Genomic DNA, 57,671 nt, shown 5'->3' with positions numbered 1-57,671 from the left:
GGGTTGGGAAATCGAACTCAAACGATTCCCGGATTGGAGAGAACAATTGATTGCGGAGAAGGAAGGGATCCCGATCGGTTTCGTGCAGATCATCGACCCGCAAAGAGAAGAATCCCATTATTGGGGAGAGATCGGATCCGGTTATATGGCAATCGATATATGGCTGGGCGATGTAGAGAATTTAGGAAAAGGTTACGGAACCCAAATTATGAGGCAGGTTTTGGAAAAATGTTTTTCCAAAACTTCAGTTCATTCTGTTCTCGTGGATCCTCTTGCTAAAAATTCCAGAGCACATACGTTTTACGAAAAATTCGGATTTAAATTTCTGGAGAACCGAAGGTTCGGATCGGATGACTGTAAAGTTTATCTTTTGACCAGAGAAAATTGGGAAGGATATAAAAAATAAACTTTCAGTTCGGGACGACTGTTTCGCTTTTCTTGTTCTTCAGTCTTTTGACTAGATGATCTCTCAGCGCTAAGAAAGGTCTTTCGGTTATATAGAAGATCGGGATGCAGACTAGAAAGACAAATAGCGTAGTCAGTAATCCTACTAACAAAAAGGTTCCAAAATTCGTTAGTTCCACATTACTATTTCCGTATAATAAGAACAATGCTATTCCTGATAGACCTGCATGCCATAAATACATCGTGTAACTCACGCGAGCAATGGGCCTAAAAAAGGAAAAACTGAAAATTTTGTTCCAAAAACTACCTTTGATTAAAGCAACTATAAACAATAATCCATATCCGAACTGAAATAGGGTAAATATAAAAATGGAATTCACTTTCACCCTTGTCTGCTGAAACGAAAATAGCAAAGTGACGATTATACAAACACTGAATAAAAGATCTATTTTGATATTCCTTTGTTTAAAAAAAAGCGGTTTCCAGCGTAAGAGTTCCGCAATCAACATTCCTAAAATCAAAAAGTCAAAACGGGTTTCCGTATGGACCTCGACTAAACGTCTGTCAATTCCCCAAAAAAAATAGACGATTCTGAAAATTAATGGTAAAAAGAATAAAACTATTAATATATTTCGTCTCAAGTTTTCTGTAACTCTGAAGAGCAGAAACATACATAACGGCGGAACGACCAGATAGAACTGTTCCTCGACAGAAAGGGACCATCCATATTCAAACAATCTTTCTCTAAAATAATTTGATAGGTATAAGAAATCCCCCCATGAATTAGATAGCATGTTTTCTAATTTTTGATGGTTGAAAATGTCTGCTGTATTTGGGTTTGGTATCTTATCAAAAAGTTTATAGGTTTTTTGAGTATAAAAATAATTGATCAAAATACAAAAATAATACGCAGGCATGATCCTCAACGTTCTTTTTACATAAAAAATTTTCAGATCTAGTTTGGAGGTTTTTTCGTATTCCGCTAAAAGTCCCCCATAAATTAAAAACCCACTTAGGATAAAGAATAAATCCACGCCTGTCCGAAAATTTTGAAGAACGTGTATGAGGGTCAGTTCTTCCGTTTTAAATATTGGTCCTAGGTGAAATATAATGACTAAAAAAATGGATAGTGCCCTTAATCCGTTTAATGCGGGCAATTCGGATTCATTTTTAGAGAATAGATATTTCAATTTGAATCTCTTACGTTTTTACTTCTGACGCCGAATAACTAGGTCGGCATTAAAATATGGAAATAAAATGATCCGATATTGAAAACATATTTTTGCATTTTACATTGAACTTTCCGTTCGATTTAAATGGCATGCGTGAGAAGAGATCACAACTTAATTTGGATCGGAATAAAACGATTTAGGATTTCTCGAACGACCCGATTGAGTCTCGGTTTACCTTCGGCCTCTAGAAGTATCCAATAAGCATAGTCTATGCTAAACATATCTTTGATATTCTTCCCGACCTTGATCCATTGTTGTTCTATTCTCTTTTTCGCCTCCACGGTTAGGTTCGGATTTTTTTGGAAATTTTCCAAATAGGAATAATATTCCGAGGTGAGGGAAGCAGGTACGGGATCCTTCCACTTTCTTCCTCTTATGGTTCTTTCCGTTTCCCAGCGGAATTCGCCAAGGGTTTTGGTGACTACTAATGTAGCATTTTCCGTCATGATTATCGGAAATAACAGCCTACAGCAATCCTGGTTGCCAACACTTGTATCTTGCCAAAGGACTCCTCTGTTTCCGCTATAAGGAAGTAGGATACAATCCGCAGAAAATTCTTTTCTAAACGGATCGGTACGGCTTGGGTCCATATTGGAGATCGCGCTTACTTCTCTTTGGAAAAGGTTCGGATCTATAAGCTTAACTTTTTCTGCATTCGATAGGATTTTATCGGCGAAAGTCAGATTGGATTCTGTGGATCCGTAAAATTGATCTTCCGAAAGGATCGGGTAAGCGAAATTCGGATTTAAGGAAATACCCAACAGTCCCATATAAAGTATGTTTTCCAATTCCCAGTCCAGAATATGCAAAAGATATTCATTATTCATTATATTCTTTGCTTCCGCTTCCTGATTCCAGCGCAGGTTCGATTTTTGGATCTGATCGTAGGTCTGTCCCAGATGATTTTGGGATGGATTCTTTTTGCCTGCCAGTATCAAATTTAACCAATCAGGCAGGAGATGGACCGAGAGTTTTACTTCCCGGTATTGGTGATCGGTTGTGGAGGATTTTAGCGAGGTAATGGCTATTTCCAGATCCTCTATTCTTTTTGCGGATAGTAAACCTTCGTCCAAAAAGAAAAAATGAATAAATAAAAGTACCGGCTTAGGGACGTTGGACGTTTGAGAGCGGAATTTGATGAAGCATACCTTGTACAGACGTATTAATATTTTATAATCTTCTTGTCTATGTTTTCTACGTATTAATCCCGGGTGTTCTTGATAAGCATTTACTAATCGAGAGATCTCTTCGCAGGTGCTCGGGTGAAGGCCTGAATATTCTAAAATTTGTGCCAGACTATTTAGGTATTCGTCCGGTATGGCGCCCGGTTGAGAGGGGCCGGCTTGACTTGTCTTTGGAGTTTCAAGCCATTCTTCGCTTTTCTTTTGGTCCAATTCCGGGATTGTTTTGATCTGCAGTGTAAGATTTGTACCTTCTTGTGAGATTAATATCGCTTCGGATTTGAGCCATCGTTTACTCTCATCCGGAACTATGATCTTCATTCTTTCGTATCTGGTGAGAGAGAATGTGGCCCCTACTTTTTTAGTATAGATCCTTGCTCTTATCGCTCTGTTTAAGGAATTCTCATCCAGCTCTTGGATCCCTAATAAGGCTGGAAATCTTTCCTCTGAATCGGTTTCTAAAATTGCGGTAATGAAGTTTTTAGCTATGGCCTTATGATCTTCAATCAAATGATCCAAAGTATGTACGATCAATATGTCTTTCCATGCGGGAAGATTACTTTGTTCTGCAAGAAATTGTAAAAACTCGGGGAGAAAATATTTTCGATACCAGGAAGGGTCTTCCGCCAATCGTTTTAGATCGGAGTTATCAACCTGGTCCAAAAATGTGTGAAAAAGATTCGTGTCCTTGGAATTGAAATGATGGAGACGTAGTTTGGAAACGATCTTCGCTCTGTATTCCAATGCGAGCCGATTTTGCCTGCGTAAATAACGTTGTAAGAGGAAGATTACGGAAAATAAGAGAACTAAAAAAATCGTTCCGCTGATAACTGGAGTCCAGGAGAACTCCGGCCAAATCAGGATAGGGTTGCCGGGATCCTGACCTAATATGAGCATGTAAAAATAATAAATGGAATTATAAAGTAGTCAAGATGTTTCCAGGGTTGGAAAAAGAGGAAGAGGGAAGAATTTTAGAAGGAGAGATAACTTCTCCGGAAATTTTGTCCCGGAGAAGTCGCAAATTTTAATCCAATCTGAAATCGGTCATCGGGAACTGTTGGGTGATCTCTTTCACACCAGCCTTAACTTTTTCCTTTGTCTTTTCGTCATCAGGGTTATCTAAGAAATCGCAGATCAGATTTCCAACTTTTTCGATATCGGAAGGTTTAAGCCCTCTGGTAGTAAGTGCAGGAGTTCCTAAACGAATTCCGGAAGCGACTGCCGGAGGATTTTTGTCGAATGGGATGGCGTTTTTATTCACGGTAACTCCCACCTCATCCAATCCGTCGGCCGCTTTTGCGCCGGTCAGTCCTTTAACGGACACATCCAAAAGGACTAGATGATTGTCAGTTCCGCCGCTCACAACCCTGAATCCTCTTTTTACGAATACTTCCGCCAAAACTTTTGCGTTTTCGAGTACTGTTTCGATATACTTTTTGTAATCGGGGGTTAACGCTTCTCCGAATGCCACCGCTTTTGCGGCGATCACATGCATTAGAGGTCCACCTTGGATCCCGGGGAACACTCTGGAATTTAATACTTTCTCATTTTCTAATTTAGAAAGAATTAATCCACCTCTTGGCCCCCTGAGGGTTTTGTGAGTGGTGGTGGTAACGTAATCAAAATTATCGATCGGAGAGGGGTGATAACCTGTCGCGACTAACCCTGAAATATGCGCGATATCCGCCATCAGTTTTGCACCTACGGATCTTGCGATCTCTGCGAACTTGTCAAAATCGATCGTTCTGGAATATGCGGAAGCGCCTGCAACAATCAATTTAGGCTTATGTTCTTTTGCAAGAGCCGCCAGAGCGTCATAATCGATCGTTTCCGTTTTAGGATCTACACCGTAAGGGATCGGTTTATAATATCTTCCGCTGATATTTACAGGAGAACCATGGGTTAAATGTCCGCCATGGGCCAGGTTCATTCCTAAAAAAGAATCTCCCGGTTCTAATGTTGCCAAGAAGACCGCCATATTTGCCTGAGCACCGGAATGGGGCTGAACGTTCGCATATTCTGCTTTGAAGATCTTTTTTGCCCTTTCGATCGCCAAGGACTCGACTATGTCTGCGTTTACACACCCGTTATAATATCTTTTTCCGGGATATCCTTCTGCGTATTTATTGGTGAGCGTAGAAGTATAGGCTTCTAAGACGGATCTGGATACGAAGTTTTCGGATGCGATCATTTCCAGATTTTGTTCCTGCCTCATGTCTTCCGCTTGTAAGGCTTTGAAAATTTCGGGGTCTTGTTGGGGAAGGTATTTCATTTTTTCCTCGGTTTGAGTTTTGAGAGAATCATTCTCCCAGAATATAGCCTAGATCAGAATATTTTTCTTGAAACAGTCGACCTGCCACCTTGCGAACGTTTCGAAAGAAGGAAGGATCCGTCTCGGTACCTAGGATTTCAACCCCCAGATAATCCGCAAATAAAAGGGAAAGGTCTTGTTTGAATTTTCCCGGCGAAAAGGAGGCGGGTAAGGAGGTTACAAATTCCTCATGAGTTCTGCCCTTTCTGTATTCCGGTTCTTCCGGAGGATGGGGTAGGAGGTCCGACACCAAGGGAATAAGCCTTGGGTCCAGGATCAAGGTCCCATGCTGCACGATACAGTTCTTCTTCCTGAACTGGGCGTTACCCGAAATTTTTTTCCATACATCCGGCGAAAGTTCCAAGGCTAAGTCGGACTTGCCCTTACATTTTGTTTTGAGCCCTTGTCTATTCAATGCGGAAGATATCAAACCTAAGAATATATTATAAGAGTTGGCAACTGGATAGAGTTCAGGTTTTGCCTCTAATGAAACAAAAAGACTGAAGTTCAGATTCCATCCCGGCTCATGAACCACTGTTCCGCCACCGCTTGCTCTTCTGGCTAAATACACCGGATCTGTTGCAGATGGTTTTTTGGGGATTTGTCTTTTTTGAAATTCGGTCAGAAAACTTTCTCGGTTTTCTTCTCCTGCGCTTAGTTCCGGCTTTTCGGAAAGACCCATTATAATGGACCTCGGTCCTTCCCAAAACCGAACCCCTCCGGAATATCCTCCGGATACTAGTTGGACTGCGAGAGCCTCTTCTAAAGCTAGATTATAATAAGGTGTCCGAATGGATTTTTGGTCTAGTATAAAAGTCCGCACTTCGAGACCAGAGTCTATCGACCTATGGTTTTCGTCCATGGGTTTTGTAATTGACTGTAGTTATCTTTTATCTTTTGGAACGTTTCTCCGAATCCGACTTCCGTATTCTACTTAGGGAATAATTTCCGCATTTCGAATCGACGAAAATGAACCACGTTCCTTATATATTAAAAAAATATAATATTAAAGTGCACTTTAATATTTGTTGAACTTCGGTCTCCGTTGTTCTGTTTTTCGAAAAACGGGAACATTCTCCTTTCTTTTCTTGTCCTAATTTATAGAGCATTATGAAAAATGAATATAATTTATTTCTTGGAGAAGTTGGGACTTCTCTCCTGTTTTTTAGGAACTCAAAGAGTTTTTAATCGGTTCTGGATTTTTGTTTTGGCGATGTTTCTTTTGTTGGGAGCATGCGTTCAAGATAAGGATATCCGATCTAAAGAGTCCGGATTATACAAACCTAGCTTCGCTCTTTTTGGGGATAGTATCTCCGCCTTCTGGCCTATAGAAGAGCAGTTCCCTGAATTTGAGACTTATAAGAAGGCGTTTCCAGGTAGAAGGACTTACGAGATCCAAGAGGCCGCTAAAAACGAAACGGGAAGATATAGGTCCTGCATGTTGAACGGCGGTGTAAATGATTTCCTGAATAATTTCGAACCCACTTGGGAAGAAGTCGATGCCACTGTACAAAGACAGCTCGAGACTCTTGAGATATTGAACGACCATTGCGACTATATTATCGTTCTTAACGTATGGACAGTACAACTTCCTTGGCCTGTAAAAGCCGCGTCCATGATCAATCTAGAAATGAAGAAGAAGGTAACCTTTTTGCCGAGGATCGATCCGGAAGATCTGATCCATACGGAAATGTTATTGGACGGAGGCCATCTTACCGACGAAGGATATGGCATTCTTTCCCAAAGAGTGAGAGAATACCTTAAAGCTACTTTGCCGGAGTTCTGGTTGGAGTTCCTATTATGAAATATAGGTTATTCCTTCTTCTGGCATTCTTGAGCCCTCTTACGGAAATTTTCGCTACGGATAAAACTTCGATCCCCTATCCGGTCTGGGGGCAATCTGTCGGAGTATATAATATTTTTGTAATTAGCGCGGATGCAAAAGAATACAGGAATTCTAAGGATTATGATCGGAATCGTAAGATTTCTTTGGATGGAGAATTGAAACTGGGGGATCATTTTTCAATTTCTGCTGGTTACGGATATGTGGACCAATATGCCACACAAGCAACTACTTGGAGCGGTTGGGACAGATGGAGAGCGGGTTTAAAAACGTTTTTCACTTTAGGAATATTTTCAATAGGAGGAGGTGTGAACGTTTACGGACCTTCTGCATCCGAGCCATGGATCGGAGAAAGAAATCCGGAGCTTCTTTTGGTCCGTCCTCATTTGGGATTTGTTTTAGATTTTGGTAAAACTAAGTTCCAGGCTTTCGGTTTATACGAAAGAGAGACAGATTCCAAATTTAGAGATCCGGTCCAAGATAAATATTATCGTTATATGGAAGCGGGTGCCACTCTTTCTTATGAAACAAATTCGAATTGGATCCTAGTTCTGGAAGCCACCTATCGTATGGCAGTCGAAAATACGATCCCCACTCCTCGTTCCGATTCATTCAATCTTCATCCGGGAGTCCAGTATAAGATAGGAGACGGCGGGAGAGTTTTTTTTAGCGGATTGTATGGAATGAGAAAGGATAATACCTACGATCAGGGTTTTAAACTGGGTTATCAGCAGATGTTTTTATGGTAAGCTTAAGTAAAGAGTTTAAATTGTCGCAAGCGAGATCGCTAAGGCAAGAGATGTTCAAGAAGTTGCCGGCTTTTTTTCTCTATGTGCTTCTGTGGGACTCTGCACGAAATCAATCCTTCGCCTCGTAATATTTACTCGAAGCTTCTTTCAGGAATTTTTTCTCTTTTTTGTTCAGAGCATTCATCCCTTCTTTGGAAATTTTTTCTAAAAGACGGTCCACTTCTTCTTTAGCTTCTTCTCTGGTTTTCATCTCTTCTTGCCAGCGGACCATTTTTCTTTTTTGTCTCCATCTGGAAAATGAGAAGCTAGGGAGTTTTATCCCGAATCTATATTTTATTTTCGTATAATATAGGAAATAGAGTCCACCGGCCGCGAATCCACCCAATCCGCTTGCGATCGGTGTTCCTGCTTGTAATCCTAAAATTACCAGAACGGCCAGGATAATCATGGCAAGATACTTTGCTTTGATAGGAAAGATCCCCCAAAACAATAACTCTCTATTCGGCCAAATTAACGCATAAGCAGTGATTAACCCGTATAGAACGGAGGAAATCCCTAATACGGTCCCTTGTTGATACCCTATAAGAGAAGCGAATATCGCAGCAACTCCGCCTCCGAAGATACAAAACATGAAATAACGTAAAAAATTCCTGGTCCCCCAGTGAGACTCCAATGCGGAGCCGAACATCCAAAATGCAAACATCTCGAATAAGAATCCGATCAACATATTTGGGGTGTGAAAGAAGCTGTATGTGAGTAACTGCCAGCCGAAAAATTTTTCTAAGACGAGGCCGGGAGTCAGACCGAATAATCCCAGGATGCCCAAAAGAACGGAAGGGGCAGCCAGGCTCAGAATGAACTCTATCCCGAAAATCGCTATGTTTAATATCAGAAGTTTACGAACGAGGGGAGAGGTTGAGACACCGAATCCGCTAGAGAAAGACGCCATTGACTCCCTAGTTTTCTTTTTTCCTTTCGAACGACAACCTAAATCCGGATTTTGTTTCCTTTGACAGTTTGGGGGAAATATAGTAAATGTTCCTAAGATGGAAATCTTCTTGTACGGAGTCCGGGGGTCTATTCCTGCCCCCTTATCGAATGAGGAATACAGGGAGAAAGTAATTTCCATTTTGAGACTGGTCGCCAAGTCGGAGGGAAAAGCGTTCTCTTCTCCCGAAGAATGGTTCGACGGGTTGCCTGAACCTTTGAATTATATAGTCGGTGGAAACACTACCTGTGTTCGGATCATCGGAGCTTCCGGGGTAGAACTGGTTGTGGATTTGGGTACCGGGGCGAGAATTCTGGGAGAGGATCTAGTCCGAGGTAAATTCGGGCAAGGGAAGGGAGAAGCATCCGTATTTTTCACTCATACTCATTGGGATCATATCCATGGGATCCCGTTTTTCAAACCGCTATACATTCCCGGAAATAAATTCAGTTTTTATTCTCCCTTAGAAGATCTGCCGGAAAGATTAAAATACCAGCAAGAACCCAGATTTTTCCCCATCCATTTCGATCATTTCGGTTCAGAAAGAAATTTCCATAGGCTCCAAAAGGGAGAGATCCTGGAAATCGGCGGTGTGAAAGTGGAATGGCTCGCTCTCAAACATCCGGGAGGCTCCATCGCCTATAAATTTACCGAAAACGGAAAAAGTTTTATTTTTGCCACGGATGCGGAATACAACGGTGAGGATTTTCCTTTGATCCAGGAGCAAAAACCGTTCTTCAAAGGTGCGGATCTTCTGGTCTTGGACGCTCAATACACACTGGACGAATCCTTCCAAAAATTCGATTGGGGCCATACCTCTTACACTATGGCAGTCAATTGTGCTTCTTCCTGGGAGGTTAAAAAACTGGCCTTGACCCACCATGAACCCGCCTATTCGGACGAAATTTTAGCCATCATCTTGGATGACGCCAGAACCCATGCTGAAAATCTTGGAGCTAAGGACCTATCCATAGTCTTGGCTAGGGAAGGAATAAAATTCGAACTCGTATGAATCTATTTAGCGAAGGAATTCACAGAGCTACAAAAACACTTTTGATCTTAGCCTTATTGGGCGGTCTGTTTTTCGGATACATCATCGCAGAAGTCGACGAGGGGGGGGAGCTTGCGATCCTGGCCTCCTATCAACCTACTACTCCGACTCGGTTGTACGATACTAATGGGATCGTGTATGCGGAATTGTATCGCCATAAACAGCAACTTCTAAAATACCAAGATATTCCTCCTCATGTGATCCAAGCCTTCCTTTCCGTTGAGGATAATAACTTTTTCAATCACTTCGGGATAGATTTCTCCGCAATCCTTCGCGCGGCGGCAGTTAACGTGATCTCCGGTAGGATCAAACAAGGTGGATCCACTCTTACACAACAGCTAGCTAAAACCGTTTTGAATAATCGGAAAAAATCCTTTATCCGCAAATTCGTAGAGGCTTTGTTCACTCTTCAGATCGAACAGGAATATTCCAAAGAAGAAATATTAGAAATTTATTTTAACCTAATATACCTAGGACACGGAACGACAGGGCTTGCTTCCGCGGCCGACGTATATTTCCATAAGGATGTGTCGGATCTGGATGTGGCGGAAGCTGCACTTCTTTCGAGACTTCCTAAGGCGCCGGTGGACTATTCTCCGTATAAAAATCCTGCCGCTTCTAAAAGGGCTCATATAGAAGTTCTAAAACTTATGGCTTCTCAGGGATTTATTCCGGAAGATAAGGTCCAGACCATCCACGATGAATTCTGGGAAAAATACTGGCCGATCGTAATCACTCAATCGCCTTCTCAATCCACCTGGGGAACCAAACTGAATAGAGCTCCCCATTTTACCGAATTCGTAAGGCAGAGATTATTAAAAGAATTGGGAGAGGATCGGATCTACAGCGGTGGTTTAAAAATTTACACCACTCTGGATATCCGCAAACAGGAGATCGCTCAAGACGAACTTCGTAAGGCTCTCAAAAAACACGACGATCTAGTTTCCGGCGTTACCGTGAATTATGCGGGAGGCGCGGACAGAGGTCTTGTAGGTCTTTATAATTTTATCGGTTCCTTATTCCCTGTGGCTCCTCCTTTTGTGAGTCGCTTGGATGATAAGGCAAATTTCAGGGTCGCATTGGAAAAAGAACTTATCGATTCAGCGGATGTTCTCAGTTTACTTCTTCCTGCGGATAATGAATCTGCTGCTTTTACTGAATTCCAAAAAAGGACCGCAGTATTCGGTAAGAACCTTCACGTAGAAGGCGCTGCGATCACGATTGATCATACCAACGGCTATATAGAAACGATGGTCGGAGGATATGAATTTACTCCTAAAAACCAGTTCAATCGTGCGGTGCAGGCAAGAAGGCAGACCGGCTCTTCTTTCAAACCGTTCGTGTATGGCGCTGCCATTGCGGAAAGGGTTGTCGGTTCCGGAACTGGGATCATGGACGCACCTCTCACTACCTTAACGGAAGAAGGAGAAGGTTGGTCTCCTCAGGACTTCGACGGAGACTTCCAAGGTATGGTTCCTCTTTCCAGAGCTCTTTCTATGTCCTTAAACATCGTTTCCGTTCAGGTTCTTTTGCGAACCGGGGCCGATGCGGTCATCGATTTTGCTTCTCGTTTAACAAAGGCTGATAAAAGTAGATTTGTCCCAAGTCCTGCTCTTGCGTTGGGAATCGCTGAGTTGAGTCCTTATGAAATGGCGGTGGGGTATTCTATCATCGCAAACAAGGGAAGGAACGTGATCCCGCTTTCCGTTCGATATGTGATCGATCAGTCAGGAAACGTAATTTATAATGAAGAGTTAAAGGTCCGGGAAGAATTGGATAAGCAGGCAGAAGACGGTTCCATTCAGATTATCAGCGAGGGAACTGCCTATATTCTTCGTAAAATGTTGACCATGGTTGCGATGGGAGGAACTGCAGCGAACGGGCTTCATTCTCCCGACCAAGGAAATTATAAGGGGATCGCGGCAGGAAAAACCGGATCCACTTCTTCTTTTACGAATGCCTGGTACTGTGGATTCGATCCTAAGTTGACCACTGTGATTTGGTTAGGATTTGATAAGAGTTCTATTTCACTCGGGAGAGGGCAGGCTGCAGGGGTTCTTGCGGTTCCTATTTGGGGAAAAATGTACCGTCGTTTTTATAACGGTGAAAATTATCCGACTTTCGAGGATGAGCACGGTTTAGATCCGCAACCGGAAGAAGTACAAGGTGGAGGAACCTGCGCGTATAATGGATTGTCTCCTAAGCCCGGAGTATGTCCGGTTACCCAGAACCTGACCTTAAAGCCGATTACTGTAGCAGGTGTGACAAAATCCGTCCAAGCAAACCGCCAATGCGACGGAGATCGGGACCATCATAAGTCGATCGATTTCAGAGAATTCCTGCAGTTGGAATACCAGATCAGCGACGAAGAGATCGGAAAAACGGAACGTAAGTTTAAACCGCAAGCGGACTGAAAAATCGAGTGTGATTTCGGGAAAATTCGTCCAAAACACCGATTTGACAAGAACGGCTTTACAGAATTTTTCCGCTTTCCGAAAGTGAAATGGAGGCGGTCCCGGAATGGGACGTATACACCGACCTCCGTAGGATCAAGATGTCGATAGAGATCAAGGTTCCCGAAATGGGTGAATCCATTACGGAAGCAACAATAGCAAACTGGGTAAAAAAAGAAGGCGAGCGAGTAGAACAGGACGAGGTCCTGGTGGAATTGGAAACCGATAAGGTGACCATGGAGGTACCGGCCCCCTCGGCGGGTGTGCTCCAAAAAATTAATAAGAAACCGGGGGAGACGGTCAAGATCAAAGAAGTGATCGGAATCATTGACCCTTCTGCCTCTGCAAAAAGCGCTCCTACTTCCAGCACTCCTTCCTCAACGAATACAACACCAACGAACACGATAAGCGCAACACAGAACGATACACTTTCTCCTGCTGTTCGCAAATTGATAGATGATAACGGATTAAATCCTGCTTCTATCTCCGGTTCCGGAAAGAACGGACAGATTACCAAAGAAGACGTGTTAAACGCAATTGCAAACAAACAGTCGGCACCTGCTGTAGCGGTTTCCGCAGCTTCCTCAGCGCCAAAGTCAGCTCCTTCTCCCGAAATCCCTAAAGCGGTTCCTGCCGCTTCCAGAGGAAATCTTCCGAGAGAGAACATAGTTCCGATGACGAAACTTCGCCAGACGATCGCGAATCGTTTGGTTTCCGCTCAACATAACGCGGCTCACTTGACCACTTTTAACGAAGTGGATATGAGCGCGGTCATGGATCTTCGTACTAAATACAAGGACAAGTTCAAGGACGCGCATAACGTAGGTCTTGGATTTATGAGTTTCTTCACCAAGGCGGTGATCGGAGCGCTTAAACATGTTCCTGCGATCAACGCCGAGATCAGAGGGACCGATATCGTATACAAAAACTATTACGATATCGGCGTAGCAGTGGGCGGTCCCAAAGGTTTGGTGGTCCCGATCGTTAGGGATGCGGATCTTCTGACCTTTGCTCAAATAGAATCCGAGATCGTAAGACTTGCGAACAAGGTGAAGGATGGAAAAATAGATCTTTCCGATATGGAAGGTGGAACTTTCACTATTTCCAACGGTGGGATCTACGGCTCTATGATGTCCACACCTATTCTGAATCCTCCTCAAAGTGGTATATTGGGACTTCATAATATTGTAAAACGTGCGGTAGTAGTGAACGATCAGATCGTGATCCGACCTATGATGTATGTGGCTCTTTCTTACGATCACAGGATCGTGGACGGAAAAGAAGCGGTTACTTTCCTGGTGAAAGTAAAAGAAGCGATCGAAGATCCGACTCGTCTTCTTTTGGATGTTTAAGGAAGTCTAATAGATATGGCGGAACAATACGACGTACTCGTGATCGGATCGGGACCCGGAGGTTATGTGGGCGCGATCCGAGCGGCTCAACTCGGGCTCAAAACAGGGATCATCGAAAAAAGAAAAACTTTGGGGGGAACCTGCTTAAACGTGGGTTGTATCCCTTCTAAGGCGCTTTTGGATTCTTCGGAAGAATATCATAAGGTCTTACATAAGACCGATGTTCATGGGATTGGAGTTGGTAAAGTCACTCTGGACCTAAACAAACTTATGGAGCGCAAGAACACCATCGTCAAAGAAGTCACGGACGGTGTGGATTACTTGATGAAAAAGAACAAGATCACTCGTTATGAGGGTTTTGGTAAATTGCTCGGCGGGGGCCAGGTAGAAGTTGCCTTGGTCGATGGCAAAAAAGAAGTTTTAAGCGCCAAACATATCGTTCTGGCGACCGGCTCCGTTCCGATAGATATTCCGAGTCTGCCTGTGGACGGAAAAACGATCATCACTTCCGACCACGCAATCGATCTACGAACAGTTCCTAAAAGACTGGTAGTGATCGGTGCAGGTGTTATAGGTTTAGAGCTTGGTTCCGTTTGGGGAAGGCTCGGAGCGGAAGTGACGGTAGTGGAACTCCTACCTGGACTTCTTCCTACTGTGGACCGTTCTTTCGGTAGTTTATTACAGAGAAGTCTGGAATCCCAAGGTTTTAATTTCTTATTCGAACATAAAGTATTAGGAGCGACTGCTTCTAAATCAGGTGCTAAAGTAAAGATTGCGGCCCCCGATGGAAAAGAGTCCGAATTGGATGCGGATGTTGTACTTGTGGCTGTCGGCCGAAAGCCGTTTATCGATGGGATCGGATTGGAAGCGGCAGGGGTCGAATTAACGGAAAGAAAAAGGATTAAGGTAGATTCTCATTTTCAAACGAGCGCTGCCGGTATCTACGCGATTGGGGACGTGATCGACGGACCTATGCTTGCTCATAAGGCGGAAGAAGAAGGTGTTGCACTTGCGGAATTACTCGCGGGTCAATCCGGACACGTTAATTACGCTGCGGTTCCAAGCATTATCTATACCTGGCCGGAAATGGCTTGGGTAGGAAAAGGGGAAGAGGAACTCAAAAGCGCAGGTGTGGAATACAAAGTCGGTAAGTCATTATTCAAGCCGAATGCAAGAGCAAAGGCCATGAATGAAGCGGAAGGCCAAGTTAAAATTTTAGCAGATAAAAAAACGGATAAGGTATTGGGAGCGTTTGTGTTCGGGCCTAGAGCCTCGGATATGATCGCTGAGCTTGCGGTTGCTGTAGAGTTCGGTGCTTCTTCGGAAGATATAGCACGTTCCTTCCATGCGCATCCTACATTGTCCGAAGTCGTAAAAGAGGCCGCCATGGCCGTAGACAAGTGGGCAATTCACGCTTAGGGGAGATCCGATCATGAAAATCGAACAATTGATGGCATTATACGGAGAGAATGGGGCATTACTCGAAGAACTTTATGAAAAGTTTAAAAAGGACCCGAACTCTTTAGACAAAGAATGGTCTCTCTTCTTCCAAGAAGTAGAGACTAACGGAGTTTATCCTCAGAACGGTACCAATGGAAACGGGAACGGAAAAACGGCCGTTACCACTTCTTTTACGGATGCTCAGGCCGGATCCATCCGAGAGATGGGGATTATCAACCTGTTGAATGCGTATCGTAGACAGGGACACTTAGCTGCAAAGTTAGATCCTCTCGGGATCTCTCAACCGAACCGCAAATTTATCGAATCTAAGTTAGGAAATCTAACTGCCGCGGATCTGGATACGGTAGTCGACACACAGAACCCTTCTCTCGGTCGTGCAAAACTGAAAGATGTTGTGGATTGGTTCGAAAAAGCATACTGTAGCACGGTAGGTTACGAACAATATTATCTAGTAAACGACGAAGAAAGAGAATGGCTCCAACATCAGATCGAGTCCGCGGAATACCATGCACCTCTTCCTAAAAGTACTCGTCTCAGACTGTTCGAAAAATTATTCCAAGCGGATCATCTGGAAACATTCTTAGCTAAAAAATACGTAGGTAAAAAACGTTTCTCCTTGGAAGGAGGAGAAAGTATGATCCCTATGCTCGACACGATCGTGGAGGAAGCCGGACGTTTCAAAATGGACGGACTCGTGATCGGTATGGCGCATAGAGGAAGATTGAACGTACTTGTTAACGTGATCGAAAAACCCGCTTCTTTGGTATTCGCAGAATTCGAAGAGAAAGCAGACAAAAGCGCCGGAAGTTATGCGGATGTTAAGTATCACCTAGGATATTCCAATAGCAAAATGACTTCAAGCGGAAAGGAAGTTAAACTTTCCCTTGCATTTAACCCAAGTCACTTGGAAGCGGTGAACCCGGTTGTTACAGGTTCCGTTCGTGCTCGCCAAGAGCAGTATGGAGATACGGATCGTTCTAAATTTATGCCGATCACCATACACGGAGATGCAGCGTTTGCGGGGCAGGGTGTGGTGGCAGAAACCATCAACCTAATGAACCTGGACGGTTATACTACAGGCGGTACTTTCCATATTGTGATCAATAACCAGATCGGATTTACTACTTTGCCGAACGAATCCAGATCCACTTTGTATGCAACTGACCTGGCAAAAGGTTATCAAATCCCTATCGTTCATGTAAACGGTGACGATCCGGAAGCGGTTTATCGAGTGACCAAACTCGGAATGGAATACCGCCAAAAGTTCAAAAAAGACTTTATCATTGATTTGATCTGTTACCGTAGATTGGGTCATAACGAAACGGATGAGCCTGCATTCACTCAGCCTAAAATGTATTCCATCATAAAGAACCATCTTCCTACCGCTCAATTATATGAGAAAAAGTTGATAAATGACGGAGACATCACCGCAGAAGAGTTGGACTTCATCAAAAACGGTTCCGCTCAAGGTTTAGAAGATTCTTTCCAAAGAGCGAAAGAACAAGATATCAAGATGAAAGTGGATACTATGCAGGGTGTTTGGGCAAAATATTCCAAAGAACCTCTGGATAGCGGAACTGCTACATCTCTACTTGCGGAACAAATCGATCGTATCGTAAAAGCGATCACTACCGTTCCGGAAGGTTTTACTCCGAATCCTAAGCTGGTAAAACTTCTTCAAAGCCGTAAAGAAATGGCGGAAGGAAAAGTTTCTCTGGATTACGGAATGGCGGAAGCGCTCTCTTTCGGTTCGATCTTGGAAAACGGATTCAGAGTCCGTCTTTCCGGCCAGGACAGCCAGCGTGGAACATTCTCCCATAGGCACGCGGTTCTAGTGGATATAAACACGGGAGCCAAATACGTAGGTCTAAATCATATCTCCGAAAAACAAGCCAAGGCGGAAGTTGTGAACTCTTCCTTGTCCGAGTTTTCCGTTTTAGGTTTCGAATACGGTTATTCTCTTTCCGATCCGAGCGCTCTTGTTCTTTGGGAAGCTCAGTTCGGCGACTTTGCAAACAACACTCAGGTGATCTTCGACCAATTCCTTTCCAGCTCGGAAGTGAAATGGCAGAGGATGTCGGGTCTTGTCGTACTTCTTCCTCACGGATACGAAGGACAAGGACCTGAGCATAGTTCCGGTAGGGTAGAAAGATTCCTGCAACTATGTGCGGACAATAATATGCAAGTAGCAAACTGTACGAATGCCGCTCAGTATTTCCATTTGCTTCGTAGACAAATTCTGCGTAATTTCCGCAAACCTCTGATTATTTTTACTCCTAAATCTTTATTACGTTTCCCTGGAGCGTTGTCACCGATAGACGATCTTTTAAAAGGAGCGTTTAAGGAAGTTCTTCCGGATGGCGGAGATTTAAAGTCCGATAAAGTGGAGAAAATTGTCTTTAGTTTCGGGAAAGTATATTATGATCTTCTAAAATATAGGGAAGAGAATAAGGTGCAGAATACGGCATTGATCCGTGTTGAACAGGTGTATCCATTTCCAGCTAAAGAGATACAAGAAATCCTTAAAACCTACAAAAATGCTAAAACATTTGTTTGGTGCCAAGAAGAGCCTAAGAACCAAGGTGCTTGGACTTTTGTAAGAGATAGATTCGAGGATATTCTTCCGAACGGAGCAAAACTCAAATATGCGGGAAGAAAAGAATCCGCAAGTCCTGCTGCCGGACATATGAAAGTCCATACACAAGAGCAGGAACAACTAGTTTCAGATGCTTATCTGGTCTGAATCTTAGGCGTCGAATAACGTGGGAGAGCCTGTTCTATTAGCATTATTGTTTGCAGATCGGGTTATCTCGGAAGACAACGGGAAAAAAGGGATCATAGGGACTTTTACTAAGTTCTTTACGGGTCAATTTCCCGTAGTTTTTCCTCCCTGGGGAATATACGTATGTGTCACAAATCTTTCCCCAGGAGACCATGAATTTTCTCTAGAATTAGAACACGCAGATACCGGTGAAAAAGTGATAGGAGTCGGGGGCAATATCCGGGTCAATAACGGTTCGGAACCCGTGGAAATCGGGATCCCGATCCCTCATGCAGTTTTTCCTAAAGAAGGAAGATATATTTTACTCTTCAAAGTGGGTAAAGAAATCGTGGGAAGCCGCCCTCTCTGGGTGGATAAATTAAATCCTACCTGACCGCCTCATTTAGAAAATCCTAAATCTTTTACAAGTCCCTTCGTTTTCTTGTACGGTCGGATAATAAATTTTTTCCAATATTAATTTTTTGAAATACGCTTGATCTGGAAATTTTTTTCAAGTATTGTATCCGTCTCTCATATACGAATTTCTTATAATTCGTTCTAAAATATAAACTATATTGGCATTCGGTTTAGGGCCTCGAGGGGCCGGACTTATAAAGACGGACTCTTATATAATATGGCGACGCCTACGGAAAAAAATATCACATTAGAAAAGGCTTTGCAGGACGCAAAGCTGATTGAATCCAAATTTAAAGGGCTTCTGGAGTCTTTACCTGACTCAATCGTAATGGTAAACGATTCCGGGAGGATCGTATTTGTGAATGAACAAGCTCTTCGAATGTTCGATTACAAAATCGAAGAACTTTTAGGGCAACCTATAGAGATCCTTCTCCCGGATAGATTCAGAAAAAATCATATTGCTCATCGTGATCATTATTTTACCCAGCCAAGGACGAGAACCATGGGAGCTGGTTTGGAACTTTTTGGTAGGAAATCCAACGGGGCAGAATTTCCGGTAGAGATCAGCTTAAGTCCCTATCATACAGAAGAAACAACATTGGTGCTAAGCGCTATACGCGACATTAGAGAGAGGATCAAGGCTGAAGCAAAGTTTAGAGGACTTTTGGAATCCGCACCCGATGCTGTTGTGATCGTGAATCGGGAGGGGAATATCGTACTCATCAATTCTCAAGCGGAAAAATTATTCGGATATCCCAGAGAAGAATTATTACACAAACCAGTTGAAGTTTTAGTACCTGAAAGATTCAGAGCCAATCATCCGAAAAATAGGATCGGCTTTTTTAATGATCCAAAAGTTCGAGGAATGGGAAGCGGGTTGGAATTATATGGGCTGAAGAAGAACGGTTTGGAATTCCCTGTGGAAATCAGCTTAAGTCCCTTGGAAACGGAAGAAGGTATGCTGGTTTCCAGTTCTATCCGCGATATCACCGAACGAAAACAACAGGAAGAATTCAGAAGAGCTGCATTAGAAGAACAGAATGAAAGAATGAAAGAAACCGCCAGATTGAAAAGTGAATTCTTGGCAAACATGTCTCATGAGTTAAGGACTCCTTTAAACGGTATCATTGGTTTTTCGGAATTACTTTCCGACGAAAAGCCTGGGCCGTTAAATGAAAAACAAAAGGAATATTTAACGGATATATTAAATAGTGCGAACCATCTTTTGAAATTGATCAACGACGTCTTAGATCTGGCTAAGGTGGAGTCCGGAAAGATGGAATTATTTTTGGAAACATTCTCTTTATCCACTGCGATCAAGGAAGTTTCCTCCATCATACGTCCTTTGTTAAGAAAGAAGAAGATAAATTTTTCGATAAAAGTAGAGGATCCGATAGATTTTGTGACCTTGGATCCTCAAAAAATAAAACAGATCTTATACAATCTTTTATCCAACGCAGTCAAGTTCAGTCACGAAGGAGGAAATATCAGAGTAGGTATGGAAGCGGAAGGTGAGGAATTTATCCGGATGAGATTCGAAGACGACGGGATAGGTATAGGAGAAAATGATCTAACCAGGATCTTCGAGGAATTTCAACAAATAGACAGCGGAGCCAACAGGCAATTCCAAGGAACGGGACTAGGCCTTGCTTTGACGAAAAGGATCGTGGAATTAATGCACGGAACAATACATGTAGAAAGTGAGTTGGGAAAAGGATCCGTATTCACTATCATACTTCCTAGAAATATCTTGAACGGTAAATAGATATGCCACCTAAAGTTTTGGTTGTGGATGATAATATCGTAAATCTCAAATTGATTTGTGAATTATTGGAATTAGACGAGTATGAGGTTTTAAAAGCGGAAAACGCGGAAGAAGCGCTTCAGATCATAGAAAATTATCCTTTAGATCTAATTCTTATGGACATAGAATTACCTGGAGTTGATGGGCTTACGCTTACTAGACAGTTAAAAGAAAGAGAAAATACGAAAAATATACCTATCATAGCCGTTACCGCTTTTGCAATGAAAGGAGATGCACAAAAAGCTTACGGAGCCGGATGCGACGGCTATATTACGAAACCGATCGATACCAGGAAATTTACGGAACAAATAAACGGTTTTATCAAGGGTTTAAACCCGTGATCCAAAGGATTTTTTTCGTCCCTTACTTTTGCATAATCCGTTTTTTGGCATAAAATTTATGGTTATTCTAATCGTAGACGACAGTTATCAAAATCGGAAATTAATTTCAGCCCAGTTGGAAAGCGAAACTCGAAAAATTTACACCGCTTCCAATGGAATAGAAGCTTTGGAGATTTTGGAAAATACGGAAGTGAATCTGATTATCTCCGATATTTTAATGCCCCAAATGGACGGATACCAATTCTGTTCTCAGGTAAGACAGAATGAGAAGTTCAAACATATTCCGTTTATCGTATATACTGCGACCTACACATCCGATTCCGATGAAAAACTTTCTTTTGATTTGGGAGCGGATGCTTTTTTGAAAAAGCCGGCCGGTCTTAAGTTACTGGAAGAGACGGTAGCAAACGTAGTCAAAAATCCTAGATCGGAGCGTAATGTCAAAAGATTGGTCATAGACTCCGCACCACTCCGACAATATAATCACCGACTTGTGGAAAAATTAGAGGAAAAAAATTTCGAACTCCAAAAGAGGAGTGAAGAGTTAGGTTACGAAATAGAGGAAAGAAGAAGGGCCGAAAGGCTGAACCGAGAAGGTGAAGAGTTATTCAAGGAACTGACGGATGCGATCCATGAAGTGTTTTGGATGACCAGTCTTTCTAAAAATGAGATGGTGTATATTAGCCAAGGATACGAACAGATTTGGGGAAGATCCAGGCAAAGTCTTTTTGAAAATCCGATCTCCTGGATTGAATCTATTCATCCGGATGATAGGGACAGGGTGTATAATAGCGCAAAGACAAAGCAGGTAACGGGAGAATATAGGGAAGAATACAGGATCGTTCGTCCGGACGGAGAGATCCGATGGATCCGGGACAAGGCATTTCCTGTTAGGAATGAAAAGGGAGAAACCGTTCGGATTGCCGGTATTGCAGAAGATATTACCGAACATAAATTGAAAGAATCCCAGTTAAAGGAAGTGGAAAAAAGAAGGGCAGAGCTGGAAGAGCAACTTATACAGGCCCAAAAACTGGAAAGTTTAGGCACCTTAGCAAGCGGGATCGCCCACGATTTTAATAATATACTTTCCATCATCATGGGTCATACCTCCGTGATAGAGAGTAATAGGAATAACCCGGAAAAATTTTCTCAACATATAGCGGCTTTGCATATGGCGACCCAGAGAGGTGCGTCATTGGTAAGGCAACTTTTAACATTCGCCAGAAAAACGGAATTTAATCTAGAACTTATTCAAATAAACGATATCATATTAGAAATAAGTAAACTGATATCTCAGACCTTTCCTAAAAATATCCGCCTTTTTACAAACTTCGAAAAAAATCTTCCTTGGATCAAGGCGGATGCCAATCAGATCCATCAGGTTTTACTAAATTTATGTGTGAACGCCAGAGATGCAATGCCGGACGGTGGAATTCTAAATATGGAATCATTTCTTGCAGCGGAGGAGAATTTAAAGCCGGGATATTCGAAAAATTTGGCTGAAAAATATATAGTCCTTAGGATCTCGGATTCCGGAAGTGGGATGAGTGAAAAAACAAAACAAAGGATTTTTGAGCCATTCTTCACAACAAAAGAAATAGGCAAGGGGACAGGGCTTGGGCTTGCATTGGCTTACAGTGTGATAGAGAATCACAAGGGTTGGATAGAGGTAGATTCCGAATTAGGAAAAGGTACGACATTTTTCGTATACTTGCCTGTACCGAAGGAAAAATCGGAAGTGATTATAAAACCGATTTCTTCGGAATCCGAGTTTTCAGGAGGCAACGAAAGTATTCTTGTAATTGAGGACGAAGAACTTCTCCGAAATATGTTGGGAGATCTTTTGGAGTCCAAAGGTTACAAAGTGTATTTGGCTGCGGACGGAGAGGACGGTGTAGAACAATTTCTATTGAGGCATTCGCAAATCGATTTGGTACTAACTGATCTTGGTCTTCCAAAGTTCGGAGGAGAAGAAGTGATCAAAAGAATCAGGGCGATTCATAATAACGTAAAGATAATTTTAGCAAGCGGGTTTATGGAACCTGAGTTAAAACTTGCCTTAAAAGATTTCGGGATAAGTTATTTTATCCAAAAGCCTTATTTGGGAACAGAGATCCTTTCCTGCATCCGTTCCACTTTGGACCAAAAATAAGATATCACTTAATCTTATCTTATGTTGAAAATAAAATATTGATCTGTGTAGTAATGGCCACGGTGTTGGTTTTAATTTAAGTGAAAAAGAGAAACGAAAATGAGTCGTGCACGTCCTTTACCGGTCTTAACTCGGAGGCAAAAAACTTTCAGAATTTCTAATAGAAAAAACGGCGCAGATCTCCGAAACGGATGGAGATAGAAGAGTATTAGGATAAAGTTCGTATGGAGAACACGGAGTTTCCTATTCGTGTATTCGGGTCTCTTTAAGAGTTTTTTCACTTTTTTAGTTGGGCGAGTAATGTAATAAGTTGTTTTCGGTCGACAGCCGACATGCCTCGATACAGGCGAGCATTCATTTTCCTACCTGCACGAATTATTTTCAAACGTGTATTTTTCCCGGACATCGTTAACCGAACCCGAGATTCTCGTGCGTCAAGGGAGGAGCGCTCTTGGATTGCAAGATTCAGGTCGACCAGCTTTTGCACTAACGGGGTAACGCTAGATTGATCTCTAAAGATTTGTCTAGCAATCTCTTTCATCGATTGCGGGCGATCCCCTTTGAGAGCGCACAGAACGGCTCCCATTGCCGGAGTTATATTCGTGACCCCGAAACGTACGTAATCCCTTTTCACTTCGTCAAGAATTTGATCTCGTAACACGGTAATCAGGACCAATAGTCTATCTTGTTTCATTCTTCTCGCATCCTCCATTTCCTTTCTCAGGGAAAAGTCCTATGTTTGTCGAAAATTGCTTTGAATACCAAGCAATTTTCGCATTTAATAAATAGATTTCTAAAATTTATGATTTACTGCACAGATTGTCGGTCTCTTACCTTACCTGAGAATTTTTAAAATGCTTTGGATCCCAAGCATCTAGGAGGGAAAATTGCCCGCTGATAATATATTTACGCGATTTCTTTATTTGATATTCGCTCTCGTTTCCTATACGGTGTATCTTTTGAGTACGTTAATTTTTGTTTTTCGTCTTCTCGACCTCACTAGATTCATAGAGGCTTTAACCTTCGAATTTCAATTTGGGCTAATAGGGTCGATCTGTTTAGACGTTGCGTTAGTAGCGATGTTCGGTATCCCTCATAGCGTTATGGCAAGAGCCGGGTTCAAAGAGTATTGTCGCAGAATAATACCATTGCCGATTGAGCGGAGTCTTTACGTTTTTATCGCTAGCGTAGCCTTGATCGCTCTCTCGTGCCTTTGGCAGCCGATCCGTTTTGAAATTTGGAATATTAAGAACGATTTCGGAATGTACGCAACATATTCGATTTTTATAATAGGGCTTATTTTGGCCGTTGTCTCGACTTTTTTAATAGATCATTTCGAACTTTTCGGATTGAAGCAGGCCTGGAATTATCTGAAGAAAACCGAATCACATAATTCCGAATTTGTTTCGCCGTCACTTTATAGATTGGTACGTCATCCGATGATGTTCGGAATGATCTTAGTTCTATGGAGTACACCTTTAATGGATCTGGGTCATTTGATTTTATCCACAGGTATGACTCTTTATATCGTCATCGGGACATTTTTTGAAGAAAGGGATCTGGTCCGGACTTTCGGAGAAAAGTATATCCAATATAAACATGAGGTTCCCATGTTTTTACCCTCTTTCACATTAAAACAAAGGATGAAATCGGAGAAAAAAGTATGAAAGTTGCCAATATGATATTGTCCCAAAGATTCTGCGGCCTGGCGCTCGAACAAATCGGTCCTGTAAAAGACGCAAGCGATCTGGGACGCTTTGGCTAGATCCTCGGAATTGGGATAATACGAATCAACAGTGGTAGCCGCTTCTACATAGAGGGAAACTTTAGGGACCTATCTCAATTTCATCTTACGGATCTCTTCTGCGACCGGGATGTTTTGGTATTCTATCCTTTCTTTTTCGTAGTAGAGTAGAGCTTCTATCGAATTTGTTTTCGGAAAAAATTTTCGGATCTCTGTGAGCGGGATACGGATCGTATCTGAGTTAGGGTTTTTGTTGAAGAACTCAGTATTTTCCGCTCTTAGAATGAGTTGCAGATCTTTCGGGTCGAAAGTTTTGATCTTTTCCGATTTTATAATATTCTCGAAAAGTGTTTCTTGTTCCTTTTTTCTTGAGATAGTGCGAAAGGGGATCGTAGTCCATTCGAATAGAGCTCCGATGTCTGCAAACATTCCTAGAATATATCGATTCCATGGTTTGTCATCCGAGTCCAGTTGTCTGTATCCGTCGGTCTTCTTATAATCGTAAAATACTTTTTTGGTTTCTAAGGTTTTTCTTTTTTCTACTGTTTCTTGGAAGGAGGCGCCTTCTATTTTTAATACCAGCTCGAAGTTTTGGAATTCGAAGTCTATTCTGCCCTTATTAGAGATGATCACTTCTTCTTTTTTATCCAGTAAGCGAGAATCTATCGTTTCCTGTTTATAAGGAAAAACCGTAAAACAATTTAGGAAAGAAGATTGGATCAAAACTAAGGCCGCAAAATAGAAATAGCGAAAAGAGCGAAATTTATTCACTGAAATAAAGGTACCATTCCGTAGGCGGACTCGAATGCATCCGCCTGCTCTTCACAGGCCCAAAGTTCCAGACTTTTATCGTAATTTTGATTTGTGACCAAGGTGAAAATCGTTTGGTTTTTTCGGATCTGGCACTTGATCGTTTCTATTAATCCCTGTCTGTTCCGATTGCATGCACTTGCGATTCGTAAAATTGCGGAAAGTTTTTCGACGATCTCCTGTTCTTTTGGACTCACTCTTTGGAATTCTCTATGTTTGGATTTGGGGGAACTTTTACGATGGTATCTTGCTGTGAGCGCTATGATCTCTATTTCTCCCCAGGTAAAGCCGAGCATAGCCTCCGAGTTTCGGATCAGATAATAACTGTGTTTATGATAGGCCGAATGTGAAATGAATAAACCTATCTCATGAAGTAAGGAAGAAGCTTCCAAATATTCTCTTTCTTCCTTTCCCAATCGATGTACCGACTGTAATTGATCGAATATATCCAAGGCCAGTTTGGCTACATGGCGGGCGTATTCCTGGTCCCTCGTATAGGAAACTAAAAGATTCAAAATGGACTTTTGGCGGATATCGTCCAGATGTTTGGAATGTTCCAAATCCTGGAAATGTTCCCATTTTCGGATCGTATCGTAGATTAATCCCTCCCTAAGCGCGAACTCGGAAACCGTCATTTCCGGGAGATCAAGTAACTGAAAGAGTTCGTCCAGGATCAATATCCCGCCTACGATGATATCGGAACGTTTCGAATCGAAACCGGGGATCTTACTTCTCTTTTTGGAAGTATCCGCTTCTAAGATCAGATTCCTGGCACGTTTGAATTCGGAGGATTGGAATGTATAATGATTTAACGGTCTTTCTTCCGTTTCTCCCTCGAAAGCCCGAATGATCCCGGCAGTTGCTTGGACTGTTCCGGAGGAACCTATGATCATTTCCGGTTTTAGGTCTCGGATGATCTTTCGGAAAGGAAGAATGATCTCTTCCACATAAAGTTTACATTTACGTATCTGAGAGGAGTCCAAGGTTTCGGATTTTAGGAATTTTTCGGTGAGTCGGATCGCTCCTAATTTGAAACTTTTGGAGAATAAAATATCCCCTCGATATCCGACTAAAACTTCGGTACTTCCTCCGCCTATATCCACAAGCAGGACCTTTTTATCGAATACAGGAAGACCTTGTAGGACCCCGAAATAGATAAGTCGGGCTTCTTCATATCCGCTGATGACATCGATCTTGATCCCGGCTTCTTTTAAAGCGGCGGCCTGGAATTCTGCACGATTGGAGGCTTCTCTCATTGCAGATGTAGCAACTGCTCTGATCTCCGCTTTTGAGTTATCTGCGAGCATCTTAAAACGCTTTAAACACTCGATTGCACGCCTAAATGCGGGAGGGTCGATCTCGCCTCCTTCTTCTAAACCGCTTCCGAGACGTACGTTCTCCTTCTCTCTGGCGATTGCTTCAAAGGTCCCGTTTTCTCGGACCCGGACGATAATCATGTGAAAGGAGTTTGTGCCTAGATCGATGGCAGCTAGGGTGTTTTCCCGGACCATAAGTTCCCCAAGTTTATGGAGGTCACAATGGGTTCCAATTTGTTTTTCGTTTTTTTTGTTTTGGAATTGCCCCGGAGGATCGGGCCGGAAATATTGAATTGGATCGCGACCGTAAAATCCTAGAGATTTTCGCCGATTCTGCAGATAATAAATAAGATCAACCAGCCTTCTGGCAGCAAAGGATAGAAATGATATTCGATAAGCTATACGGATTATTTTCCAACGATATGGGAATCGACCTCGGAACCGCAAACACTCTCGTCCATGTAAAAGGGCAAGGTATCGTTCTTTCCGAGCCTTCCGTAGTAGCGGTCCACGCAGCTACGGGCAAAGTGCTCGCAGTAGGCCAGGAAGCTAAAAGAATGTTGGGACGTACTCCCGGCGAGATCGTAGCGATCCGTCCTATGAAAGACGGGGTGATCGCGGACTTCGAAACTGTGGAAAAAATGATCCGCTACTTTATTGCAAAAGTCCATAACAGAACCACTTTCGTAAAGCCAAGGATCGTGATCGGAGTTCCTTCCGGGATCACCGAGGTGGAAAGACGTGCGGTCCGCGAATCCGCAGAACAAGCAGGAGCAAGAGAGATCTTCTTGATCGACGAGGCATTGGCTGCCGCGATCGGTGCAAATATTCCGATCAACGAACCTGCAGGTAACATGATCGTGGATATCGGCGGTGGAACTACAGAGATCGCCGTGATCTCTCTTGGCGGGATGGTGATCGCCGAGTCCATCAGAACAGGTGGAGACGAGTTCGATGATGCTATCATCAAATATTTAAGAAACCAATACAATCTGGTCGTCGGAGAAAGAACTGCGGAAGATATCAAACTGACTATCGGTAACGCGTACCCCGAAAAGAAAACCGAGACCATGGAAGTAAAAGGTAGGGATGCGATCTCCGGATTACCTCGTACTCTGGAATTAGAATCCAACGAGATCCGCAAGGCTCTCAAAGAACCGACTGACGAAATTTTAGACGGGATCAAAAGAGTTCTGGAAAGAACTCCACCTGAACTTGCTTCGGATATCGTAGAAAGAGGGATTGTTCTTACCGGAGGAGGATGCCTTCTTCGCGGATTGGAAACTTATCTTTCCAAAGAAACCGGCGTGCCTGTGTTCAGAGCGGAAAATCCTCTGACTTGTGTAGTGCTTGGGACCGGAAAATTTTTGGACGAAGTTAAGTATCTGAAACCAGGGATCCGTTAATTCGGATCTCGGTCTCCGGCTGATCGTCGGAGTCCGATACGGAATTTTTTATGCTTTGGCTTCAAGTTAATAAAAGTAAGGAAACCGTTTCCCTTTTATTCTGTATCGTATTCTCGCTTCTTTCCCTGACTTTTAAGAGTAACGTTTTTGTTAGAGGGATCGCAAGTTTCCAGAGAGTGGGAGATTCCGTTTCCGGTTCCATTGACGGAGTGGGTTCCTTTTTTAAAGGAGCTTATACTAAATTAGAATCTTTTGAAGCGGTCCGTCAGGAAAGGGATGCTTGTGTCGCTGCGATAGACGATTATAAACTTCTTCCCCAAGATCTCGAAAGGGTGAGCCGAGAGAACGAAAGTCTCAGAAGAGAATTACGTTTTAATACGAAACAAAAGTATTCTACGGTCAAAGCGGAAGTTCTTTCCGTTCGATTGAATTCCATCTATCGTACGATCATTATAGATAAAGGTTCCGAAGCTGGGATCAAACCTTATATGCCTGTCACTGCAAGAGCGGTGAATCAAAAGGGTGAAATTATAGAAGCTCTCGTAGGTAAGGTGATCGCAGTCACCGGAGGATCCGCAGTGGTCCAGCCAATCATCAATTCCAATTTTAGTATGGGTGTTTCCATTCCGGAAAGTAATCTTTGGGCCACTCTTTCCGGAAACTCCGGAAGAGGAATGGAAGCTTTGATGAATTATATAGATAGCGGTATCATCATCGATCCAAGGATTTTCGGAGATTATCCGATGGGTCCAAGCGAGATGATCCAGTACACCGAATCTTTAAGTAAGATCGGCAAACCTGTTTACAGTTCCGGTTCTTCCGGAATGTTCCCGCCCGGAATTCCTGTTGGTATTATCACGGAAGAAGGTCCGCGCAACGGAAGTTTTAAGACTGCATTCTTAAAACCTTTTGTTCGTTTCGATATGTTGGAGTCGGTTACAATTCTCATGAAACTTCCCGAAAAATGGGCGGAGACCTGGCCGGAAGGACAGAATATCAATATCGAAAATCCGTACTTTGGTGAATTGAATTATCCTAAAGAAGAAAAGGAGCCTAAGGCACCGACTCCGAACGGAAATAAACCTGTGGAAGCTCCTAAAACCCAGAAACCGGAAGGGAATGGCCCCGGATTCTCTGACGAGGAAACGAACTGATGATCTTAGAATATATAGTCATTGGTGCCGGGATCTTGATCTCTCACTTCTTGAACGGCACAAACCTATTCGAGATCTCCGGATTTAAGCCCGACTTTATGGTAATCTTTGTTCTATTCTTTGCACTTAGAAAAGGAACAATGGCTGGGATCTGGATCGGATTTTTCGGTGGATTACTTTCGGATTCAGGTTTAGGGGGAGAAATAGTCGGAAATGTAGTTACCTATAAGATAGGGCTTCACTCTCTCACGTTCTGTATCATGGGATACCTCGTCGGAAAGTTCGCAAGACCTGCTTATCACGAAAATCAGATTTCCATAATGTTATATTCTCTTATTGTAACGTTGATTTCCAGGATCGCTTCTTATTTCCTATTTTCCTTATTCTTTCATGAAAATCTAAATTACTCCATCATCAGTACGTCGATCTTTAATGGAGCGATCGCTCCTATTTTCTTCTGGGTCCTTGGAAAATTGTACAGATTGGAGCAGGCGGAAGGCTAAAATGTTGGGGGGAGGAGGATCTTCTTCAGCAACAGAATTTAGACTGGAGCGCAGTTTCAGGCTAAGGCTGTACATGTTCTCCGGACTTGTGGCGTTTGCTTTGATCGCCTTTGTGATCCAGCTGTTCAACCTCCAGATCGTGCAAGGTACGAATAACTCTTTAAAGGCGGAAAAGTTCGTCCGAAAAAGTGAAACCATTCCTGCTGCCAGAGGAGAAATGTTCGATCGGAACTTTCTTACTCCTGAAACTTCGATGGCGCTGGTTTCCAATTATTCCAGTTTGGATGCGGTACTAAACACTTCGCTTCTCAAATACGACCCTGTTAGAGTTAAAAATTTTTTACAGGAATTCGCAAGGACCCTTTCCATTCCGATGTCTTATTATGAAGAGGACTTACTCGAGCCTAAATTTTCCAAAAAGATCAAAACCAAAAAGCCGTTCGTACTTTTGGAAGCGATCTCCAAGGCTCAACAAGAGCGTATATCGGTTTTCGATAATATATCTAAATACGTGATCTTGGTTCCTTCTCCTAGAAGGATCTATAAGATGGGTCCTGCACTTGCGCATGTGACCGGATATATAGGTAAGCCTAGTAAAACGGACCTTCTTACCCGAGAGATCAAGTCTTACCAATGGCTTGGAAAAGACGGGTTGGAGCTCCAATACGATTCCCGACTCCGAGGAACGGACGGATTCCGAATCCAGAAAAGAAGTTCCGAGGGAAATATCGAGGAAGAAAGGGTGGTGGAACATTCTACTCCCGGAAACAATCTTGTTCTCACGATCGACAAAGACATCCAACTTGCCGCCTATAAGGCGCTAAAAGGAGCTAGGGGAACCGCGATTGCGATGCGTCCCTCCACCGGCGAAATTTTGGCAATGGCTTCTAATCCGAGTTACGATCCGAATGTTCTCTCCGGAAAAAGTAGATCGGAAAGGACTGCACATTATAAGAGGGTCGATGCGAACGGCGGATTTTTAAATCTTGCGATCCAGTCCAAATTTCCTCCCGCTTCCACCTACAAAACGTTAGTTGCCCTTGCCGCTTTGGAAAGCGGTCATAAGGTGGATTATACTCCTGAAACCAGTTACCAATGCAACGGTAGTTACACTTTAAAATCCACGTTTGCAGGAGTGCCGGATCAAGTATTTTATTGTTGGGAAAAGGGCGGGCATGGGACGAATGATCTGGCTCACGCTCTTCAAAAATCATGTTCCGTATATTTTTATAACCTAGGATACAAACTTGGTTCCGATCCTATCTTGACGTATTCCCGTTTATTCTTATTGGACCAAAAATCCAAGGTGGATCTTCCGGGAGAGATTGCAGGTCAGGTTCCTTCTCCTGCTTGGAAAAAAAGGATTTATGGGACCCGATGGTTCGATGGAGATACGATCAATCTTTCTATCGGACAAGGGTTCATGTCCGTTACTCCGCTTTCCATGACTTTGTTCTATGCCGGATTATTGAATAAAGGACAGATTTACCAACCGTATATTGTCAATGAGATAAGAGATCCTTTAGACAATTCAATCATCAATCGCACGGATCCTCAGAGATTAAGCGATATTCCGATCCAATCTTCTACAGTAGAAGCGATCAAGACGGGACTTAGATTGGTAGTGAAGAATGGAACCGCTGCATTCGTATTGAATAAGCCCGGACTTCCGGATATTGCAGGGAAAACAGGAACCGCCCAGACAAGAAGAAGGGGATCTTCCGGATCAAACCACGCATGGTTTATCGGATACGCTCCAGCAAATGCCCCGGTCAGCGAACAAGTATTAGTCGCCGTATTCGTAGAATATGGAGTAGGGGGAGCGGCGGGAGCGGCACCCGTCGCAAGAGAAATGTTCAGAGCCGCTTTTCCTCCCGGAAGTTTTAAAAGAACCGCGGAGATCCCAGAGACTGCTGCTCCTATAGCACCGGAGAATGTACAATGATGTCGGATCGTTCCATAGATAGGATCGACTACTTTTTAGTAGGCTCGGTCATCATAGTAGTGATATGTAGTGTTCTCACATTGTACTCGCAAGAATATAATTTTGACGATCCGAGTATCGGACTCATGGGCCATAAATGGTTCAAACAGTTCTTGTTCTTCCTGCTTGGACTCGTCATTATGTGGTTTCTTTCCAGGGTCAATTACCAATTGATCGGGGCTTACGCATTATTCATCTATGGATTTGCCATTCTATTATTAGCGCTCACTCTTGTGAAATGGATCGGTTATCTTCCTTCCAGTAGAGGGGCAAGATCCTGGATCAAGGTCGGACCATTCTTGTTGCAGGCCTCGGAGTTTGCAAAACTTGCGACTGTGATACTACTCGGTCAGTATCTGGTATTAAAAGAAAAAGAAATGAAGAAGTTAGTCGTACTAGTTATCCCATTCGGGATCGTTCTTCTTCCTATGGCTTTGATACTTTTACAGCCGGACTTCGGGACTGCCGTTTCCTTTTTACCGATCTTATTTACCATGTTGTTTTTGGGAGGAGCCGACTATTTCCATATCGGTTCCTTTATCACATTCGGAGGGATCTCGCTCGTTCTTCCGATGTACGTGGAATATTCCAAACTTACTCTGTTAAACGATATCCTAGCCTTCTTACAAAGAACGGGAAAAACGGACCTTCTATCCGTAGTAAACCGATTGGGGGGAAAAACTTGGCAGGTCCTCGACGGGAAAGAAGTAGCCGGAGCCAATTTAACTCCTAAGACGACCGCTGCGCTACGAGAAGTTTTCGATCAGGTAATCGATTTAGAAGCGAGCTTCGTATTTAAACTGCTCTCCAATCAAGGATTACTGATCGGAGTCGGCGCAACACTTATCATATTCAGTATTATTATGATCCTTCTCCGCATCGCTAGGGGAAGTAAAACATTACGTTCTTATTATATTCCTCTCGGGATATTAGGGATCAGTCTGATCTCTGCGGTAGTCGTGATGAAAACCGTTCCTTTCCGGGAAAACCAGGTCATTCGATTGACTGCATTCTTAAATCCTGACGAGTTCAAACAAGATGCGGGATACCAGCTTAGAGCATCCAAACCTGCGGTCGGATCCGGAAAATTATTCGGAAAAGGATTTTTGAATGCAGAAATGACGGAAGGAAAAATCCCACATGTTCCCGAATCCAGTACGGATTTCATCTTTGCATCCTGGGCGGAACAAACCGGATTTATAGGTTCTGTGTTTTTACTCTTCTTCTTATTTTCCATTCCGCTTAGGGGATTACAGATCAGTTATGAAAGTAAGGACAGATTCGGGTCGCTACTTGCTTCCGGAATCGTAGCGATGTTATTCTATCATATGGCGATCAATATCGGTATTGTTCTCGGGCTATTACCTGTGACAGGGATCCCACTTTCTTTCATGAGTTACGGCGGTTCTCACTTACTTATGTCCATGGCGGCGGTTGGGATCATTCTTTCCATCAAGATGAGAAAACACGCAAACTAAGTTTTTTAGGGGGAAAGCTTTCCCCCTGGCCTGAGCCAAGGTCTCAGGCCACCCCCTTCTCCGGGAAAATTTCCTTTAAAAAAGCCCGGACCCGATCATTATTTAGGTGGGAATCCCGGTTCTCGGAATTTTCCCATAATTAAATTTACTTTATGGGAAAGTAAGGGACCGATATTAAGGATACTAATAACTAAACCTTTCTAAAAATACAGTTTAGTGTGGCAAAAGCCGGTTTTCACTTAATATGGAAAGAGTAAAAGACTCCAGATTTCTATTCGATCTGAAAAGAAAGTTCCGTTATATCTTGGAAGAAGTGGAGAAAAATACCTACGACCAAGATTCGGAAGTCAGAGAATTAGAAACGCTCTGGGAGGAAATGTTCGACGTCGCTTCCCGAAACGACACTCCTTACTTTAAGGCTAGACTTTCCAATTTAAAAAGACAGTTAGACGGCTTTGTTCGAAACAAGGCTTACGAAAAACAAGAGTTCGATCGGATCTACAGGCAATTAGAGAAAATACGTAAAGACGACACCGTGGAATTTTTGGACGAATCCATGCGTTCCACATTGGGAAGGATAGCGGAAAATACGAACCGGGTTGCAGCTACCGTAGCCGGTTCGGGAATAGAGCCCGGTTCGCTGAACGGGATTCCCTTACTCCTTACATTTAGATGCGGCACAGTCCATTTTATCGTAAAATCCGGACCTAAAAAAATATTCAAAAACGTGAATCGAAACAAGGACAAGGTCCTATACGAAGGAAAAAAATATCCTATCTTCCCGAGCAGGTCGATTTATTTTTCTTGGGAAGGAGAAAGTCGAACCTGGGAAACCGAACCAGGCACTTTACTCATGATCCGTTATCCGGAAGGAATCCGATTCTTTAGATGTGACGCATTAGGAGATACTTTCCGTATCCCGGAAGATACTTTTAAAAGAAGATTACAACCTACGGACAAACAATCTTCCGAGATCCGTTATTATTTCCGCAAAGCAGGAATTCGATATTATTATATTCCCCAAATGGGTGAGTGATATTTTTTATCAAATTTTTAGAATGTTCTTTTTCCCGAAAATTTGGAAATACAAAAGTTCATTTTTTTGAACCAATTTCTACTTATTGATAATATTATATGCGCAAAATCCTGGTTATCGGATATGACAGAATCATATATAAAAGCTTACAATTGGACGACCTATGAATGTTATTAAAATTTTATATCTACTTTTTGTCCCATTGAGCGTGATTGGTTGTCGAACCGTTCAGGTAATCGGCGAAGGTTTTGAGTTGAATGAAAGAAAATTTGCCAATACTTCAGAATTGAACGGTAAAAAAATTTATTTGGATATGATATACCAATATGGACTCAAGGAGACTGTCTCGAAGGATGGGAAAGTTGAGCGGACGATCGATAAAGATGTGGAAGTTTTATATCTGAAATTTCGCGATTCGCTATTTAAGCAATTCAGAGATAAATACAGGGTTAATATTGTTTTAGGAAAACAAATCGAAAGAGATGCATACTCTATTTTATTGAGTCCAAGAGTTTATCCAAATACAGAAACAATATCTAAAGCAAGTCTAATTATAATTAAGGGAACGAAGCTTTTCTATAAGATGGATATCGTAAATGATGAAATTTATTTTATTCAAATGTTTAATCAGGAACAGTTCCCTGCAAAAACAATAGAAGAATTATCGGATGCCATAGCAGAAAAAACTTATGAGACCGTTTTTAAAAATGCATCTGAACAATAATCTTATCGCCTAACATAAATTTATCGTAATTTAGGTTGCAATTTTCCGCATTCGGAAGAAAATCCAAAACCTTTGCGATGCAGAACAATACTTCTTTCTGGGACAATTGGACATTCGAAAGCCTTTTCGACTTATATACCGAAGGCTTGGATTTTTCGAATTCCAAAGAACTAAAGATCAATAAAGAGACAAACTCTTATGATTGGGTGGAAATTCCGACAGCTTGCGTCCAGATAGAAAGTTTATTTCATCTGATCAATGAGATCATTCTTAGAGATAAGATATTCTACGATTATAAATTCTCCGAGGGTTGGCGTTCCTTCGAAAGTCTGGATTCTCTGGACGGGAACCTGCTTATTTCCGTCGATATTCCTACGTATAACCCGGAAGTGGCCGATTCCAGGAACAAAGCCTTACAATTATTATGCGCCACCGACCTGATGAAAAAACATCAGGAAGAAAATTTTGAAGGATATAGAAAGAATAAACAAGCTCCTCACAGTTATTTCGGTCAGGTAGTTTGGGGGGCCGCGGGAAATTTGGGAAGGAGTTCCTTTCTAGAAGCTCATTACGTAGCTCATCCGATCAGAGCTTCCCTGTTGGAACAGGTTCCCCTATTCAAACCTCAAACGGATATAAATTCGGAAATTCAAGAATGGATCGATAATGAAAGGATCAAAATGTTCACTAGTTTGACTCCGGTTGGTAAGATGAATAATTTCCAGTTAATACTTCCCCCCTTAGTGGCAGAAGTGATAGAATCCGCTTCTAAACTTTCCGAAATCATTCCTTCCACAATGAAAGCTAGAGAAAAATATAAATTGATTCGGGAATGGATCGGAGAATATCAAACCGCCGTAGAGAGTGAAAATCCCGCTAGTATATCTAAGTTTAGAAAAACCTTGGATTCAGTCGTCCAAGACTTGGATAAAATGAGAAAGGTATCCGATATGGGAAGTACCAAAGTTGGAATTTCTTTCATTAGTTTGGATTTTCCAGTACCTAAATTGCCGGATTATAGAAAGTTTTGGGGGATCAGAGGCGCCTTAAATAAACTGTCTTTAAATCAAAAAGGGGAAAAGGCACTTGCTAAACTTTTGCATTGGTTGGGTTGTCCGGAGGGAAACGAATTCGAAAAAATTAGGGAATATTTTCGTTTATGATTTCCCTTTTCGAGGATTGCCGCCAACGTTGGTCGGCTATTTGGAGCTGGAGACCGACGAATGAAGTTTAAAGTTTTATTTATATTTACATTTTGGGTTTTTGTTTCCTGTAGTATGCTCGATCCGACTTATGATCTGGATGATTCGTATGGGAAACGAATGGGTTGTATTGCCGTGCTTGTTTCGTATAATGCCTGCACGGGAGGCTCACCGGATCCAGATAGGCAGAATTCTTGCCTAACGGAATCGATAGTTGCCGGCGGAAGTTGCTTCGTGAATTAAAAGCGCTGACCCGAAGGCGGAGAGATTACTCTCCGTCCTCGAGTAGGTTGTTCAAACTATCCAGAAGAACATCCACTTCCACACCATAGCCCATACAAACTTGCTCGATCGTTTCGAGTTCGTTGATGGAACAATGAGAGCAACCGCCCAAATGATAGCTGGAGAACACTAATCCTGCTTCCGGATGAAGACCGATCGCCTCGCCTACCGTCATTTCTTTAAAAAATCTTGGCTTGACCGCTTCCGACATGGGGGAAATCTCCTAAGTACTGGTTTTCAGTTCCAGTATATAGACTCCCTAGGCCAAAGTCAATTCCATGTTTTTTCAAGAAACCGGCAAATTCTATATTCGGATCGAGGAAAGGTTCGAGTCCTCTCATTATCTCTACAAATATTTCCCCGACGGCTCGGATGAACCGATCCACGGCCATTCCTTTAAGGTAGAAGTTTATCTTTCCGGCAAAAAGAATATCGGGGATGACGGGATCAGTTTCGACTTTTTGACTTCTAAGCGTAAGCTCAAAGAACTAGTGGCTGAGTTAGACCATATTCTGATCAACGATCATGCGGATTTTCAAAAGACCAATCCTACTTCTGAAAATATGGCTCGTTGGTTCTATTATGGCTTAAAGGATAGTGTCGCAGAAGCCAAAGGTAAAGTGGATCGGATCGTGATCCACGAAGGCCCGGAGAACTTGGCATATTTCGAGCCGAATTAACGGTTTTTTCGCACAGCGGCCACTTAGATTGCGGAGGGGGCGATTCATTTTTTGGCTCAGTGTCCTTGCCTGATCTCTATGTGAGACCTTCTACACTTCGGCTTGGCTCGAGGAAAAATAACTCTATATCTTCCCATACGTAAAAAGAAAAACTAAATTAGCCACCGCATAAGAGATCGTGAAATAGAAACCGATCCGTAAAGGGCGGGGAAGTTTTATCACTCCGCAAAGAACGAAGTGAACCGCTAAAAAACAAAGTGCTAAAGTGTTTGTCCAAAGCACTGCCTTGACCGGCTCCGAGTCGGCACCGTATAAAAGGAGAAGCACCGTAGGCAAAAGTCCGAGAAAACTCATGAACCCGCCTGTGGCGATCCAGACCATGAGGATCATTCTGGACTGTCTTTCATCCGGATGTTGGAATACAGAGATGGCTCCCCCGACCACTAATTGGTGTAAAAAACCGTGGAAAGCGTAGACCAAACTTACGCATAAAAATAGGATCGTAGGCAGGTTGAGATGATTCAGGTCTGACAACTGGGAAACTCCGATTTCTTATCGACGCACAAATCTTACGGAACGGCTTTCGCTTCACAACTAATTTACTGTTGACCTTCGATTGAAAAAAACTAGGATAACAGGCCTGGACATGAATCAAATCCTTTGGACTCCCAGTCCCGAACTCATCCAAAACTCAAGACTTACGGAATTTCAAAATTTTGCCGAACAAAAGATCGGTAAAAAATTCCAAAACTATACGCAGCTACATTCCTGGTCCGTTGAATTCCCCGAAAAATTTTGGGAACTCATTTGGGAATTTGCTCCTGTCATCCACTCCAAATCCTATGACGAAGTCATTCAAACCGGAAAAACCTTCAGAGAAACAAAATTTTTTCCGGGAGCAAAACTGAACTTCGCCCAAAACTTACTTCGGAAAAAAAACGATACTATTGCGATCCATTACAGGGGAGAAAGTGGAGCGGAAAAGAGCCTCACTTATTCCGAACTTCATAAAAGAGTAGGAGCACTTGCCGCTTATTTTAGATCGGAAGGATTGGTGCCGGGAGATAGGATCGCGGGACTTATGCCGAATGTTCCGGATACGGTTCTTGGAATGTTAGCCGCGACTAGTATTGGAGCCGTTTGGACTTCTTGTTCTCCCGATTTCGGAGTTAAAGGAGTATTGGATCGGTTCGGGCAGATCCAACCTAAAATTTTGATCACCACGGAACGGTATGAATTTAAGGGTAAATCACTTCCACTGGCAAGTACTGTCCGAGAGATCTCTTCCCAACTTCCCGACTTGAAAAAGATTTTAGTTTCAGAATATCCTAGTGTAAGATCTAAAGATCAGAAGAATATCACGGATGGATTTCCGAAAAACGCGATTCCATTAGAAGAATCTTATAGGCCATTTCTGGGACAGGAGCCTGAATTTTTCCAAACATCTTTCGATCATCCCGTGTATATCATGTATTCTTCCGGAACAACCGGGCTTCCTAAATGTATGGTCCAAGGTTTCGGGGTTTTTCTGAATCATTGGAAAGAACTCGCGCTACATACGGATCTGAAAGAGGGAGACGGGATTTTTTATTATACTACCTGCGGATGGATGATGTGGAACTGGCTTGTCAGTTCGCTTTCAATCGGAGCAACAGTACATTTATTCGATGGAAATCCGTTCCATCCCGATCCGGGAGTATTATTTCGGTATGTTTCCGATCGTAAGATCAAGGTATTCGGAGTGGGAGCTAAATACATCCTTAGTTTAGAGAAGGAAAAATTCAAACCGAGTGTGGACCTTTCTTCGGTAAACGTTGTCTTATCCACAGGATCTCCATTGCCGGGATACGGATTTGAGTATGTATACGAGTTTTGGAAGAAGGACCTTAGACTTTCCTCTATTTCGGGGGGAACCGACTTGAACGGATGTTTTGCATTAGGAAATCCTAATTTACCTGTACATTCCGGCGAATTACAATCTTTAGGCCTCGGAATGTCCGTACAAATTTTCGACGATTCGGGAAAACCGGTCCAAGGACAAAAAGGAGAACTAGTCTGTACAAAACCGTTTCCTTCCATGCCTTTGGAATTTTGGAATGATCCGGACGGAAAAAAATATATCGGCGCTTATTTCGATACCTATCCAAATATCTGGAGGCACGGGGATTTTGCGGAAATTCTTCCCAACGGAGGAATGGTCGTGTATGGAAGATCCGACGCTACATTGAATCCGGGTGGAGTTCGTATCGGAACCGCGGACTTGTATAGTCTGCTCGAAACCATTTCCGAAATCGCGGATTCGGTAGTGATCGGTCAAGAATGGAAGGATGACGTACGAGTGATCCTTTTCTTAAAGATGGCACCCGGTGCGGTTTTGGACTCAGCATTCGAATCTAAGATCAAAAAAGAGATCAAGGAAAAGGTATCTCCTCGTCATGTTCCGTCTAAGGTCATCCAGATCGCGGATATTCCATATACTCGTAATATGAAAAAGGTGGAGATCGCAGTTAAGAAAACAGTGCAGGGAGAAGCGGTCACGAACCAAGATGCTTTGATCAATCCGGAATCATTAGAATATTATAAAAATATCCCGGAACTGCAAACGGATTAACCCTGGAGCATGAAAAACGTTCCCTGGTTCTTCCAAAAAATCGCTTTTCTCAGATCGACTCAAGTATGATAGATCCTTTTTTTCCCTTGATCCACAGGGGCTAAGAAAATATAAAAGTGTGGTGTTTCGAATATCCGGTATCCTATTTTTGTTTTTGATCCTTTCTCCCGTTTTTCCACAAGCTATCTCCGGCTCTCGTTTGGAGGAGATCCGAAAAAGGGGAGAATTACGAGTCACAGGAAATCGTAACTTCGATCCATTTTATATCTCCGATCCTAAAGAAGGTTTTCCGGGATTCGATGCGGAGCTTGGCAAAAAATACGCCGATTTTTTGGGAGTAAAATACACATTCACAAATCGTCCTGAATTCGAGGATTACGCGGAAGCCATCAAAAGTGGAGAAGCTGATATCGCATTTTCCGGATTGAGTTCTACATTAGAAAGATCTAAAAAAGGGAGTTTCAGTTCTCCATATTTGATTTCTACGCCCGGTGCTTTGGTGAATAAGAATGCACTTCCTCCTCCTCCCGAAGGAAACATTATTTCAACGGTATATTTCAGAAGTGTAAAGGACCTGGATAGTGTAAGCGGGCTTAGTTTTTCTGTCAGAGCGTTTTCAGCCAGTCATGAATATCTATTAAGTGTCTTTCCGAATTCTCGGATATTCACTTACGGTTCCATGGATAGCGCATGGAATTCCGTGAAAGAAGGGCAGGCAAATTGTTTTGTGGGAGACTCTCTTTATATTAAGGGACTTCTTCTCAAACAAAGAAGTATTTTATCCAATTTTAGGGCCCTCATCGAGCCGGTTCAAGAAAATCATGTGAGCGCTTTGCTTCCCAAGGGTGATGTTTACTTCTTCCGTAATTTCGAATTTTTTCTGTCGGAACTCAAACGAACTGGAGAATTAAAAAGTTTAGAGGATAAGTATTTTAACAATAGCAACTGGGTGAAATAAAAAAGTAGTCTAATCCGTATGGCTACTTTGGCAAAAAGAAAGGCCCAAAATTCTCCCGGACAGATCTATGTGGATTCCAGTTGTATCGATTGTGAGACCTGCAGGATCTTGGCCGGCGATGTTTTCGGAGAAGATCGAACAGGTTCATTCGTTAAAAAACAACCTGGAACGGAATCCGAAAAATTCCAAGCCTTACAAGCGTTAGTTGCTTGTCCTACCGCTTCCATCGGAACGGAAGATCGTATCGATCTCGCGGAAGCAAAGGCATCTTTCCCGAGACAGATCCAAGACGAAGTCTATCATTGCGGCTTCCATTCTAAGGATTCATTCGGGGCCTTCTCCTATTTAATCGTAAGGGAAGAAGGTAACGTACTTGTGGATTCTCCCAGATATATTCCATCACTTTCCGAAAAAATAAAAAACTTGGGCGGGATCAAATATCATTTTCTAACACATAGGGACGATGTAGCGGATCATGAAAAATTCCATACCGACTTCTGGACCCAAAGGATCATTCATGAAGGAGATCTATCCGCGGTTCCGAATGCAGAGATCGTGATCAAAGGAAGAGACCCGTTTTCTCTCGGCGAAGATCTATTAGTGATACCTGGGCCTGGGCATACCAGAGGACATTCTACTCTATTATATAAACGTAAATTTTTATTTTCAGGGGATCATCTTGCACTCGATCCAAAAAGAGAAAGGCTGATCGCGTTTAGAGGTGTTTGTTGGTATTCTTGGGAAGAACAAACCAAGTCCATGCAGGACTTGGAAAATTATGATTTTGAGTGGCTTTTACCAGGCCATGGGCACCCCGCTCATACGGATCGGAAACGTATGAGCGAGATGCTTAGGTCCTGCGTTCTATGGATGCAAAAACGTTAAAATGATTCCCTGCTTCCTAAATATTCTTCCTGGCCTGAAAATACGCTCTCCGCGTAGGCAGGAACTCCTCCCCATTTTTTAACCGCTGCCGGTCCAGCGTTATAAGCCAGAAGCGCTTGGCGGATATTTCCCTCATGGGTCTCCAATAAATGGTTCAGATAGGAGACCCCGAGATGTATATTTGTCTCCGGTTCGAATAAGTCCTGCTTCTTGATATTTTTGCCTTCCCAAGAGGCGATCCAGGATCCAGTCCCCGGCATGATCTGCATAAGTCCCCGAGCATTCTTCTTGGATTTGGCTTTTCGATAGAATTCGGACTCTGTTTTGATGATCCCGAGAAGTAGCCCTGCCTTCTCTCCTTTTTGGCAATAAACCCCGCAAGCACTGTCATGGATCCTTTCTGCTTCCTTTTCTACGGTTAAGGAGAGAAGTTCCAGCTCTGATTCGCTAAGACTCGGTCTCTCGGAGCGGATGTATTCTTTGATTTGAGCGGATTCTGGCAGGGAGTTCCTACCAGGAACGCCCTTTCCGATTAAGGAACCCGCGATTGGGGCGACCAGGGATTGGTAGAGTAGGGGTAACGAGGCGATAAATATGTATCTTTTTCGGATTTTAGGCTGGAGCATTCTCCTTGCCTCCTCTTATGGTGCATTGCACCATCTATGGCCAGTCTTTTTGCGGCGCACTACAGGCCAAGTAAAAAACCATCCGGTTTTAGGAGTTCGGGAAAAAAAAATCGGGTTTTCGACGGAGAATGTATCCCTTAAGAAATTGAAAAGAAGAAGGAGGGCCAAAGGGAACATTTTTTTTGCGGAGTTATTTCCTAAATCTTAACACTCATTCTTTCGCTCTAGTTTTTTCTACTCTTACTGAGTCTTATTCGAGTTACTTGCGAGACCATCTCAACTACAATAAATTTGGAAAAAAATTTCCAAGAGAAGGATAAATCTTTCGGTATAAAAAATTTAAAAACATAGGTAGGAACATTTAGAAGAAGTTTGGAAATAAATTTACTAACCTGAAATGCGTATTTGTATTTGCGTTCGCTTCTCAAAATGTTTCTCAACTGGAAATAAATATAACATTCGATTTATTTAATATATTTTGGAAAAATAAAATTTTTGATGCAAATTTTTGTAACTGCTTCGTCATAATATTTTAGAACCGGGGACTTGTTGAACGAACAAGTCGAAATAAAAAAAAAGTAAAAACTCTTTCGCGATGATCGATCCCGCGATAGGGAAAATTTAAAGATACATTACAAAAAGCTAAATCCGTTATTCATCGGATTCGATCTCTAAAAACAAAAACGCCGAGATCGGATATTTTCTGGGGAAAAATAATGAGGGTATCTTTAGCTCTGTCCGTACTATGCCTTATTACATTTACACAATGTACTCAAATGGGGAATCCTTCCAGTGATCTTACTTGGGAGGAAAAACAACTTCTCTGGATAGCATACGGAGAGGAAATGAAAGGCGGACTACAACTCACAAAAGCGGCGGCTCAAAAATGGGGCCTTGGTATTGATGTTTATCCTGCTAAAACCAGGGTGGATAGAATGAGAAACACGATCGCATTTACAGAATCAGGAAAATGTAATGTGGAAGGGATCTCCCCGAAAAACGCAAAAGATTGCCAGCTGTTCTCTTCCAATCCTTTCTATCTTGCGGCTTGTTCGATCAGCGCAACTACCAGTATAGAAAATAGTGTTATTTTTATTTTTAAAGACAGGATCAAAGCGACTGCGGATGCGATGCGGATGGAAGGAAGCACCATCGACGCAAAAGAATATATAATCGCCACCGTTGCCCATGAAGTTGGGCATTGCCTTGGATTACAACATTCTCAGGATCCTAAGGATCTGATGTTCCCGATGTTGACTGGAACTGTGTTCGAACCTAGTAGAACGGAGATGCATGCCGCCCAGGCGCTGTATAATACTTCTTTGCCGCCCGGTTCCGTAGACGAATCCAATCTTTATACGAAACAATCGGACTTTACTTACTTAAAACAGTATACCGTTCCTTCGTTCGCGGTATTCGGAAATATAAATATGGAAGAGGAAGATTGATAACCCCAGAAACGGTAAACACCGATCAATCTTCCTATGGTGTGGATCGAAGATTGCCGGGGATTAAACTCCCCGGTTTTTTTCTAATTTTTCGGCCAAATCTACAAGTAATCTAACGCCATATCCGCTCGGTCCGTTCCCAATCTGGGTTCCGGAAGACTTCTTTCTCCAGGCGGTTCCTGCGATATCGATATGAGCCCAGTCGATTCCCGAGTCCACAAAACGTTCTAGGTATTTTGCCGCAGAAAGACTTCCTCCCGGTCGTCCTGCAATATTACGTAAATCCGCTATATCGCTCTTTAGATCTTCACCGTATTCTTCCCATAAAGGGAGATTCCAGATTCTTTCATCGGAAGAAGCGGAAGCCTCATCCAAAAGACCGCGCAATTTATCGGAATTACTCATCACTCCCGCAGCTTCATGACCTAAGGAAATGATGATCGCTCCGGTCAAAGTTGCCAGATCCACCATATAGTCCGGTTTGTATTTTTTTCCGACGTAAGAAAGGACATCTCCTAGGACAAGACGGCCTTCTGCGTCGGTGTTTTGGACTTCTACTGTGAGTCCGTTATGAGCTGTGTAAACGTCTCCGGGTTTTAAAGCGGCGGCATCCGGCATATTCTCCGCAATTCCGATTGCTGCAATCACCGGAACGGAAATACCTAATTCTGCGATCGCACCGATCGCATGGATCACCGCTGCCGCGCCGCACATATCATATTTCATTTCATGCATGTCTTGTGCAGGTTTGATGCTGATCCCGCCGGAATCGAATGTAAGACCTTTTCCGATCAAAGCTAATTTCTTTTTGGATTTTGCTTTAGGGGGATGATATTCCAAAACGATCATCTTAGGCTTTTTATCGGAACCTTGAGAAACTGCCAGAATTCCGCCCATCTTTTCCTTTTTAAGTTGGGGTTCATCCATCACTGTGATCTTTAAGCCTGCTTCTTTCGCAATTTCCTTGGAACGAGAAACAAATTCTTCCGGAGTGAAATGATTTGCAGGAAGGTGAGCGATATATCTGGCGCCGTTCACATATTTACTGACTGCTCTGGATTTATCCAAACCGGCCTTCGCCGATTTTTCCGCATTAGGATCTTCTAATACGAAACTTACATTTCCGAATTTAACTTTTTTTTCCTTAAAGTCCTTTGACAAGACATTGATGGGAAATGCACCTAGGTCGATCGAGTTTGCGATCTGATACACTAAAGAAGAAGGGGAAAAAGTTTTGGTCAAAAATCTGGTGAGTTTGATCTCAAGTCCCACAGATTCCCATTTGCGTAATTTTTCTCCTATACTTAAGAAGATCTGAGCCACGGAACGAATGTTAACTTTGTTGGAATTCCCCAAGCCTAGGTAGATAATTCTGTCCGATTCATCTACAAAACTCTGTCCGGATTCCGCAGAGAAGACCCCGGATCTGATCTGATCGGCAAATTTGGTCTCCAGTTCCTTAGGCAGATTATCTTTTACGACAGGAATTACCTTATAGATATTTTTGGAAATGTTCTTCCCTATACTAAAATTGATTTTTGATCTTTCTATTTTCATTTTTTATCCAACGCCTTAATATCTCCGAGGATCTCATCCACGTGACCTTTCACGCTTACCTTCGGATACACTTTCAAAATTTTCAGATCCGTTCCGATCAGGAAGGTGGTTCTGAGAATTCCCATAAACTCCCTACCCATAAACTTTTTCAACTGCCAGACCCCGTAAGCCTCGCAGATACTTCCGTCCTCATCGGAGAGAAGAGTAAAATTGAGTTCTTGTTTTTCGATAAATTTCTGGTGAGACTTAACTGAATCCTTGGAGACTCCGACTACATTAAATCCCTCCTTCTTCAGTCTCGCGAAATTATCCCTAAAATCGCAGGCCTCGGTGGTACATCCCGGGGTTTGGTCCTTAGGATAAAAATATAAAACCAGACCCTTTTTTCCGGATAGATCCTTGAGAGAGACCTTTTCCCCGTTTTGGTTCAGGGTCGTAAAACTAGGGGCTTTGGACCCCGCTTTTAAAGTACTCATACAAAGACAAATGATGGGGAACTCGGCTACTATACAAGATTTTTTGTTTTGTTTCCGTTTTCAGAAGGGGAGAAGAAGGTAAAAAGCCTTGCGAAAACCGAAATTCTGTCGATAGTAAAAGTATGGATCCTAAAGAAAGAATGGAACTGATCCGTCAGGGAAATCAGGCCTTCAACGAAGGTGATATCCGGAAGGCCAGGGAATGTTTTCTGAAAACGGAATACAAGGACGGGCTCATTCGTTTAGGAGACCATTTCATGTTCGAAAAAAAAATGCCTATCCTTGCGTACGGTTATTATAAAAAAGCGGGTTATCAGAGAAGGATAGACGAAATTTTCCAAAGGATGTTATGGGCCCTCTCGCAATGGATCGGACCGGATAAGTTCAAAAATCCCGAACCCGAAAGAAAGGCTCCGGATCCGGAAGATTTTGTGGTCCATCCGATCTTAAGACAGACCGCTTTAGACATACTCAAAAAAAACGGAATGTCGATTTAAACATTCACAGGAGCGGTATATTTTACGAAATCTATTCCGATCCCGTTCGGATCCGAGATTGCAAAATGTCTGTCTCCCCATTCCTCTTCCTTTAGATCCAAAAGAATATTTAGATCCTTCTTCTTAAATTCCGAATAAAGCGAATCCACATCCTCGGTTTCTATAGTGATATACATGCCAAATCCTGAATATTCTTTTTGGAAAGCGGGATGTTGGCTTGGAAGGTCCGGAATTAAAAAGGAAATTTCGTGTTTTCCGTTCGGTGTCGAAAGAAGAATGTACCAGTCATTCTCGAAAACGATCCGAAATCCTAGTTTGTTTACGTAAAATTCCTTCGTTTCCTTCAGTTTACTCGTGACGATTCCTGGATTTAATTTCATAAGTTTCTCCTTGTGTATTGAAATTTAACCCGAAACTGGGGATCCGGATTGTAAAAATCGGACAAAGTTCATCGGAATTTTCGGAGAGAAGAAGGGGTAAGTCCCGTGAATTTTTTCCAGTCCTTGATAAAATGAGATTGGTCGTAGAAACCGTCTACTATCTCTAAAGAACCGTTTTCTTTCCATTGACGGAGTACCGTTTGGAATCTGAGTATTTTTGCGAATTCTTTGGGAGAGAGACCTATATTTTCCGAAAACAATCTTCTGAGATGTCTGGACGAAATTTGAAATCCTAATTTTTCCGTGGGCTTTTGGAAATCCGAATACATTTGTTGCAAGGATGTCCGTATTCTTGGGTCCGATTCCAGGAACTTCTTCTTTAGAAGTTCGGAAAAATAAAGATCACATGTCTTAATACGATTGAAAAAAGAATTAGAAATCGCTAATTTTTCTTCCAACTCTTTCGCTTCTTTCGGGAAAATTTCAAAAAAGGGAGAAGTTTGAGCTTTTATTTCTCCAAGATCGATCTTAAAAAATCGACGGATCCCGGAAGGTAAAAACCGAATTCCGAACCAACGGTCACCCGGTTGTATCGGAAAACTTTCCAAGGAGGTAGGAGATAGTGAGATTAAAATAGGATCTTTCCGATTTATGTTTAGGATGAGATCCACACATGCGTCCGGGACAACTTGGTAGGAGCTTGGACCGGATGATCCTGAACTGAATTCCCAATAATAAGCAATATGAGATAGAAGTTCGGGACTTGGAGCGATTTCGGAATAATGTATCCCTAAGTTTAGTTGCAGAGGGTTAAAATCGTTTCTCATATAATCCCCGATCCATCCAATTTACGATCTTCCCTTAAAACCTTCCATAGTTTTATAAACTCCGAAAATTTTATCCGCGATCCAATCGAAAACGGATATAGGAAGTATCCCCCTTAATGCATTGGAAAGATAAATTGTCCAAGGTAAAAGTAATCTAGGTTTTCCTTTTTTCATCGCATTCCAAACTTTCGAAGTCACATATTCGGGAGTCAGAATCGGAGTGAACAACATTCCTTTTACACCTTCGAACATTCCGGTGGAAATATAAGCCGGGTTTACTGTAGTGACCTTTATATGTCCGTAACCGGCTTGGAGCAATTCCAATCGTAAGGAATCGCTCCATCCTGTCTCCGCCCATTTTGAGGCGCAATAAACGCTCATTTTGGGATTGGAGATCAATCCTGCCGCCGAGGATATGTTTACGATCCTAAACTCTCCCGTTCTTTCGGATAACATTTTAGGAAGTAGGAATCTAGTAGAATACATCGGACCTAAGGTGTTAATTGCCATCGTTGTTTCGATGTCCGATTTAGGGTCGTGTTCCCAAAAATATTTTCCTTTTACGATTCCTGCGTTGTTTATGAGTATATCGATCCCTCCCAATTGTGCTTCGATCCGGGAGACGGCCTTTCTAACCTTTTCAAGGTCGGAAACATCTACTGTGTCCGTAAAAATTTTCGTAGTATCCGATCTCAGTTGTTTCGCTGTGTTCAGTAGTACTTTCGAATTTACATCCCAAAGTACTAAGGCTGATGCGTTTTCTTGAACGGAAAGTTCCGCATAAATTTTTCCCATTCCCATTGCGGCCCCGGTGATTAATATTCTCTTTCCCTTTACGGTTTTCATATTATTACCTCGGAAATAGTAAGATTATAATGAATCGACTTTGTTATTCCAGATCGTCTTCATATTTTAGGAATATAGTATCTGAGAAATATCAACGATTATTAATACTTTTGAAAGGATTCGAATCATTGACAAAACCGTATTCGGGTATCTTTCTTCGATAGGGTGGCAGGTAGATTTATGAACTGGTCGATTCTTCCGTTTTTTATGATGTTGTTGGGTGTTTCGGTTTACGCACAAAGAGGGGGTTCTAACAAACCTAGAATGGGAGGGCCGGGAAGTCCTTGTTTTGAAGATAGGCAAAAATACTGCAATGATATCCCGAAAGGTCAGGGAAGGATTAGAGACTGTTTGATGGAAAATTCGGATAAACTATCTCCCGCATGCAAGGAACATTTGGATAAAAGATGGGGACAGAAAAAGTCCTAAATTAAAAGGACATTGGAGACAAAAGCCGATCAAATTCCTTACCTTTTGGAAAGAAATCTTCTATCTCATTTCGGAGGATTCGGGATCTTGTCTTAAAGAATCCTTCCGAAATGTTTCCTAATAAGATCGTATATCCTTTATTTCTCGCATTGATCTCTTCGGTTCTTACTTATTGTTTTTTTTCCGGAAACGATAAAAAGAACGATCCAAATACACGAACGAGTCCGCCGACCGAAAGATTGTATGCTTCTACATGGTCCCAGGACTTTTACGCAATGATGAAGTATATCCATCTTTACGACGAGATCCATCCGTTTTTATACAACCTGGAAGGTGGTCGCAGTAATACGGGTCGTATACTTTCGGTCTGGAAGAAGGACGAAATAGACGAAAGGATCCGTTGGTTAAGGCTCATGTCTCCGAGGACACTGATCATTCCCACTATCTTTCGTTGGGAAAATGATTTCGAAAAAGTTTCGGATGCGATCGGTCTAAACGGTAATACAAAGGTCAGAGATCTTCATATACAGAATATTCTAAAAGAGATAGATTCATACGGGTACGATGGCATTGATATAGATTATGAAGGGATGACTTGCGAGAAGAAGGAAGTATTTCAGGAATTTCTAATACTTCTTCGGGATGAATTGCATAAAAAAGGTAAAATCCTATCCGTAGCGATACATCCGAAAACTGTTGCTGAAAAACCTTCCGTCTATCCTTGTAAAGGTTTGAAATCTCCGATCCAAGTGGATTTTTACGAGGCTTATAGAGGTCAATTGACCCATGATTATGAGTTTTTAGGAAAGGTTGCGGATAAGGTCAAAATTATGGCCTACGAATTACATCCCCGCAAACAAGGTTTTCCCGGACCTGGGCCCCAGGCTCCGGATTGGTGGATCGACAAAATTTTAGAATATGCGGTTGCTCGTATCCCGAATGAAAAGTTATACATGGCGATCCCGACCTACGGATACGATTGGGCATTACATTGTGAAGCGGAAACAAAATCGGTCTATTATTCTAGGGCAAAGTGGATCCGGGAAAAAATGGCTCCCCGAAAAGAGGAACCCACAGACGTATTAGAAGTTTTTAAAACACAACCTAAAGCGGGGGATTGGATCTATCTCAGACCTTATCTGTATAGACACCAAGGCCACGTATATTCAGATCCTTCTCTCTGGTACAGAATGGGCGGTTGTGATCGGGTCGCATTCTATATGGATCGAAACGCTTTCGAGAAGAAGATGAAAATATTGGATAAATACAAGATCAGAGGATTTTCTTTTTGGCAATTAATAGAAGATAACGATCCCGAGATCCATAAATATCTGGAAGAAAAATTAGGACCCGAACTTTCGGAAACACTTTAAGAATCTTTCATGATACTTCCGGAAATGATCAGTTTCTGGATCTCGCTTGTTCCTCCACCTATCTCACCTAGTCTGGTGTCCCTGTATAGGCGAGAGACTTTATACTCATCCATATAACCTGCGCCTCCATGGATCTGGACCGCAAGATTTGTGACTTCTCTTGCCGCTGTTGTGGCGAATAATTTGCATGCAGCACATTTTCCTGAAAGGCTCATACTCGGCTTTCCTTCCGATTCGATTTTTTCCATTTCCCAGGCAGTATTGTAAGTAAACCATTTTGCCGCTTCGTATTTGGAATAAATTTCAGCGAGCATGAATGCGACACCTTGGTGTTGGTATATGGATTTGCCGAAACTTTTACGGGTTGCGGAAAAGGATTTGGATTCGTCTAAACAAGCTTTCATAACTCCTAAGGAATAGGCGGCTAAAGAAAGTCTCTCCGCGTTGAAGGTTTGCATCGTTTGTCTAAAACCTTTTCCTAATTTACCTAAAATATTCTCCTCCGGGACTTCCACATCCTCGAAGAATAATGCTCCGGTTGGAGAAGCCTTCAGTCCCATTTTGTCCATTGGTGCCGAGCGAGAGATACCTTTGGAATTTAGATCTACGATAAAATGAGTGAGTCCTTTTTCTTTACCGCTTTCGTCTTGTGTCCTTGTAAGGACCAAACAATAATTCGCATTGGGAGCGTTTGTGATATAGGTTTTTTGACCGGAGAGAAGGTAGCGATCTTTTCCCGATTTTTTTGCGAGAGAAGAAAGACCTGAAACGTCTGAACCTCCGTCCGGTTCGGTGACTCCCAAGGAACCGATAGTCTTACCGGAGATAATATCAGGCAGATATTTTTTCTTCTGTTCAAGAGTCCCGAAATGTTTAATAGGAAGTCCGAATAAGCCTGCAGAGGCTCCTGCGCTGAAAAATGTTGAACCACAATATTCGGAGACGATCTCCATGGCAAGAGTGCTTAAAAAAATTCCCGCACCTTGTCCACCGAACTCTTCCTCGTGTAAAAGACCTAGATATCCTGCTTCTCCTAATCTAAGGTAATGGGACCTAGGAAGTTCCTTAGTCTTATCCGCTTCTTCTGCAAAAGGAAGGATCTCCTTTTTGCAAAAATTACGAAAAGATTGTGTGAACTCTTGTTCATCTTGGCTTAGGCTAAAATCCATTTTTGCTTCCTCGGATCCTGCTAAACTCGAAGAAACATGTGTGAAGGCAAGTAGAATTCCGTTTGTCCGAATATTGTTCGTTAAAGAACCGAACCAAAAGCGGATTTTCGTAAAAAATATATATTCTAAAAAATTAAAATACTATTTTCCTTTAAAAACAGAGGTTCTTTTTCCAATAAGGAACGGATCCCTTCTTGACCGTCTTCCGATCTTAAACAATCGGTCATCAAAAGAACAAGATCGTCTATCGCTTCCAAATTCCCTACTTCGATGGCGTTTTTTGCTTCGGGGCGATTGAGTGTTATACAAAACACGCTACCTTTCTTTTCGACTTGGATATAAGTATACGAATTCATAAAATCCCCCACAATGAGTGGACCATATACTTTCAGATTTTCATTTTGTACCTTTAGATTTTTAGATTTGATAGGAAACCGAATGATAAAAATGGAAGGAAAGCCGGATTGGTTCCGGCAAACAAACATTTGGCTTAAATGGATACATTTGTAGAACCGATGTTCGGAAACCTAATAATTCTCTTTGTAGGAGGTCCTACAGAAGGTTGACAACCTGGAAGGATAGAGGATAAAGCTTTCGATGACTAATATTCCGACCTACTTTCCGGAACATACCTCTCAGGCGACGGTAATTTGGATTTTAGTTTCATTTGCGATTTTTGGAACTTATCTGGGGGGCCTCCTATGTATAGGGCAGAATATTTTAGAAAGAAAAACGGCTCTCAATCGTTTACTTTCTCTTTTGTTCGTAAGTCTGGGATTATTACAAGGCACTTGTCTATTTTATGTGTTCGGCTTATCTTCTTCATTTCCTAGGATCGTTCTTCTTCACATTCCGGTATTGGGTTCCATCGGTCCTATTCTTTACGGGATCCATAAGATCATTCAAAACTCCGAATTCGAAAAATCCGCATTGGGCTTAAGTCCCAAACACTCTATTCTGCCCGGGATTATTTGGATTTTGTATTTTTTCGGGTCTATCTTTGTCCCTGAGTCACTCAAGGTAGGGATCCGAACTTTCTCGGAAACAAGAAGTATATTAGATCTAGTCTTTCTGATCCCTTTGCTCATACTAGCGGCTTATATTGCGGGTTTATTGAGAGGAAGCCGAATATTATTTAAACCGAATGTTTTGAAAGAAGAATGGACTGCGAGAGTTTTGCTCTATATCATTCTTGCGACGATCGCCAACCATTCCGTAGGTGCATTTTTTCTATTGGATAAGAACCCTCTCTTTCTTTTGGTCAGCGCTTCTATGATGGGATTGAGTCTTTGTGTCTCTTATTTGATCGGAAGAAGGTACCCTGCTTATTTCCAAAACCTACAAGAAGTTGCAAGAGTCACCTTCCAAAAATATTCCCGCTCCTTGCTGCAAGGAATGGATATCGCCACTCTTAGGGAAAATTTACTTAAAGCGATGGAAGTCGAAAAACTATACAAAGACGATGAACTGAGTTTGGCAAGTTTGGCGGATGAGATAGGACTTTCTTCTCACCAGCTTTCGGAACTGATCAACCAAGAAATGGGTAAAAATTTCTCCGCATTCGTGAACGAGTATAGGATACGGGAAGCTTGCGAGCTACTCACCAAAAGTAAGGATACTTCTATCCTGGATATAGCCTATGAGGTAGGATTTCGGAGTAAAACCTCCTTTCATAGGGCCTTTCAGAAGGAAGTTGGAGTTCCTCCATCCGAATTTAGGGAGAAAAATTCCGGGTAATCGGTCCCATCCTATCAATTGAAACCGTTTTTGCAGTTTCGGTTTATAGAATGGAACGACGGATCTGAGATATAGGCTATACTCCTTTCCATCAGTTACATTGGAGTGGATATGAATTCCTTGGCACTTGAGCGAAAAAATGTTTCGGATCGATTTACCGATAAAGAAAAAACAAAACGTATCATCAAATGGATCCGCTATTCGGATTCTAAACTCAGAAAACGTTTTTCTTTTTTAAAATACCAAAACGCGATCGGATTCGGGATCACTGTGGGTTCCGCTTCGGGAATGATCGTACTCGGAAGTCTCTATGTAATGGATATCATTCCATTCTGGGCTTGTATTATAGGGAATGGGATCTTGGCTTCTTTTCTGCATGAGATGGAGCATGACTTGATCCATAGTATTTATTTTAAAGAAAATCCTAAAATGCAGAATTTTCTATTTTGGATGGTCTGGTTATTTCGTGCGAATACGGTTAATCCTTGGTTCAGAAAAGAGATCCATCTTCTTCACCATAAACTTTCCGGGAACATAGAGGATATAGAAGAAAGATTTATCAGTAACGGAATGCCTTGGGGGATCAGACGTATACTCGTGATGATAGATCCGATCATGGCGGTGGTATTACAGGGACCTAAGATCAGAAAGGACGCGATCCGTTATTTTAAAAAAATAAAGGCTAAGCCGATCAAGGGACCTTATCGTTTAGTATACCTTCTGCTTTGGTACTCATTCTTGATCTGGGGACTTATCTCTTTGATCAACTGGGCTTTCGGAAGTCCGATACAAGAGACCGGAACTACAGCATATATTCATAATTTATTAAATACTGCAGCGGTAGTATATTTGATCCCTTGTTGGCTCAGGCAAACTGCAATTCAGATCGTTTCTTCTAATATGCATTATTTCGGGGATGTGAAAAGTTTATACCAGCAGACCCAAGTATTGGATTCCTGGTGGATATTACCCTTACATTTGTTCTGTTTTAATTTCGGAGCCACTCATGGGATCCATCATTTCGTGGTAACACAACCCTTTTATCTACGACAAGCAGTCGCACCTAAAGTAAAACCCTTCTTAAAAAAATATGGAATTCGTTTTAACGACTTTGAAAGTATGACAAGGGCGAATCGTTACCACAAAGAAGAAATGGATGGTATTGCGATTCCGGCCTAATATTTTAAAGTCGGAAATGGCATGCAAAATTTAAAAGAGTCCCAAAGACCCCAAGGGCAATTCATTCGATCTTTAGACCAAGCGGAAGCGAATTTCTGGTTATATGATCGCGCTTCCTCTATGAATTTTTGTGTAATGGCGGAAGGAGAAGGTAATTTTTCGGAAGAAAGTTTGCGTAAAGCGCTGGACCTTATCCAAAACAAACATGCGTTAGCTAAGGTTCAGATCTTAAAACAAGTCGGACAAGATTCTCATTTATACTTTGCCACCTCGGACAAAAAAATCCCCATTCAAAAAGATCTCTATACTACCGAATGGAAATCCAAATTAGCCAAGGAAACCATCCGGCTTTTCGAGTTGGGAGATTCTCCCTTAATCAGAACCATATTTTATACTTCCGGAAATTCTAAATTTGCGATCGGACTCATCTTCCACCATAGTATTGGAGATGGAAGATCAGGTTGCAGATTTCTTTTAGATGTCCTTCGAGCAAGCACAGGAGAGGCGGAAGATATCCAAGAAGCAGAATATTCTTCCCTCATGGAATTGTATCCGGCAGAAGAGTTGTATAAAGGCGGACCAAAGCCGGAAAAGCCGCTTTCTATTCCTCAATTCTCTCGAAAGAAAGAAGAACAAGATCCTGAGATCATCAGCTTCTATTTGGAAGAAGAAGACGTCGAGTCACTCTTAAAAACTTCCAAACAAAAAAAAATCTCCTTTCATGGGATACTGGGCGCTTCTCAAGTAACGGCGCTCGCTGATTTTTTTGATAGAGGGCAAGAAGGAGTATTATATCTTTCTACTCCTGCGGATCTGAGGCCTCATTTGAGCCATCCGGTGCCTGATTCCGCATTAGGATTGTATATTTCTTTATTCACTACACCGGTGAATATCAGGGATCCCTTCGATATAAAAGCGAAAACGATCATGAACGACGTGAGAGCTCGAATCGGAAGAAGGGAAGGTAGAGCATTTTATGAACTTCTTCCTCCTTCCGAACAATTTTTGGAAAAAGAAGACGGATTAAAACTTTTCCAACTGCTGATGAGCCGAAATCCTCAGTCGAGTCTATTGAGTAACGTAGGGATTATCCCTGTTCTAAGTTCAGAGGAAATAAAAGTAAAAGAACTTTCTTTTACGGTCCATCCCGCTTTGACTCAAACGGTCTTTACTACTGTGACAACCTACGAGAATAGAATGGCAATCAATATCAACTACGACAAAAATCGTTGGAACGAAGCGGATATTTCGCAATTCGCATATTCTTTCCGGAAGAATATACTATCGAATTCTTAAGTCTGCTCCAAAAAGTTTTTTCGCTCCCTATGGGTCGCTCAAAGTCTCTGATGATTTTAATGCAGTTTGTTTGATTTGAAATTTGACTTCGTTTCACTCAGTCACCCAAGCGCAGCGACAATAGGAGCGAGCTTACGACTGTGAGTCGTTGCTATCCAACCGGATAGCAATTACCATACTATTCAATTGACACCAATAGGGTCGCCTCGGGTTTTTTCGCTCCCTATGGGTCGCTCAAAGTCTCTGATGACCTTAATGCAGTTTGTTTGATTTGAAATTTGACTTCGTTTCACTCAGTCACCCTTCGGGTTTTTTCGCTCCCTATGGGTCGCTCAAAGTCTCTGATGATTTTAATGCAGTTTGTTTGATTTGAAATTTGACTTCGTTTCACTCAGTCACCCCTTCGGGTTTTTCGCTCCCTATGGGTCGCTCAAAGTCTCTGATGATTTTAATGCAGTTTGTTTGATTTGAAATTTGACTTCGTTTCACTCAGTCACCCCTTCGGGTTTTTTCGCTCCCTATGGGTCGCTCAAAAAGGAAGAATTCTTTTTTTGTTTGTAAATACTCTTCTGCCCAGGATCCAACCCCAGACCAAGATCCCGCAGCCAAGGTAAGATATCAGATTCGGAATGAGGAGAATTTTCACCTCTGCAAGAACGGGAACTTGCATAGTTAAGCCTGCGAGCATTAGAATTGTATGGATTTCCGCAACTCTTGCTTTCTTCTCGTCTAAATATTTGCCCAATCCTCCTCCGGTGATAAATGCCAAAACTCCGAAGATGGCTCCCGTTCTTCCGATATACGCTGAGATGAATTCAAAATTTTGAATATCAGGAAATTGGAATAGAATGATAAACGGGCGAGAAAAAAGAAAACTTAAGGAAACGATCCCCAGATATCTATGAAGTCGTAGTTTGTTTTTGGGAGAAAGTTCCAAGACGAAAAAACTTAAGCGGGATCTCCGCTGCCTACCGGAACAGGTTCGTTTTCCGGAAGTAAACTTAAACCGCCGGCTTCCAATCCAGGATCGGAAACGGTGTCGATCAGGATCGGTTCGGATTTTTTAGAAAGTTTAAAATAATAATATAATGGAACGGAGAATAGAGTGAATGCAAAACCCCAAAGAGCTTCCGCACTTTTGTTATAAAGCAAGGTTCCTATGATCAAAATATTAGAAAGTATGTATAAATAAGTGGAATACGGATAACCGGGGATCTTGAACTCGTTTTTCAAATGTCTTTTTTCGAAAATGACGGGAGTATAAGCAGTGATCGTTGCAAGTAATAAGGTAGAGCAGGTGATCAGATATAAAAGGGATTCGATCTCTTTCACGAAACAAAAAAGGCAGGCATACAAAAACTGAAAGACCAAAGATTTATATGGGCTATGATATTTGGAGTGTAACTTTGCCATACTAGGAAAAAAGAATCCATCTCTCGCCATAGCAAAGTAGATCCTTGAACCGCCGATGATATAAGCGGAAATACCGCCTAAAAATACCCAGCAGATAAACGCAGTAATCAGAATATTCACGCCTTTTCCGAATAAAAATCCGGAAGCAGTAACGCCGATCTTCTCATCTCCCGCTAAAAGTTGAAAAGGAGCCGAGCTCAAATATAGAAAATTGATCAAAACATAAAGAAGAGTGACCAAGGTGCAGGAAACGATGACGGACTTATAGATATTCTTTTCAGGGTCTTTCACTTCTTCCGCGACATAAGTGATCATATTCCAACCCAAGTAGGAAAAAGTGACGGGGATCGCTCCCGCCAGCAAAAGATTCCATCCTTGCAAATCGGAAGGGATCAGGGAGAAGGATTCAAAATTTTGAATATTATAATTTCCGAGAGTAAATCCCAAAACTACGAACGCAACCAGTCCTAAAATTTTGAAAGTTGTGAAAAAATTCTGGATACGAGAAGCGAATCCTATCCCGAAAAAATTTACGATGGTAAAAAATAAGATCGTGGAAATTCCCAGGATTTGGGCCACACCCAAAGAAAATGTGATCCCCAAAAACTTGGACTCTAAAAAATAAATGTCCCAGGTCGGATCGAATAAAGTAATGAACGATTTAGAGAACGCGATTGCAGAAAGAGAAATGGATGCCGAAAAATTTACCGAAAGCGAAAGCCAACCGCTTGAGAATGCGACGATAGGGGAGTATGCTTCTTTTAGATAAACGTAATCTCCTCCCGCATACGGAAAGATACTCGCCGATTTCGCATAACTCATCGCACCCGCAATGGCCAAGAAACCTCCCAGGATCCAACAAAGGAGAGCCCAATTCGGATTGGAGGTTTGGGTCAGTATATAACCCGTAGTGATAAAAATCCCCGGTCCCACCATAGAACTGAACATGAGAGAAATGGAATCATAAAGATTAAGGGAGCGGCGAAGTTTCATTTTGAGTTTTGGTCAAGATAGTCCTTTTGCTTTCGCTCACAAGACATTTTCGAGACCTCTTTCATTCACTCATTGTAGGAGGTAATACGAATGATTTATATCAGTATGTTCGAACTCTTACAAATGATTTTGGCGGCTCCTCGCATTGCTC

General features: G+C 42.3%; 52 protein-coding genes (1 of these 52 cut by a window edge). 32 read left to right on the top strand and 20 right to left on the bottom strand.

Going from position 1 to position 57,671, the window contains the following annotated elements; translation table 11 throughout:
- A protein-coding gene (locus AB3N61_RS12360) for a GNAT family N-acetyltransferase (RefSeq protein ID WP_020768847.1) crosses the window boundary here: on the top strand, positions 1–406 show its 3' portion. 110 nt of this gene lie to the left of the window's left edge; only the last 406 of its 516 coding nucleotides appear in the window; its start codon lies off the left edge, out of view; its stop codon occupies positions 404–406.
- A gap of 4 nt (positions 407–410) precedes the next feature.
- Here AB3N61_RS12360 and AB3N61_RS12355 read toward each other — a convergent pair whose 3' ends face one another.
- The 4 genes from AB3N61_RS12355 to AB3N61_RS12340 all read right to left on the bottom strand — a co-directional run bounded on the left by AB3N61_RS12355 (position 411) and on the right by AB3N61_RS12340 (position 5,952).
- A complete protein-coding gene (locus AB3N61_RS12355; RefSeq protein ID WP_367897731.1) occupies positions 411–1,595 on the bottom strand; it encodes an acyltransferase family protein in 1,185 nt (394 codons plus the stop codon).
- Positions 1,596–1,741: 146 nt separating this feature from the next.
- On the bottom strand, positions 1,742–3,715 hold the full coding sequence (locus AB3N61_RS12350) for a hypothetical protein (protein WP_367897730.1): 1,974 nt from the start codon (positions 3,713–3,715) through the stop codon (positions 1,742–1,744).
- A gap of 127 nt (positions 3,716–3,842) precedes the next feature.
- Complete coding sequence (glyA, locus tag AB3N61_RS12345; protein WP_020768801.1) at positions 3,843–5,090, bottom strand: serine hydroxymethyltransferase; 1,248 nt, start codon at positions 5,088–5,090, stop codon at positions 3,843–3,845.
- Positions 5,091–5,118: 28 nt separating this feature from the next.
- Positions 5,119–5,952, bottom strand: coding sequence for a biotin/lipoate A/B protein ligase family protein (locus AB3N61_RS12340; protein WP_367899098.1), 834 nt, complete (start codon positions 5,950–5,952; stop codon positions 5,119–5,121).
- Between the two features lie 294 nt (positions 5,953–6,246).
- Here AB3N61_RS12340 and AB3N61_RS12335 point away from each other — a divergent pair, with 294 nt between their 5' ends.
- Together AB3N61_RS12335 and AB3N61_RS12330 are read left to right on the top strand one after the other, a co-directional pair.
- Entirely contained in the window at positions 6,247–6,933 is a 687-nt protein-coding gene (locus AB3N61_RS12335) for an SGNH/GDSL hydrolase family protein (RefSeq protein ID WP_367897729.1), read from the top strand.
- The gene (locus tag AB3N61_RS12330) at positions 6,930–7,721 is read left to right on the top strand and encodes a hypothetical protein (RefSeq protein WP_367897728.1); all 792 of its coding nucleotides are present in this window, start codon (positions 6,930–6,932) and stop codon (positions 7,719–7,721) included. The genes AB3N61_RS12335 and AB3N61_RS12330 overlap by 4 nt, the downstream gene beginning before the upstream one ends.
- A gap of 109 nt (positions 7,722–7,830) precedes the next feature.
- Here AB3N61_RS12330 and AB3N61_RS12325 read toward each other — a convergent pair whose 3' ends face one another.
- Entirely contained in the window at positions 7,831–8,670 is an 840-nt protein-coding gene (locus tag AB3N61_RS12325) for a rhomboid family intramembrane serine protease (protein WP_367897727.1), read from the bottom strand.
- Between the two features lie 97 nt (positions 8,671–8,767).
- Here AB3N61_RS12325 and AB3N61_RS12320 point away from each other — a divergent pair, with 97 nt between their 5' ends.
- From AB3N61_RS12320 to AB3N61_RS12280, 9 genes are all read left to right on the top strand, one after another.
- Positions 8,768–9,721 carry an MBL fold metallo-hydrolase gene (locus AB3N61_RS12320; RefSeq protein WP_367897726.1) on the top strand — a complete coding sequence of 318 codons (954 nt, stop codon included), beginning with the start codon at positions 8,768–8,770 and terminating at the stop codon, positions 9,719–9,721.
- On the top strand, positions 9,718–12,174 hold the full coding sequence (locus AB3N61_RS12315) for a penicillin-binding protein 1A (RefSeq protein ID WP_020768979.1): 2,457 nt from the start codon (positions 9,718–9,720) through the stop codon (positions 12,172–12,174). The genes AB3N61_RS12320 and AB3N61_RS12315 overlap by 4 nt, the downstream gene beginning before the upstream one ends.
- A gap of 140 nt (positions 12,175–12,314) precedes the next feature.
- The gene (odhB, locus tag AB3N61_RS12310; protein WP_036089137.1) at positions 12,315–13,565 is read left to right on the top strand and encodes a 2-oxoglutarate dehydrogenase complex dihydrolipoyllysine-residue succinyltransferase; all 1,251 of its coding nucleotides are present in this window, start codon (positions 12,315–12,317) and stop codon (positions 13,563–13,565) included.
- 15 nt (positions 13,566–13,580) lie between these two features.
- Positions 13,581–14,984, top strand: a complete 1,404-nt coding sequence (gene lpdA, locus AB3N61_RS12305; protein ID WP_367897725.1) for a dihydrolipoyl dehydrogenase — start codon at positions 13,581–13,583, stop codon at positions 14,982–14,984.
- Positions 14,985–14,997: 13 nt separating this feature from the next.
- Positions 14,998–17,769, top strand: coding sequence for a 2-oxoglutarate dehydrogenase E1 component (locus tag AB3N61_RS12300; protein ID WP_367897724.1), 2,772 nt, complete (start codon positions 14,998–15,000; stop codon positions 17,767–17,769).
- Between the two features lie 19 nt (positions 17,770–17,788).
- Entirely contained in the window at positions 17,789–18,181 is a 393-nt protein-coding gene (locus AB3N61_RS12295) for a DUF6941 family protein (protein ID WP_020768835.1), read from the top strand.
- Positions 18,182–18,421: 240 nt separating this feature from the next.
- Positions 18,422–19,969 carry a PAS domain S-box protein gene (locus AB3N61_RS12290; RefSeq protein WP_367897723.1) on the top strand — a complete coding sequence of 516 codons (1,548 nt, stop codon included), beginning with the start codon at positions 18,422–18,424 and terminating at the stop codon, positions 19,967–19,969.
- Between the two features lie 2 nt (positions 19,970–19,971).
- Entirely contained in the window at positions 19,972–20,349 is a 378-nt protein-coding gene (locus AB3N61_RS12285) for a response regulator (RefSeq protein WP_020768840.1), read from the top strand.
- A 58-nt stretch (positions 20,350–20,407) separates the two neighbouring features.
- Positions 20,408–22,501, top strand: coding sequence for a response regulator (locus AB3N61_RS12280; protein WP_367897722.1), 2,094 nt, complete (start codon positions 20,408–20,410; stop codon positions 22,499–22,501).
- Between the two features lie 277 nt (positions 22,502–22,778).
- Here AB3N61_RS12280 and AB3N61_RS12275 read toward each other — a convergent pair whose 3' ends face one another.
- Positions 22,779–23,195, bottom strand: a complete 417-nt coding sequence (locus tag AB3N61_RS12275) for a MarR family winged helix-turn-helix transcriptional regulator (RefSeq protein ID WP_036089094.1) — start codon at positions 23,193–23,195, stop codon at positions 22,779–22,781.
- A gap of 385 nt (positions 23,196–23,580) precedes the next feature.
- On the opposite strand from AB3N61_RS12275, the gene AB3N61_RS12270 reads away from it, so the two are divergent.
- Entirely contained in the window at positions 23,581–24,168 is a 588-nt protein-coding gene (locus tag AB3N61_RS12270; RefSeq protein ID WP_367899097.1) for a methyltransferase family protein, read from the top strand.
- Between the two features lie 167 nt (positions 24,169–24,335).
- On the opposite strand, the gene AB3N61_RS12265 is transcribed toward AB3N61_RS12270, so the two are convergent.
- Entirely contained in the window at positions 24,336–25,016 is a 681-nt protein-coding gene (locus AB3N61_RS12265; protein ID WP_367897721.1) for a hypothetical protein, read from the bottom strand.
- Complete coding sequence (locus tag AB3N61_RS12260; protein WP_036089090.1) at positions 25,013–26,566, bottom strand: Ppx/GppA phosphatase family protein; 1,554 nt, start codon at positions 26,564–26,566, stop codon at positions 25,013–25,015. The genes AB3N61_RS12265 and AB3N61_RS12260 overlap by 4 nt, the downstream gene beginning before the upstream one ends.
- A gap of 188 nt (positions 26,567–26,754) precedes the next feature.
- On the opposite strand from AB3N61_RS12260, the gene AB3N61_RS12255 reads away from it, so the two are divergent.
- The 8 genes from AB3N61_RS12255 to AB3N61_RS12220 all read left to right on the top strand — a co-directional run bounded on the left by AB3N61_RS12255 (position 26,755) and on the right by AB3N61_RS12220 (position 35,819).
- Complete coding sequence (locus AB3N61_RS12255) at positions 26,755–27,777, top strand: rod shape-determining protein (protein WP_008595388.1); 1,023 nt, start codon at positions 26,755–26,757, stop codon at positions 27,775–27,777.
- 50 nt (positions 27,778–27,827) lie between these two features.
- Positions 27,828–28,931 carry a rod shape-determining protein MreC gene (mreC, locus tag AB3N61_RS12250; protein ID WP_367897720.1) on the top strand — a complete coding sequence of 368 codons (1,104 nt, stop codon included), beginning with the start codon at positions 27,828–27,830 and terminating at the stop codon, positions 28,929–28,931.
- Positions 28,931–29,434: a rod shape-determining protein MreD gene (mreD, locus tag AB3N61_RS12245; protein WP_020768798.1), complete on the top strand. Its 504-nt coding sequence runs from the start codon at positions 28,931–28,933 to the stop codon at positions 29,432–29,434. The genes mreC and mreD overlap by 1 nt, the downstream gene beginning before the upstream one ends.
- 1 nt (position 29,435) lies before the next feature.
- Complete coding sequence (mrdA, locus tag AB3N61_RS12240) at positions 29,436–31,379, top strand: penicillin-binding protein 2 (protein WP_036089085.1); 1,944 nt, start codon at positions 29,436–29,438, stop codon at positions 31,377–31,379.
- Positions 31,376–32,896 carry a rod shape-determining protein RodA gene (gene rodA, locus AB3N61_RS12235; protein ID WP_367897719.1) on the top strand — a complete coding sequence of 507 codons (1,521 nt, stop codon included), beginning with the start codon at positions 31,376–31,378 and terminating at the stop codon, positions 32,894–32,896. Before mrdA ends, rodA begins: the two co-directional genes overlap by 4 nt.
- A 244-nt stretch (positions 32,897–33,140) precedes the next feature.
- A complete protein-coding gene (locus AB3N61_RS12230; RefSeq protein ID WP_367897718.1) occupies positions 33,141–33,932 on the top strand; it encodes a hypothetical protein in 792 nt (263 codons plus the stop codon).
- 163 nt (positions 33,933–34,095) lie between these two features.
- Positions 34,096–34,656 carry a hypothetical protein gene (locus AB3N61_RS12225; protein ID WP_367897717.1) on the top strand — a complete coding sequence of 187 codons (561 nt, stop codon included), beginning with the start codon at positions 34,096–34,098 and terminating at the stop codon, positions 34,654–34,656.
- A gap of 35 nt (positions 34,657–34,691) precedes the next feature.
- Positions 34,692–35,819 (top strand): hypothetical protein, encoded by a 1,128-nt coding sequence (locus AB3N61_RS12220; protein WP_367897716.1) that lies wholly within the window; start codon positions 34,692–34,694, stop codon positions 35,817–35,819.
- Between the two features lie 307 nt (positions 35,820–36,126).
- Here the strand turns inward: AB3N61_RS12220 and AB3N61_RS12215 are convergent, their stop codons facing one another.
- The gene (locus AB3N61_RS12215) at positions 36,127–36,351 is read right to left on the bottom strand and encodes a DUF1858 domain-containing protein (RefSeq protein WP_008593840.1); all 225 of its coding nucleotides are present in this window, start codon (positions 36,349–36,351) and stop codon (positions 36,127–36,129) included.
- A gap of 67 nt (positions 36,352–36,418) precedes the next feature.
- Here AB3N61_RS12215 and AB3N61_RS12210 point away from each other — a divergent pair, with 67 nt between their 5' ends.
- Positions 36,419–36,820, top strand: a complete 402-nt coding sequence (locus AB3N61_RS12210) for a 6-carboxytetrahydropterin synthase (RefSeq protein WP_367897715.1) — start codon at positions 36,419–36,421, stop codon at positions 36,818–36,820.
- A gap of 123 nt (positions 36,821–36,943) precedes the next feature.
- Here the strand turns inward: AB3N61_RS12210 and AB3N61_RS12205 are convergent, their stop codons facing one another.
- Positions 36,944–37,354 (bottom strand): hypothetical protein, encoded by a 411-nt coding sequence (locus AB3N61_RS12205; RefSeq protein ID WP_367897714.1) that lies wholly within the window; start codon positions 37,352–37,354, stop codon positions 36,944–36,946.
- A gap of 112 nt (positions 37,355–37,466) precedes the next feature.
- Here AB3N61_RS12205 and AB3N61_RS12200 point away from each other — a divergent pair, with 112 nt between their 5' ends.
- From AB3N61_RS12200 to AB3N61_RS12190, 3 genes are all read left to right on the top strand, one after another.
- Positions 37,467–39,431 carry an acetoacetate--CoA ligase gene (locus AB3N61_RS12200; RefSeq protein WP_367897713.1) on the top strand — a complete coding sequence of 655 codons (1,965 nt, stop codon included), beginning with the start codon at positions 37,467–37,469 and terminating at the stop codon, positions 39,429–39,431.
- Positions 39,432–39,561: 130 nt separating this feature from the next.
- Entirely contained in the window at positions 39,562–40,389 is an 828-nt protein-coding gene (locus AB3N61_RS12195) for a substrate-binding periplasmic protein (RefSeq protein WP_367899096.1), read from the top strand.
- Between the two features lie 18 nt (positions 40,390–40,407).
- Positions 40,408–41,274 (top strand): MBL fold metallo-hydrolase, encoded by an 867-nt coding sequence (locus AB3N61_RS12190; RefSeq protein ID WP_367897712.1) that lies wholly within the window; start codon positions 40,408–40,410, stop codon positions 41,272–41,274.
- Here AB3N61_RS12190 and AB3N61_RS12185 read toward each other — a convergent pair.
- Positions 41,271–41,900, bottom strand: coding sequence for a lytic transglycosylase domain-containing protein (locus AB3N61_RS12185; RefSeq protein ID WP_020768864.1), 630 nt, complete (start codon positions 41,898–41,900; stop codon positions 41,271–41,273). The two genes, AB3N61_RS12190 and AB3N61_RS12185, sit on opposite strands and share 4 nt — an antisense overlap.
- Before the next feature lie 845 nt (positions 41,901–42,745).
- On the opposite strand from AB3N61_RS12185, the gene AB3N61_RS12180 reads away from it, so the two are divergent.
- Positions 42,746–43,348, top strand: coding sequence for a matrixin family metalloprotease (locus tag AB3N61_RS12180; RefSeq protein ID WP_367897711.1), 603 nt, complete (start codon positions 42,746–42,748; stop codon positions 43,346–43,348).
- Positions 43,349–43,411: 63 nt separating this feature from the next.
- Here the strand turns inward: AB3N61_RS12180 and AB3N61_RS12175 are convergent, their stop codons facing one another.
- A complete protein-coding gene (locus AB3N61_RS12175) occupies positions 43,412–44,905 on the bottom strand; it encodes a leucyl aminopeptidase (RefSeq protein ID WP_367897710.1) in 1,494 nt (497 codons plus the stop codon).
- Positions 44,902–45,381 carry a thioredoxin-dependent thiol peroxidase gene (gene bcp, locus AB3N61_RS12170; RefSeq protein ID WP_020768766.1) on the bottom strand — a complete coding sequence of 160 codons (480 nt, stop codon included), beginning with the start codon at positions 45,379–45,381 and terminating at the stop codon, positions 44,902–44,904. The genes AB3N61_RS12175 and bcp overlap by 4 nt, the downstream gene beginning before the upstream one ends.
- A gap of 122 nt (positions 45,382–45,503) precedes the next feature.
- On the opposite strand from bcp, the gene AB3N61_RS12165 reads away from it, so the two are divergent.
- Entirely contained in the window at positions 45,504–45,878 is a 375-nt protein-coding gene (locus AB3N61_RS12165) for a hypothetical protein (RefSeq protein WP_020768786.1), read from the top strand.
- Here AB3N61_RS12165 and AB3N61_RS12160 read toward each other — a convergent pair.
- From AB3N61_RS12160 to AB3N61_RS12150, 3 genes are all read right to left on the bottom strand, one after another.
- Positions 45,875–46,258 (bottom strand): VOC family protein, encoded by a 384-nt coding sequence (locus AB3N61_RS12160; RefSeq protein ID WP_367897709.1) that lies wholly within the window; start codon positions 46,256–46,258, stop codon positions 45,875–45,877. The two genes, AB3N61_RS12165 and AB3N61_RS12160, sit on opposite strands and share 4 nt — an antisense overlap.
- A 68-nt stretch (positions 46,259–46,326) precedes the next feature.
- A complete protein-coding gene (locus AB3N61_RS12155; RefSeq protein ID WP_367897708.1) occupies positions 46,327–47,085 on the bottom strand; it encodes a DUF6597 domain-containing transcriptional factor in 759 nt (252 codons plus the stop codon).
- Positions 47,086–47,106: 21 nt separating this feature from the next.
- Positions 47,107–47,931, bottom strand: coding sequence for an SDR family NAD(P)-dependent oxidoreductase (locus AB3N61_RS12150; protein ID WP_020768782.1), 825 nt, complete (start codon positions 47,929–47,931; stop codon positions 47,107–47,109).
- A gap of 180 nt (positions 47,932–48,111) precedes the next feature.
- Here AB3N61_RS12150 and AB3N61_RS12145 point away from each other — a divergent pair, with 180 nt between their 5' ends.
- Positions 48,112–48,360, top strand: a complete 249-nt coding sequence (locus AB3N61_RS12145; protein ID WP_020768919.1) for a cysteine rich repeat-containing protein — start codon at positions 48,112–48,114, stop codon at positions 48,358–48,360.
- Between the two features lie 110 nt (positions 48,361–48,470).
- Positions 48,471–49,733, top strand: coding sequence for a glycosyl hydrolase family 18 protein (locus tag AB3N61_RS12140; protein ID WP_367897707.1), 1,263 nt, complete (start codon positions 48,471–48,473; stop codon positions 49,731–49,733).
- Here AB3N61_RS12140 and AB3N61_RS12135 read toward each other — a convergent pair.
- The gene (locus AB3N61_RS12135; protein WP_367897706.1) at positions 49,730–50,902 is read right to left on the bottom strand and encodes an acyl-CoA dehydrogenase family protein; all 1,173 of its coding nucleotides are present in this window, start codon (positions 50,900–50,902) and stop codon (positions 49,730–49,732) included. The two genes, AB3N61_RS12140 and AB3N61_RS12135, sit on opposite strands and share 4 nt — an antisense overlap.
- A gap of 125 nt (positions 50,903–51,027) precedes the next feature.
- Positions 51,028–51,258, bottom strand: coding sequence for a hypothetical protein (locus AB3N61_RS12130; RefSeq protein WP_367897705.1), 231 nt, complete (start codon positions 51,256–51,258; stop codon positions 51,028–51,030).
- 241 nt (positions 51,259–51,499) lie between these two features.
- On the opposite strand from AB3N61_RS12130, the gene AB3N61_RS12125 reads away from it, so the two are divergent.
- From AB3N61_RS12125 to AB3N61_RS12115, 3 genes are all read left to right on the top strand, one after another.
- Positions 51,500–52,639: a helix-turn-helix domain-containing protein gene (locus tag AB3N61_RS12125; RefSeq protein ID WP_020768932.1), complete on the top strand. Its 1,140-nt coding sequence runs from the start codon at positions 51,500–51,502 to the stop codon at positions 52,637–52,639.
- Positions 52,640–52,750: 111 nt separating this feature from the next.
- Complete coding sequence (locus AB3N61_RS12120; RefSeq protein ID WP_367897704.1) at positions 52,751–53,818, top strand: fatty acid desaturase; 1,068 nt, start codon at positions 52,751–52,753, stop codon at positions 53,816–53,818.
- Between the two features lie 21 nt (positions 53,819–53,839).
- A complete protein-coding gene (locus tag AB3N61_RS12115; RefSeq protein ID WP_020768760.1) occupies positions 53,840–55,114 on the top strand; it encodes a phthiocerol/phthiodiolone dimycocerosyl transferase family protein in 1,275 nt (424 codons plus the stop codon).
- A 529-nt stretch (positions 55,115–55,643) separates the two neighbouring features.
- On the opposite strand, the gene AB3N61_RS12110 is transcribed toward AB3N61_RS12115, so the two are convergent.
- Positions 55,644–56,051 (bottom strand): hypothetical protein, encoded by a 408-nt coding sequence (locus AB3N61_RS12110; protein WP_367897703.1) that lies wholly within the window; start codon positions 56,049–56,051, stop codon positions 55,644–55,646.
- A gap of 11 nt (positions 56,052–56,062) precedes the next feature.
- Complete coding sequence (locus tag AB3N61_RS12105; RefSeq protein WP_367897702.1) at positions 56,063–57,520, bottom strand: APC family permease; 1,458 nt, start codon at positions 57,518–57,520, stop codon at positions 56,063–56,065.
- Between the last annotated feature and the right edge of the window lie 151 nt (positions 57,521–57,671).

The sequence above is a fragment of the Leptospira sp. WS58.C1 genome, from assembly GCF_040833995.1.
Lineage (GTDB): Bacteria > Spirochaetota > Leptospiria > Leptospirales > Leptospiraceae > Leptospira_B > Leptospira_B cinconiae.
This window is presented reverse-complemented; position numbering and strand designations above follow the sequence as displayed.

What these genes read in the sequence shown, in the direction of transcription:
- rodA (WP_367897719.1), top strand. Translation starts at nt 31,376, where the DNA reads ATGATGTCGGATCGTTCCATAGATAGGATCGACTACTTTTTAGTAGGC.
- AB3N61_RS12215 (WP_008593840.1), bottom strand. Translation starts at nt 36,351, where the DNA reads ATGTCGGAAGCGGTCAAGCCAAGATTTTTTAAAGAAATGACGGTAGGC.
- AB3N61_RS12145 (WP_020768919.1), top strand. Translation starts at nt 48,112, where the DNA reads ATGAACTGGTCGATTCTTCCGTTTTTTATGATGTTGTTGGGTGTTTCG.
- AB3N61_RS12185 (WP_020768864.1), bottom strand. Translation starts at nt 41,900, where the DNA reads ATGCTCCAGCCTAAAATCCGAAAAAGATACATATTTATCGCCTCGTTA.
- mreD (WP_020768798.1), top strand. Translation starts at nt 28,931, where the DNA reads ATGATCTTAGAATATATAGTCATTGGTGCCGGGATCTTGATCTCTCAC.
- AB3N61_RS12225 (WP_367897717.1), top strand. Translation starts at nt 34,096, where the DNA reads ATGAATGTTATTAAAATTTTATATCTACTTTTTGTCCCATTGAGCGTG.
- AB3N61_RS12175 (WP_367897710.1), bottom strand. Translation starts at nt 44,905, where the DNA reads ATGAAAATAGAAAGATCAAAAATCAATTTTAGTATAGGGAAGAACATT.
- AB3N61_RS12275 (WP_036089094.1), bottom strand. Translation starts at nt 23,195, where the DNA reads ATGAAACAAGATAGACTATTGGTCCTGATTACCGTGTTACGAGATCAA.
- glyA (WP_020768801.1), bottom strand. Translation starts at nt 5,090, where the DNA reads ATGAAATACCTTCCCCAACAAGACCCCGAAATTTTCAAAGCCTTACAA.
- mreC (WP_367897720.1), top strand. Translation starts at nt 27,828, where the DNA reads ATGCTTTGGCTTCAAGTTAATAAAAGTAAGGAAACCGTTTCCCTTTTA.
- lpdA (WP_367897725.1), top strand. Translation starts at nt 13,581, where the DNA reads ATGGCGGAACAATACGACGTACTCGTGATCGGATCGGGACCCGGAGGT.
- AB3N61_RS12150 (WP_020768782.1), bottom strand. Translation starts at nt 47,931, where the DNA reads ATGAAAACCGTAAAGGGAAAGAGAATATTAATCACCGGGGCCGCAATG.
- AB3N61_RS12230 (WP_367897718.1), top strand. Translation starts at nt 33,141, where the DNA reads ATGGAAAGAGTAAAAGACTCCAGATTTCTATTCGATCTGAAAAGAAAG.
- AB3N61_RS12270 (WP_367899097.1), top strand. Translation starts at nt 23,581, where the DNA reads ATGTTCGGTATCCCTCATAGCGTTATGGCAAGAGCCGGGTTCAAAGAG.
- AB3N61_RS12300 (WP_367897724.1), top strand. Translation starts at nt 14,998, where the DNA reads ATGAAAATCGAACAATTGATGGCATTATACGGAGAGAATGGGGCATTA.
- AB3N61_RS12160 (WP_367897709.1), bottom strand. Translation starts at nt 46,258, where the DNA reads ATGAAATTAAATCCAGGAATCGTCACGAGTAAACTGAAGGAAACGAAG.
- AB3N61_RS12210 (WP_367897715.1), top strand. Translation starts at nt 36,419, where the DNA reads ATGTTTTTTCAAGAAACCGGCAAATTCTATATTCGGATCGAGGAAAGG.
- AB3N61_RS12315 (WP_020768979.1), top strand. Translation starts at nt 9,718, where the DNA reads ATGAATCTATTTAGCGAAGGAATTCACAGAGCTACAAAAACACTTTTG.
- AB3N61_RS12115 (WP_020768760.1), top strand. Translation starts at nt 53,840, where the DNA reads ATGCAAAATTTAAAAGAGTCCCAAAGACCCCAAGGGCAATTCATTCGA.
- AB3N61_RS12285 (WP_020768840.1), top strand. Translation starts at nt 19,972, where the DNA reads ATGCCACCTAAAGTTTTGGTTGTGGATGATAATATCGTAAATCTCAAA.
- AB3N61_RS12190 (WP_367897712.1), top strand. Translation starts at nt 40,408, where the DNA reads ATGGCTACTTTGGCAAAAAGAAAGGCCCAAAATTCTCCCGGACAGATC.
- AB3N61_RS12325 (WP_367897727.1), bottom strand. Translation starts at nt 8,670, where the DNA reads ATGGCGTCTTTCTCTAGCGGATTCGGTGTCTCAACCTCTCCCCTCGTT.
- AB3N61_RS12255 (WP_008595388.1), top strand. Translation starts at nt 26,755, where the DNA reads ATGATATTCGATAAGCTATACGGATTATTTTCCAACGATATGGGAATC.
- AB3N61_RS12140 (WP_367897707.1), top strand. Translation starts at nt 48,471, where the DNA reads ATGTTTCCTAATAAGATCGTATATCCTTTATTTCTCGCATTGATCTCT.
- AB3N61_RS12125 (WP_020768932.1), top strand. Translation starts at nt 51,500, where the DNA reads ATGACTAATATTCCGACCTACTTTCCGGAACATACCTCTCAGGCGACG.
- odhB (WP_036089137.1), top strand. Translation starts at nt 12,315, where the DNA reads ATGTCGATAGAGATCAAGGTTCCCGAAATGGGTGAATCCATTACGGAA.
- AB3N61_RS12155 (WP_367897708.1), bottom strand. Translation starts at nt 47,085, where the DNA reads ATGAGAAACGATTTTAACCCTCTGCAACTAAACTTAGGGATACATTAT.
- AB3N61_RS12135 (WP_367897706.1), bottom strand. Translation starts at nt 50,902, where the DNA reads ATGGATTTTAGCCTAAGCCAAGATGAACAAGAGTTCACACAATCTTTT.
- AB3N61_RS12200 (WP_367897713.1), top strand. Translation starts at nt 37,467, where the DNA reads ATGAATCAAATCCTTTGGACTCCCAGTCCCGAACTCATCCAAAACTCA.
- AB3N61_RS12335 (WP_367897729.1), top strand. Translation starts at nt 6,247, where the DNA reads ATGAATATAATTTATTTCTTGGAGAAGTTGGGACTTCTCTCCTGTTTT.
- AB3N61_RS12280 (WP_367897722.1), top strand. Translation starts at nt 20,408, where the DNA reads ATGGTTATTCTAATCGTAGACGACAGTTATCAAAATCGGAAATTAATT.
- AB3N61_RS12120 (WP_367897704.1), top strand. Translation starts at nt 52,751, where the DNA reads ATGAATTCCTTGGCACTTGAGCGAAAAAATGTTTCGGATCGATTTACC.
- AB3N61_RS12290 (WP_367897723.1), top strand. Translation starts at nt 18,422, where the DNA reads ATGGCGACGCCTACGGAAAAAAATATCACATTAGAAAAGGCTTTGCAG.
- mrdA (WP_036089085.1), top strand. Translation starts at nt 29,436, where the DNA reads ATGTTGGGGGGAGGAGGATCTTCTTCAGCAACAGAATTTAGACTGGAG.
- AB3N61_RS12260 (WP_036089090.1), bottom strand. Translation starts at nt 26,566, where the DNA reads ATGGTCCGGGAAAACACCCTAGCTGCCATCGATCTAGGCACAAACTCC.
- AB3N61_RS12320 (WP_367897726.1), top strand. Translation starts at nt 8,768, where the DNA reads ATGGAAATCTTCTTGTACGGAGTCCGGGGGTCTATTCCTGCCCCCTTA.
- AB3N61_RS12165 (WP_020768786.1), top strand. Translation starts at nt 45,504, where the DNA reads ATGGATCCTAAAGAAAGAATGGAACTGATCCGTCAGGGAAATCAGGCC.
- AB3N61_RS12105 (WP_367897702.1), bottom strand. Translation starts at nt 57,520, where the DNA reads ATGAAACTTCGCCGCTCCCTTAATCTTTATGATTCCATTTCTCTCATG.
- AB3N61_RS12350 (WP_367897730.1), bottom strand. Translation starts at nt 3,715, where the DNA reads ATGCTCATATTAGGTCAGGATCCCGGCAACCCTATCCTGATTTGGCCG.
- AB3N61_RS12330 (WP_367897728.1), top strand. Translation starts at nt 6,930, where the DNA reads ATGAAATATAGGTTATTCCTTCTTCTGGCATTCTTGAGCCCTCTTACG.
- bcp (WP_020768766.1), bottom strand. Translation starts at nt 45,381, where the DNA reads ATGAGTACTTTAAAAGCGGGGTCCAAAGCCCCTAGTTTTACGACCCTG.
- AB3N61_RS12130 (WP_367897705.1), bottom strand. Translation starts at nt 51,258, where the DNA reads ATGAATTCGTATACTTATATCCAAGTCGAAAAGAAAGGTAGCGTGTTT.
- AB3N61_RS12180 (WP_367897711.1), top strand. Translation starts at nt 42,746, where the DNA reads ATGAAAGGCGGACTACAACTCACAAAAGCGGCGGCTCAAAAATGGGGC.